Raw genomic sequence first — 57671 nt, 5'->3', positions numbered from 1 at the left:
CCAAGAATTACTTGGTGCAAGTAACGATAAAATAGAAAAAGCGATCAATATCGCGTTAACAGATTTAATTAATGATATGGCAAATGACCAAGAATTGACGCAGTTTATTAGACAAAACGCTCGGTAATCGCCCTTCATTATTATACGGTAAGAGCCTATTTCTATAGGCTCTTAAAAGTGTGGTGCTATTACTACAATAAGCAACCAATAACGGAAGTCCTCTATTTTACAAATAACCAATCATAGGAAGATTATGTCCCGTGCCTTTTTACCTAACTCAGTCATTTTAATCCTATTAGGTTTTGTTTCCGGCCTTCCGTTAGCCCTTACCGCAGGTACATTACAAGCTTGGTTAACAGTTGAAAACATCGATATCAAAACAATCGGTTTCTTTTCGCTTGTTGGTCAAGCTTATGTTTTAAAGTTTCTGTGGTCTCCCATGATGGACAGATATACGCCTCCTTTTTTTGGTCGGCGTCGAGGTTGGTTACTCACCACACAGATCCTACTTATTATTAGCATAGGGGCGATGGGTTTTATGAATCCATCCGAACACCTATGGTGGTTAGCAGCACTTGCCGTCATGGTTGCCTTTTGCTCCGCCTCACAAGATATTGTCTTCGATGCCTATAAAACCGATTTGCTCAGTGCAGAGGAAAGAGGTTTTGGTGCCGCCGTGTCGGTGATGGGGTATCGCATCAGTATGTTAGTTTCAGGTGGATTAGCATTATGGATGGCAGATACGTTTCTCACATGGAAACAGCTCTATCTACTCATGGCGGGGTTAATGCTAATCGGTGTTGTAGCGACGCTGCTTGCCAAAGAGCCTGAAGATAATGGCGCACCACCAACTTCACTAAAAAAAGCTATCTATGAACCATTAGCTGAATTTTTCAGCCGTAACAATGCTTGGTTGATCCTGCTGTTACTGGTGTTTTATAAAATGGGCGATGCTTTTGTTATGGCACTTAACACCAATTTTCTACTGCATGGGCTAGGGTTTAGCTTAAGTGAAGTCGGCACTGTCAATAAAACAGTAGGTATGCTGGCGACCATTATTGGGGCGTTATTTGGCGGTTATTTGATGAAAAAAATGAGCTTATTTAACGCGCTCTTTATTTTCGGAATATTACAAGGCGTATCTAATATCGGCTATTGGTTCCTTGCAGTCACGCCACCTAACATCATGACTATGGGAACAATTATTTTCCTTGAGAACCTTTTCTCAGGAATGGGTACCGCCGCCTTTGTTGCCTTATTGATGACCTTATGTAATAAGTCTCTTTCTGCCACACAATTTGCTTTGCTATCTGCACTTTCCGCAGTAGGACGCGTATATATCGGCCCTGTTGCCAGTATTCTTGTGAGTGCTTATGATTGGCCAATCTTTTATTTACTCTCGATTATCGTTGCTCTACCGGGGATCTTGCTGCTACTTGCCTGCCGCACATCGCTTATCTATACCCAAACAACTGGGCTATTCCAGCGCCGTGAACAATATGCAAAAGCCTACAAAATCGCGGTTTACTTATTCTTGCTAGCTATTAGCATCCTTGCTATTTGGCTAATAACGCTCTTAATCAGCTCATTCTCATCTGTCAAAATCTATCTGTTTACAACTCATCTATCACTTTGGCTTTCCTTGCCCGAATATCAAAATAGCATCTTCAATACCGGCGTTGGGATTGGGGCATTAAGTTTGATTATTGGTGGATGCCTTGATTTCTTTGCAGTCAAGAAAGTAGTTAAAAAAGCTATTAATTAATCAAAAAAAATTAATAACTAGAGTAATTATCCCGAAATAAGATAAATCTGTTTCGGGTTTTTCTTGACCTTTTAAATTAGATCTGACTAGCAAATATTGATATCTCTCGCGTCATATCGTGATGTATATCACTTATTCAATGAAATATATTTTTTAATTACAAATGAAAAGCCTAATATCTCACACGTTAAGGGCTAATCAGCCTCACGGCTGAATAATAAATATCGTTAATACTCAAACGAAAATAATATATTATGAAAAAACAACTTCTCTGCGCCGCGGCACTCGTATCTTTAGCTGGAACAGCGAATGCAGACGACGGCTTTCTTGGCTATCAGAATGGTTTCGCGGATATCAATGTCAACTATCTAGACTGGTCTCACCGCACCGAAACTAAGTCAGAATACACTTCTCGTAAAAAAGACTTTGCCTACATTGAGTTAGAAGGTGGTGCTAACTTCAATTGGGGGGAATTATACGGCTTCTTTGATGTGGAAAACCCATTCCATAAACGCCGTACTGAACCAGGTCGTAACCAACGTTATACAATCAAAACCACGGGACGTTTCTATTTAGGTGACAGTGGCTTTAACGTATATGGACACGTCTATGGTACTTGGTCACTGCCAGGAGCTAAATATGGTGGTAATTTCCATGAAGTCAATACATTGTATGGCTTAGGATACAACACTGCATTTGGTGACCTGTGGTTCAAACCATTTATTGCAATGCACTATGTCGATCAATCGTTTTATTCAGGTAATAACGGCTATGTCGTCGGCTGGGTTGCTGGTTATGGATTCAAAATGTTTGAAGAGAATTTCATGATCACTAACTGGCACGAAATGGAGTTTGCACGCCATAAACGTTATGGCAGCGGTAACGGTGGTCGTGATGGTGTCAATGGTGCATTAGCATTTTGGTGGAATGCAACACCAAATTTAGCAGCAGGTGTTCAATATCGCTACGCTGATAACAAGTTAGGTGAAGATTTCTATCAAGATGCGATTATTTATACATTAAAATATACGTTCTAAATAGCTCACTTAAGTCAACATGAATACTTATAGAAAAATTTAAAAACTCTCTTTTCTTTTCAAGAAAGTAACAATTTTTCTTAGCTATTTTGGCCGGTAAGGTGGTGCTAGCCGCCTTATCGGCATTAAAAATCGTAATTTCACCTATCATTTTATTTAACAATCATAGCAGTTTCTTCATTTTTTGCTCACTTTTGTACATATTTTTCTTTGAAAAATGACAAAGATATTTTAGTATTACCTTCGTTTTAGCAAAATATACCTATAATCTGCATGACTTTTAACTTTTTAATCATAAGCTCTTTACATGTGATCATATTAACATAAAGAGCTAACAATCCTGCTTCTTTACCTTACAATTGTTTACACTCACATAACCTTACCGTAGAATGCCCCCACTGATGAAACGACAATTAGAATCTTTGTCATTTGGGGTCGTGGATGAGACTTATGAACTACAAAAAAAGCATTGGGGCAATCTCGCTAGTTGTAGCCGCCTTATTATTAGGTGGTTGCGACATGGTGTTGATGGACCCTAAAGGCGCCGTTGGCGTCAAACAAAAAGAGCTGATTCTTATTGCAATCGGCTTAATGCTCGTTGTTGTGATTCCTGTTATTTTCATGGCATTTATCTTTGCAATGAAATATCGTGAATCCAATAAATCAGCAACTTACCGTCCTAACTGGGCTCACTCAAATAAAATTGAGTTAGTCTGCTGGACCGTTCCTATCATCATTATCATCATTCTAGGTACTATTACTTGGAAGACGACTCATGAGCTTGACCCTTATAAGCCATTAGTCAGTGATCAGGAACCTGTCACTATTGAAGTTATTTCGGCTGACTGGAAATGGATCTTCATCTATCCAGAGCAAGGCATTGCAACAGTTAACGAAATCGCATTCCCTACTGGTGTGCCAATCAACTTCAAAATTACGTCTGATTCGGTGATGAACTCGTTCTTCATTCCATCGTTAGGTGGTCAAATCTACGCGATGGCAGGTATGCAAACTAAGCTTCACTTAATTGCTAATGAACCTGGTACTTATAAAGGCTTCTCTGCAAGCTACAGTGGTCATGGCTTCTCTGATATGAAGTTTAATGCTATCGCAACACCTGATCGCCAAGGTTTTGATGAGTGGGTACAAAAGGTGAAAGCGTCACCTAAGACTATGGATACCATGCAAGCGTTTGATGAAGTCGCCAAACCTAGCATGAACGTTCCTGTAACCTACTTCTCTAGCGTGAAACCAAATCTGTATGAAGACATCATTCTCAAGTTTGGTCATGAGCACCATAAAGGTCACGCTCCTGCAGACAAGAAAGATGAAACTGCAGGTCAATCTATGCATATGAGCCATAACGCTCATACAGGCGCTGAGGAATAAGGGCATGTTCGGAAAATTAACACTAGATGCTATTCCGCTCCATGAGCCAATTGTCGTCGTGACACTGATTTGTATCATTATCGGCGGTATTGCGCTTCTTGGTGCGATCACCTACTTCGGTAAATGGAAGTGGTTGTGGAAAGAGTGGTTGACATCCGTTGACCACAAAAAAATTGGTGTCATGTACATCATTGTCGCAATGGTCATGCTATTCCGTGGTTTCGCGGATGCTATCATGATGCGTGGTCAACAAGTACTCGCTTCTGCTGGTCAAGAAGGTTTCTTAAACCCTCACCACTATGACCAAATTTTTACCGCACACGGCGTTATCATGATTTTCTTCATGGCGACTCCATTTGTTGTCGGTCTGATGAACCTTGTTGTTCCTCTGCAAATTGGTGCGCGTGACGTTGCTTTCCCATTCCTGAACTCACTGAGCTTCTGGTTCTTCGTCGTCGGTGTTGTGCTGATTAACATCTCGTTAGGGGTGGGTGAATTCGCACAAACAGGTTGGTTAGCTTATCCGCCGCTTTCGGGCTTGGAGTACAACCCGGGTGTCGGGGTCGATTATTGGCTCTGGAGTCTCCAGATATCCGGTATTGGTACACTATTAACAGGGGTTAACTTTATCGCGACAATTATCCGCATGCGTGCACCGGGTATGTCGATGATGAAAATGCCAGTATTTAGCTGGGCAGCACTCTGTACGAACGTACTTATCGTAGCAGCGTTCCCAATCCTGACTGTTACACTGACGCTTCTGACATTAGACCGTTACCTAGGTACCCATTTCTTTACTAATGATATGGGCGGTAACATGATGATGTACATCAACCTGATTTGGGCATGGGGTCACCCAGAGGTGTATATCCTTGTACTACCTGTATTCGGTGTTTTCTCAGAAATTGCGGCAACGTTCTCCAAAAAACGTCTGTTTGGCTACACCTCGTTAGTGTGGGCAACTATCGTTATTACCGTTATGTCCTTCATCGTTTGGTTGCACCACTTCTTTACGATGGGCTCGGGAGCAAACGTCAACGCCTTCTTTGGTATCGCCACGATGATTATCGCAATCCCAACAGGGGTTAAGATCTTCAACTGGCTGTTCACCATGTATCAAGGTCGTATTGAGTTTAAATCACCGATGCTGTGGACTGTCGGCTTCATTATCACCTTCTCTGTCGGTGGTATGACAGGTGTTCTACTTGCAGTACCTGGTGCAAACTTCGTTCTGCACAACAGTTTATTCCTGATTGCTCACTTCCATAACGTTATCATTGGTGGTGTGGTATTCGGTTGTTTCGCGGGTATGACTTACTGGTTCCCGAAAGCTTACGGCTTTACGCTAAATGAAAAATGGGGTGTCCGTGCCTTCTGGTTCTGGATCACTGGTTTCTTCTTAGCATTTATGCCGCTATATATCCTTGGCTTTATGGGAATGACTCGTCGTTTAAGCCAAAATATTGATCCGGCTTATCACACGATGCTCGTTGTTGCTGCATGTGGTGCTGGACTGATTGCGCTGGGTATCCTGTGTCAAGTTATCCAAATCATCGTGAGTATCCGTGACCGTCATGCAAACCGTGACCTAACTGGTGACCCATGGGGTGGCCGTACACTGGAGTGGGCAACATCTTCTCCACCGCCATTCTATAACTTTGCCATCGAGCCAAACATCCAAACTCGCGATGCTTGGTGGGATATGAAAGAAAAAGGTACCGCTCATAAGCGTCCTGCTAAATATGAAGAAATTCATATGCCGAAAAATACAGGCGCTGGCGTGATCATCGCTGCATTCAGCTTGGTTTTAGGTTTCGCGATGATCTGGCACATCTGGTGGCTCGCAATCGTTGGTTTCGCTGGCATGATTGTTACTTGGATTGCAAAAAGCTTCGACGAAGATGTTGATTATTACGTACCTGTAGCCGAAATCGAGCAAATCGAGAATAAGCACTTTGAAGACTTACGTAAGGCAGGTGTGAACGATGTCAACTAATACAATGACTAATCAAAACTTGGCCCATGCAGAGCATGGGCACCATGATGCAGGCGGAACTAAGGTATTTGGTTTCTGGCTCTACATAATGAGTGACCTGATTCTGTTCGCCTGTTTATTCGCAACTTATGTTGTCTTGGCTGACGGCACTGCTGGCGGCCCTGAAGGTAAAGACATTTTCAGCCTGTCATTCGTTTTAGGTGAAACCTTCCTACTGTTATTCAGTAGTATCACCTACGGCTTTGCAATGTTAGCCATGCATAAAGGTAAAATTGCATCCGTTAACTTATGGCTGTTTGTCACTTTCCTGTTAGGCCTTGGCTTCGTTATCATGGAAGTTTATGAGTTCCATGAGCTAATTGCAGAAGGCTATGGTCCTGACCGCAGTGGCTTCTTGTCTGGCTTCTTTACGCTGGTTGCAACTCACGGTATCCACGTGACTTGTGGTCTAGTTTGGATCATCATCATGATTATCCAAGTTTCACGCCGTGGCCTAACTGAGGTGAACCAAACGCGTCTGAACTGCCTGAGCCTATTCTGGCACTTCTTAGATGTTGTTTGGATCTGTGTATTTACCGTTGTTTATCTTCTGGGGGCAATTTAAATGAGTCACGCAAAAGATGCTCATACTGGAGCAAGCCACGGTAGCATGAAGACTTACGTGATTGGTTTTGTTCTGTCAGTCATATTGACAGTGATTCCTTTCTGGATGGTGATGGAAGGTACAGCATCACAAGCCACTATCCTTTGGACAGTTGTGGGTATGGCTGTTGTACAGATCCTCGTTCATCTAGTATGCTTCTTGCACATGAACACATCATCAGATGAGCGTTGGAACCTGATTGCATTCCTGTTCACTATGCTAATCATCGGTATCGTTGTCATTGGCTCTCTGTGGATTATGTACAACCTGAACATCAATATGATGCTCGACTAAAGAGTTGCCGATATGTTTAAGCAATACCTGCAAGTGACCAAGCCAGGAATTATTTTCGGAAATCTAATTTCTGTGATCGGCGGTTTTCTTCTCGCCTCAAAAGGCTCGATTGATTACCCGCTGTTTATTGCGACTTTGCTGGGTGTATCACTGGTCGTCGCTTCTGGTTGTGTTTTTAACAACTATATCGACCGTGATATCGACCGTATCATGGAAAGAACGAAGAATCGCCCTTTAGTTAAAGGGCTGATTGACCCGAAAATTAGCCTGATTTACGCCGCTGCATTAGGTATTGCTGGCATGCTGCTACTTCTTGTAGCAGCAAATGCTCTGGCAATGCTCCTTGCGGTAATTGGTTTCGTAGTTTATGTAGGTATTTATAGCCTATATATGAAACGTAAATCAGTCTATGGCACGCTAATTGGTAGTTTATCTGGCGCAGCTCCACCGGTTATCGGTTATTGCGCTGTCACAAATGAGTTCGATACAGGTGCATTGATCCTGTTATTGATTTTCAGCTTGTGGCAAATGCCTCATTCGTATGCCATCGCGATTTTCCGTTTTAAAGACTATAAAGCAGCTAATATTCCTGTTTTGCCTGTAATTAAAGGGATCTCTGTCGCTAAGACACATATCTTCTTATACATCTTGGCATTCATGGTTGCCACACTCATGTTAGCTATCAGCGGATACGCTGGTTATAAATATCTGGTTGTGGGTGCTGCGGTCAGTCTTTGGTGGCTTGGCATGGCAATTTCTGGGTTTAAAACCGAAAATGATGACCGTGTTTGGGCTCGTAAACTGTTTATCTTCTCCATTGTGGCGATCACTTCATTGAGTGTCATGATGTCAGTTGACCCAACAGTTTCAACCGATACTGTTATAGCTTTAGTTAGATAATTTCTGACACAATAACTCCCAACGGCAGGCCAGTCCTGCCGTTTTCATTTATAACATCATTATTGATTATTAATAATGATTAAATATTCATTTACCTACCTCTAGGTTCCCCAATAGAATAACCTTTTTCGTCTATACCCGAGGCTTTACCATGAATGATAACAAGATGACCCGCTCCGAATTACGTGCGACATGGGGGCTAGGCTCTGTTTTTTCCCTAAGAATGCTAGGGATGTTTATGGTATTACCCATATTAACCAGTTATGGTATTCACCTTAAAGATTCATCAGAGCTTTTGGTCGGGGTCGCGATTGGTATTTATGGCCTAAGCCAAGCCATCTTCCAAATCCCTTTCGGCTTGATGTCAGATAAAATTGGCCGTAAACCTTTAATCGTAGTTGGGTTGATGATATTTATCATTGGTAGCGTACTCGCCGCACTTAGTGACTCCATATGGGGGATCATTATTGGTCGTGCCTTACAAGGTGCTGGAGCGATTTCTGCTGCCGTTATGGCATTACTTTCTGACCTTACCCGCGAACAGAATCGTACCAAGGCCATGGCTTTTTTAGGGATTAGCTTTGGCATCACTTTTGCTATCGCATTAGTCCTAGGACCAATCGTCACCCACTGGGTTGGATTAAGTGGGTTATTTTGGGGGATCACCCTACTAGCGGGCGGTGCTATTGTGGTCACCCTGTTTGTGGTGCCTAATAGCCATCAGCATATGACTAACCGCGAATCCGCTTTCGTAAAAGAGAATTTGCGTACAGTCATAACGAACCCCCAGTTGCTAAAACTCAACTTTGGCATTTTAAGCCTACATACTTTGCTTATGTCGAGCTTCGTTGCCTTCCCCTTAATCATGACTCATGCGGGATACTTGGCAAAAGATCACTGGAAGGCTTATCTGATTACCATGCTGATCGCCTTTGTATCAGTGCTTCCCTTTATTATCTATGCTGAAAAACACCGAAAAATGAAACAGGTGTTTTTACTATGTATTTTTATCTTGGCGTTAGCTGAGGTCACTTTATGGTTATCGGGAAACCATCTGTGGGTGATCTTTTTAGGATTACAGCTATTTTTTGTCGCCTTTAATATTATGGAAGCCATTCTCCCTTCATTGATCAGTAAAGAAGCTCCCGCTGGCTATAAAGGAACCGCAATGGGGGTTTATTCCACCAGCCAGTTTTTAGGTGTGGCGATAGGCGGCATACTCGGTGGGTGGCTCTATGATATGGATGGAGCGGCAGCCGTATTTATTGGCGGGCTAGCCTTAACAGCCATTTGGTTTATCGTGAGTCTGACCATGCGGCAGCCTCCTTATGTCAGCAGTATTCGTCTTGTTTTACCTCATCGATTTAAAAATATCGACAAGTTACAAGCTCAACTTTCCACGCTGCCGGGTGTATTAGAAGCCGTCATTATTCCCGATGAAATGGGCGTTTATGTGAAAGTGGATAGGAAACTGACAACGCGAGAACAACTAGAAGCAATAATTAAAGGTGAAGATTAATACAAATAGCCCGCGGCAATACCAGCAGCGGGCTGTTGTGCCTATTAGTCACGGAAGTTAGTAAACTGGAATGGCTGGCCTAAGTTGCCAGAACGGACAAGTGCCATCACTGATTGTAAATCATCACGTGATTTGCCTGTCACTCGCACTTGCTCACCTTGGATCTGAGCTTGAACTTTCAGTTTGCTATCTTTAATTAACTTAACAATTTTTTTAGCCGTTGCCGCATCAATCCCCTGCTTTAACGTCACTTCAACACTGTAAGTTTTGCCACTGTGCACAACATCATCGGGAATATTCAAGACAGCGCCATCAATGCCACGCTTTGCCATTTTTTCACGTAAAATGTCTAACAACTGATGAACTTGAAAGTCCGACTCACTCGTTACTTTGATAGATTCACTCTTCTCATTGAGTTCGAAGCTTGCCGCCACATTTTTAAAGTCCCAACGGGTGGTTAATTCGCGCTCGGAATTTTCAACCGCATTACGCACTTCATTCATTTCTACTTCAGATACAATATCAAATGATGGCATGGTTATGACCTCCTGATAATCAATGTGATGCATGATAGCTTCTTTCTATTAAGAGCAAAAGCACTATACTTGATATATGAATTTACAAGCATCTATACTCGTCGAGCTTCAAGCGCAGCACCATTGGCTATGTGTTTACCCATCAGATGACGATTTTAACACCTAGCTGCAATTTGAAAGGGTTAAAACTGACCATTAAATAACTATTGGCTTGAACCTGACTAATACCCAGAGGGGGAATATGAAAATAACGCTTATCGGTTGTGGTGCTATTGGTAAATTATGGCTCGCCGCGTTAAGTCAGCAAGGGCACGATATACAAGGCTGGCTACGCATAGCCCAATCTGACTTATTTGTTGATGTCAACGAACCCGATGGCCGTATTTTTCGTGAATGGATCCCTTGCAACAACCTCAATCATTTACAAAACAGTGAATTGGTTATTGTGTGTTTGAAGGCATGGCAAGTCTCCGATGCGCTACTGCCTTTACTGCATAATATACCAGACGCCTGCCCGATCCTGTTACTTCATAACGGCATGGGGACCCTTGATGAATTAGGCACTTTACGCCATCCTTTTTTATCCGGCATCACCACCCACGCAGCTTGGCAAGAAAATAACCAAGTTTTTCATGTCGCTAATGGTATAACCCATATCGGAGCCGTTAACTCACTGGCTGAAAATTACTACCCCATTGCCGATATTTTGCATGAGGCCCTTCCAGATGTCGCATGGCATAACCAGATCCTGACGACGTGTTGGAAGAAACTTGCCGTCAACTGTGTGATAAATCCTCTCACTATTCTTCATAATTGTAAAAATGGTGATTTACTCAATCATTCACAGCAAATTAATTTGCTAATTGATGAAATATGCCAAGTGATGGCTATTGAAGGACTGCATACTGATAAAGCCCAGCTTGTTGACTATATTTATGGCATTATTCACAGTACGGCGAGTAACTACTCCTCAATGTTACAAGACATTCGTAATAAGCGACGAACCGAAATCGACTACATTACAGGCTATCTCATTAAACAAGCAAGAGCACATGGCCTAAGTACACCAGAGAATGATCGTTTGTACCATTTTATTAAACAGCGAGAAGAAAAAAATGACGGCTTCCGTACTGATATGCATCGCCAATGGTAGTGAAGAAATCGAAACCGTAACCACTGCTGATTTATTAGTAAGAGCAGGGATCAAGGTTACATTAGCTAGTGTGACTGACGATGGCTCTATTGAAATAACCGCCTCTAGAGGCGTCAGAATTGTCGCTGATACCCCAATTATCAAGGTGGCTGATGAACCTTTTGATGCGATTGTTCTTCCCGGTGGAGTAAAAGGAGCCGAAACCTTCCGCGACAGCCCATTAGTCGTGGAAAAAGCGAGGAGAATGCACCTTGATGGTAAAATTGTAGCCGCGATTTGTGCCGCTCCTGCTTTGGTATTGGAATACCACCAGTTATTTCCAATCGGGAATATGACAGGTTATCCCACGATGAAAAATCAAATTGCGGCAAATAAATGGGTTGATAAGCGAGTCTATTTTGATGAGCGTGTCAACTTATTAACGAGCCAAGGGCCAGCAACAACCTTTGATTTCGCCTTGAAATTGATTGAGTTGCTGGTTGGCCGCGATATCGCCGGCAAGGTTGCATCTCAATTAATTTTACCTAATGGGATTAATGATTATTTAGAGCAGTAATAGTAAAGGCCGATACGATGATACCGTTCGGCCTTTATCTTAGTTATGGCATGACTCGGTTACGGGCGATAGACTTTTACATTATTAAACCCCTGCTCTTGCAAATAAAGAGCTTGTAAACGGCTCATCACCCCGCGCTCGCAATATAACAAGTAGGTTTTATCTTTTGGTAAATCGCCAAATTGAGTACCCAAGCGGTAAAACGGGATATGCTTAACCTCAATCCCTTCAATGGATAATGGCTTCTCTTCGTGTTCGTCCGTAGAGCGAATATCTAAAATCACTTCATGCTCAGGCGCAAGCTCACTCACCATTTCCACTTCCATGACTTGTTCACGGCTTTCTTGGGCTATCTGGCGAATATCAATATTTTGTGACTGCTCAACGACTTGATCTAAGATACTAAAGTCAAAATTGGCTTCTTCCGCTTCAATTTTCGCTTTCACTGCTTTAACAGTAGGGCTTTTCGAAATCACACCACAATATTCAGGCATGGTTTTCGCAAAATCTTCTGTGCCAATTTGACGGGCAATTTTGATGATATGCTCTTTGTCATGAGAGATAAGAGGACGCAACACCAAAGTGTCAGACGCATTATCAATCAAACGCAAATTGGTCAATGTTTGACTTGATACCTGCCCTAATGCTTCCCCTGTCACTATCGCTTGAACGCCATAGCGTTCAGCAACCTTTGAAGCGGCACGGACCATCATGCGTTTCAAGACAACGCCCATTTGTCCGTCATCTACTTTTTCTAAGATTTCTGCCACAACAGGCTCAAAATTAACCGCAATAAAACGGACTTTATGGGAACTACCAAAGCGGTTCCAGAGATAGTGGGCAATTTGTTTAACACCAATTTCATGAGCCGCTCCACCTAGATTAAAGAAGCAGTAATGAACACGGCAACCACGGCGCATCAACATATAACTTGATACCCCAGAGTCAAAGCCCCCAGAGATCAGTGATAATACATCTTCTTGCGTCCCAATAGGGAAACCACCAATACCTTCATAGCGTGCTTTTACGAGGATCAAGTTTTCGTCTTCTATCTCTAAATGCACCGTAACATCGGGGGCTGTCAGCTTCACTTTCGCAGAAGGAATATGTTGATTTAAGCCACCACCGATATAGCGCTCCGCCTCAATAGAAGTAAACTCATGCTTCCCTCTTCGCTTGACGCGCACACAGAAAGTTTTATTTTCTAGCGAAGGCGCATAAGAGTCATGCACCATCTCATAAATATGGTGCAAACTGGTGAACGGCTTTTCTTCAACTTCTAACACATGGTGAATACCGGGAATGCGCGTCAGCATGTCACAAATTTCGTCGTGTTTCGTTTCCCCTTTAACACGCACTTCAATGTTATCCCAATGACGGACAACCGCGATTTCTTCGCCCAACGGCTTCAGGACATTACGGATATTGCTGGTAAGGATCTTAATAAAACGTAGCCTAACGGTCTGGCTTTTAATCGTAATTTCTGGGAATAACTTAATGATAAACTTCATAATAGCAGCATGTTAATGTTATAGGGGCAAGTGAACGTATTTTAAAAGTGACACACGTACAGGTTACCAATTGTCAATAAAGAGGCGTATTATAGCACTATCTTGTGTGTTGAATCTAAAAACACCAATAATAAATTGTATCCAGCGCGAGACTAAGTTAGTCTGCTCAATTAATACAATCCTTTGATTGAATGATTAAATATTTGTGGTTAAAGAAAGATGGCTAAAGAAAAATCTCAGCAAGTACCTGTAGTTAGCTTCGAAAACTCACTCAAAGAACTTGAGGAAATTGTTTCTCGCCTTGAGTCTGGCTCACTACCACTTGAAGATGCGCTCAATGAGTTTGAACGAGGCATCCAAATCGCTAAACAAGGGCAAAAAGTCCTGCAACAGGCTGAGCAACGCGTGCAAATCCTGCTTAGCGATGATGAAAATAAAGCTCTTGATGATTTTTCACCAGATACCGAATAAATTATGTCCGAACAACACCCTAATAGCTTCACGATACAGCAACAACAAGCGTATGAGCGAGTTAACCAGTATTTACTAAATGCCTTAGATGCGCTTCCTTTCTCTGATTTACCCCTTGCCGCTGCCATGAAACATGGTGCACTACTTGGGGGGAAACGCCTACGCCCGTTTTTGACCTATACTGTAGGAAGCATGCTGGGTGTCGATTCTGTTAATCTTGATGCGCCAGCGGCAGCGGTTGAGTGTATTCACGCCTACTCATTAATTCATGATGATCTCCCTGCTATGGATGATGATGACCTACGGCGTGGGCAACCCACTTGCCATATCAAATTTGGTGAAGGGAATGCCATTTTGGCGGGTGATGCGCTACAAACATTAGCCTTCCAGCTACTGTCTTCCGCAGAAATGCCTGATGTTACTGACAAAGACCGAATTGCTATGTTGTCAGAACTCGCTTATGCCAGTGGTCTAGCGGGTATGTGTGGTGGTCAAGCACTCGACCTTGAGGCTGAAGGCAAGCGTGTTGATCTTGCAGCCCTTGAACGTATTCACCAACACAAAACGGGTGCATTAATACGAGCAGCTATTCGTATGGGTGCTTATGCCGCTGGAATAAAAGGACATAAGGCACTACCTGCATTAGATAAGTATGCAGAATCTATTGGCCTCGCATTCCAAGTACAAGATGATATTTTGGATGTGATTGGTGATAGTGAAGTGACAGGCAAACGCCAAGGCGCTGATGCTGAGCATGAGAAAAGCACGTATCCATCTTTGCTAGGACTTGAAGCGGCTCAAGAAAAAGCTCGCGAGCTGTATTATAATGCGTTGGAAGCGTTAAAAGCCATTGAAGCAGAAGGCTATAATACACAAACTTTAGTCGCCCTAGCGAATTTCATTATCGAGCGTAAAAGCTAATCTTACATACTCTCAAACGATTAAAGATGCGGCTAGGCGAGAAGCGAACAAGTTGCTAGGATCATACAAAAATCTATGGTCAGCACGCGTGAACATAGTCAATAACGCTGCCATCGAGATCATAACGAGTATACAATGCTGCTTTCTATTCATACTATTGATAATAAAAGTGGCATAATAGCTAAATTCAAACGCTGGAATTAACCAGCGTTATTACCTTATTAACAATTATAAATAGTCGTGGGCCCCCTAATGAGTATTGATATCGCTAAGTATCCAACACTAGCGCTGGCAGAAACACCGGAAGAGCTACGTCTGCTGCCGAAAGAAAGCCTGCCGAAGCTGTGTGATGAACTCAGGCAATTTTTACTTAGTAGTGTTGGTCGATCTAGCGGTCACTTTGCCTCTGGTTTAGGCGCCGTTGAACTCACCGTTGCATTACATTATGTCTATAAAACTCCTTTCGATAACCTTGTCTGGGATGTGGGACATCAAGCCTACCCCCATAAGATTTTAACAGGTCGCCGAGATCGCATTGATACCATTCGTCAAAAAAATGGTTTGCATCCCTTTCCTTGGCGTGACGAAAGCGAATATGACGTATTGAGCGTTGGTCACTCATCAACCTCAATTAGTGCCGGTTTAGGTATGGCCATTGCCGCTGAAAAAGAAGATAAAAACCGCAAAACCGTCTGTGTCATTGGGGATGGTGCGATTACTGCGGGTATGGCATTTGAAGCCATGAACCATGCCGGTGATGTTGCTCCTGATATGTTAGTCATCCTCAACGATAACGAAATGTCGATTTCTGAAAATGTTGGGGCGCTGAATAACCATCTTGCTCACCTGCTCTCTGGCAAGCTCTACACCACTTTGCGTGAAGGTGGTAAAAAAGTGTTTTCTAATATGCCGCCGATTAAAGAGCTATTAAAGAAAACAGAAGAACATATCAAAGGCATGGTCGTTCCTGGCACCATGTTTGAAGAGTTAGGTTTTAACTACATCGGCCCTGTTGATGGTCACGATGTCGTTGCGCTTGTGCAAACCTTGAAAAATATGCGTGATCTAAAAGGGCCTCAGTTCTTACATATCATGACCAAAAAAGGTCGTGGCTATGAGCCTGCTGAAAAAGATCCGATCAGTTGGCATGCTGTTCCTAAATTTGATCCAAGCACATTTACCCTGCCTAAGAGTAAAGAGACCCGTCCTACATTTTCTAAGATTTTTGGGGATTGGCTATGCGAAGAAGCCCAAAACGATGATAAGCTCATGGCTATCACACCGGCTATGCGTGAAGGGTCAGGAATGGTGCGTTTTTCCAAAGAGTACCCTAACCAATACTTCGATGTCGCCATCGCCGAGCAACATGCCGTTACCTTTGCCGCTGGCTTAGCTATCGGTGGTTATAATCCGATCGTCGCGATTTACTCCACTTTCTTGCAGCGCGGTTACGATCAAGTGATCCATGATGTTGCGATTCAAAAAACCCCTATCTTATTTGCCATTGATCGTGCGGGGATTGTTGGGGCTGATGGCCAAACTCACCAAGGGGCATTTGATATCTCTTACCTACGGTGCATTCCAACACTCGTTATCATGACGCCAAGTGATGAAAATGAATGCCGCCAAATGCTACATACTGGTTACCATTATAAAGATGGCCCTAGCGCGGTACGCTACCCTCGCGGAACAGGCACTGGAGCAGAATTACAACCTCTTGCACCACTACCAATTGGTAAAGGGGTCATTCGTCGCCAAGGGGAAAAAATTGCCATCCTCTGCTTCGGTACATTACTCAAACATGCGCTCGTCGCTGCCGAAGCGCTTAATGCAACCGTTGTTGATATGCGCTTTGTTAAACCATTAGATGAAGCACTGATCCTCGATATGGTAAACAGCCATGACATGTTAGTCACGCTAGAAGAGAATGCCATTATGGGCGGTGCAGGCAGTGGTGTTAACGAATTCCTGATGCGCGAACATAAGATGATACCTGTATTAAATCTTGGTTTACCTGATTTCTTTATACCGCAAGGCAGCCAAGAAGAGCTTATTGCTGACTTAGGTCTCGATAGTCAAGGTATTATTCACGCAATCGAACAATATCAGCAGAAATCATAACCTATAGTAAAAAACAGGTATTGTGATAATAACAATACCTGTTTTTCTCAATATTCTTCCTTAATCGATCTTCCATTACAATCCCCTCTTCCTTATGTGAAATTTCATTTTTCTTATTTAAGATAAAATTATTTTGATCATCGATAAGATCAAACTAAGCTAAAATTCTTTTAAAAGGATCTTGCTTTTATCTCAAATAAAGTTCAGTATGAAGTTAATACCCAATTACCCTCATAATAATTTTTGTCATTATTGACATAAATGTCTCATATTTATATGAGATATACGCCTCATTTTTATTTTAGCTGCCTTTTGGCAGCTTTCTTTTGCAAAAAAGAAAATAAATCAAATAGATTCAATAGATTAAGTAATTTCCTCTAATTTTCTAATCGCTATTTTTAATATCCTCTATCTAGAACCTATTATATTTTTCTATAAAAATTCGCGGTAATGACCTCTTTGTAACCTATATAAAATAACAACACGGATTATTACGATAACAAAAAGATCTTTTTTGATCGCTTAAAATAAAAAACCCGTCTCAATCACTGACACGGGTTCACTAAACAACATGATTATTTTATCAACTTAACTATTAACATCCGTTAATGCAAAATGATCAAACCCTTTAAGGGCAACATCAACCGCCTGATTATCACAATAATAACTGATCCCTTCTGATTGCGGTTTTATTTGACCAATACACGTAAAATTAGCGCCTGTATGAGCCAATGCTACTTCTAAAGCACCACGATTAACTTCAGGGATCGTAAAGCAAAGCTCATAATCTTCACCACCACTTAACGACCAAATGCGTGCTTGCTCTACAGAGCAGTTTTGTTGCAACGCCTCGGAAAGTGGTAAAGCATCAAGATTAATACGAGCGCCACAGCCGCTAGCCTTGAGGATATGATTGAGATCGGAAATTAAACCATCAGAAATATCAATCGCGGAAGAAGCTAAGTGGCGTAACGCCTGCCCTTGTAAAATACGCGGCTGAGGACGCAGATGACGCCCAATTAGCCATGACTTTTGGCTCTCATCAGCAATATCTAATTTCCCCTGTAATATTGCTAAACCCGCAGCGCTGTCACCTAGTGTGCCCGTCACGTATATCCAGTCGCCATTACGGGCTCCTGAGCGTGACAATGCTTTCCCACTCGGTACTAAGCCATGTACGGTATAAGTTAGGCTCATTGGTCCACGCGTTGTATCACCGCCAATTAGCTGCATACCGTAATAGTTAATTTGCTCAAATAAGCTATCGCTAAATTGCTCTAACCAATCTGGATCAACATGAGGTAGTGTGATCGCTAGAGAAACCCATGCCGGATCTGCTCCCATAGCAGCAAGATCACTTAAATTAGACGCTAATGATTTGTAAGCAAGATCGGCTGGAGAAATTTCAGGAAGGAAGTGGATACCAGAAACTAATGTATCGGTGCTCACAGCAAGCTGCTGTTTTTCTGGGATGGTCATCAACGCACAGTCATCACCAATACCAATATTCACATCCCGTCTGTTTGTTGTTTGACGGTTAAAGTAACGCGCGATGAGGTCAAATTCGCCATATGACATGGTAGCTTTTCCATTTTCGCTATGCCCAGTTATCAACTTCATCACTGATAATTAGACATAAAAGACAAAGATAGGCCGGAACCCAGCCTACCTCATTACTACTGTAGTATTACAGGAGGGAACCCTGATCAATTTTTATTTTTTACGACGAACAGAAGGCGCAGCCTTATCGAGAACACCATTCACAAATTTATGGCTATCTTCAGCACCAAAAACTTTGGCTAGTTCAATGCCTTCGTTAATTGCAACTTTATAAGGCACATCTTCACGGTAGCTTAGTTCATACATAGCAACACGTAAAATCGCTTTCTCTACCTGCCCCAACTCTTCAAGCTGGCGAGATAGGAAAGGAGCCATTAGCTGGTCAAGCTTAGCAGCGTTATTGGCGACTCCCGACAACAGTTCACGAAAATAAATAACGTCAACGTCAGACATGTCCTGTTCAGCAATAAATTCATATTCCACATCGGAAACATTATTACCGGATAATTGCCATGAATAGATGGCCTGTACAGCACACTCACGAGCGCGGCGACGAGCAGCAGGTTTCACAAGATTCCCCTTAAATAAAAACTAAATCAGCCTTTTACAGCTTTAAGTACATTAATCATTTCTAATGCCGTCAGAGCAGCTTCAGCGCCTTTATTGCCAGCTTTAGTACCAGCACGTTCAATGGCTTGCTCAATATTTTCAGTCGTCAAAACACCGAAAGTGACTGGCACTTCACTGTTCATTGCGACATGAGAAAGACCTGAACTGCACTCGCCTGCAACATATTCAAAATGCGCAGTTCCACCACGGATCACCGTGCCTAATGCAATAACAGCATCGTATTTTTTCGTTTCGGCCAGTGCTTTAACGGTTAATGGTAGCTCGTAAGCGCCTGGCACCCAGACAACAGTGATGTTATCTTGAGACACTTGGCCGATACGCTCTAAAGCATCAACAGCACCGTCCAGCAGACTATCATTAATAAAGTTGTTAAAACGAGCGATTGCAATGGCGACACGCGCTTGTGGCGCGGCAACAACACCTTTAATTACGTTCATAGCCTTCCTTTAATATTAATTATAACCCGCGGGGCGCGGATTTTATCACATTCTTTCGTTAATCGCGTGGTTGAATTTTAGCAAAATGATAAAAAACTTTTATTACCACACAGGACGTAGCCTGACACGCAGGTCATCACCGACTTTCTGCACATCAGTAAATTCAAATTTTTGTGCATCTGACAAATGTGCAAGTGCTGGAATATTCACCAAACCTCGCGCTGTATCCCCTAATAATTTAGGAGCAATATAGACAATCAGCTCATCCACCAAACCAAGTTTTAGCAATGAGCCAGCGAGTATTGGTCCTGCTTCAACCCAAACGCTATTCACATTTCGTTTAGCCAACTGCATCATCAAGATCACAAGGTCAATACCATTATCATCAGATGGAATAGCAAGCTGTTCAACTTGCCCCTGCCAAACCGCATCAGGCTCGGGTTGAGAGCGAACTAACCAACATTCACCTGCCAATTGGGTGACCTTATGTTCCGCCGTGACGCGATTATGGTTATCTAAAACAATACGAATTGGTTGACGCAATGTGCTTTGCGGATAAACAGCTTGTATCTCGGCAGGTAATTCATTCCAACGTACGGTCAGTGAAGGGTTATCTGCCAGCACAGTACTACTGGTACTCAAAATTGCACTCGCTTGCGCACGCAATACCTGTACGTCCTGCCTTGCTGCTGCTGACGTTATCCATTTACTTTCACCTGATTCTAAGGCCGTTTTGCCGTCAAGGGAGGCTGCAAGTTTCAGTTGAACATAAGGGAATGCTGTACGCATACGCTTTAAAAATCCACGGTTTAATGATTCCGCTTCTTCCATCAATACGCCACTTGCGGTTTCAATCCCCGCTTGAGAAAGCATATATAATCCCCGACCTGCAACTTGAGGATTGGGGTCTTGCATTGCTGCCACAACACGACGAACACCCGCATTAATCAAAGCCTCAGCGCAAGGTGGGGTACGACCGTGATGACTGCATGGCTCTAATGTTACGTAGGCGGTAGCGCCTTTCGCTTTCTCTCCTGCCATGCGTAAGGCATGAACTTCAGCATGCGGTTCACCCGCTTTTTGGTGATACCCTTCACCAACAATTTCACCATCACGTACGATAACGCAACCCACATTAGGATTTGGTGAAGTGGTAAAACGGCCTTTTTGGGCAAGCTCAAGTGCCCGCGCCATATAGATGCGGTCTTGTTCAATCATGTTCTTAATCCTGTAATTTAGCGATCTCTTCGCCAAACTCCCGTACATCTTCAAAGCTACGGTAGACTGAAGCAAAGCGGATATAAGCCACTTTATCCAGTTTCTTCAGTTCATCCATCACTAAATTACCAATCATTTTAGAAGGGATTTCACGTTCCCCTGTTGCACGTAGTTGTGATTTGATAGAAATAATGGCCTGTTCAACGGCATCAGCACTTACGGGCCGTTTTTCCAAGGCCTTTTGCATACCACGACTTAGCTTTTCTTCATCGAAGGGTTCGCGTACTTCATCACTTTTAATTACCCGTGGCATAACAAGTTCCGCCACTTCAAAGGTGGTGAAGCGTTCATGGCAAAGCAGACATTGACGACGCCTGCGCACTTGAGAGCCTTCTCCAACCAGACGCGAGTCAATTACTTTCGTATCTACAGCAGAGCAAAATGGGCAGTGCATAGTGTTTCCTGATTCTTATTTCGGGTAAACAGTGTAACCCAGAGCTTAATAAAAAACACCCCGCAAGACTGTACATTTGCAGTCTAACGGGGTGTTTTCATGTTTAAGCCATCTTTTTAGAACACACCAGACGGCTTTCATTCAGTCACCTAAGCCACCGACTTTCACCCAATGGGGATTACGGTAGTAAAGACTCTTGGTCAGCACCTTCTTTCTCAACTTTCGGTGGAAGTAAGTGCTCACGTTTCATACCCATTTTCAGTGCTAGTGCAGAAGCCACATAGATAGATGAAATCGTACCGATGGTTACACCGATTAACATGACCAATGAGAAGCCTTCTAACATCGCGCCACCGAAGATATACAGCATCAGCACCACTAACAGTGTTGTTGCAGATGTCATAATGGTACGGCTTAAGGTCTGTGTTAAAGAGACGTTCATGATTTCATACGGTGTACCGCGACGAATTTTACGGAAGTTTTCACGGATACGGTCAGATACAACGATACTGTCGTTCAGTGAATAACCAATAACGGACATCAATGACGCCACGATGGTCATATCTATCTCAATATGGAACAAAGATAGAATACCTAACGTAATCACAACGTCATGGGCAAGTGCTAATACTGCACCTGTCGCTAGACGCCATTCAAAGCGGAAACCAACATAAATCAAGATACAGATAAGCGCCGTTAACAGTGCAAGTGCCCCTGTTTGAGCAAGTTCTGCCCCAACACTAGGCCCCACAAATTCAATACGCTTCACTGTCGCTTGCTCATCAACATTTTTATTGATGATAGTGATGATCTCTTTACCGACTTCTTGACCTGCAACCCCTTCAATAGGTGGTAAACGGATCATGATGTCACGGCTGCTACCAAAATTTTGGATTAAAGGATCTTTGTGAGCCGTATTAGAAAGGCTGTCACGAATTTTATCCAAATCAGCTGGCTGACTCAGGTTGACTTCGATGACTGTACCACCAGTGAAGTCAAGGCCCCAGTTAAAGCCTTTCATCCCAATAATCGCGATAGATGCGATCAGTAATACAATAGAAATCCCAAAGGCAACGTTGTCCCAGCGCATAAAGTCATAGACTTTACGACCATAGTTCAATTGTTCAACAGTATAATCCTGTGCCACAACGTGCTCCTTAAATTGACAGCTTGTTGATACGTTTACCGCCATATAGCAGGTTCACGATAGCACGTGTACCAATAATAGCTGTAAACATAGAGGTGGCGACACCGATAGCTGTCGTAATTGCAAAGCCTTTGATTGACCCTGTACCCACTGCATACAGAATAATTGCAGTGATAAGTGTAGTCAGGTTTGCGTCGATAATACTTGAGAAAGCGCCTTTATAGCCTTCATGAATAGATTGCTGGACTGAACGCCCATTGCGCAACTCTTCTTTAATACGTTCGTTAATCAAAACGTTAGCATCGACAGCGACAGCAAGGGTCAGTACGATACCGGCAATACCTGGCATGGTCAGTGTGGCGCCTGGTAACAAGGACATCACCCCAACAATCATGATCAAGTTTGCAAACAGCGCCGTACTCGCAATCAAACCAAACTTACGATAGTAAATAATCATAAATAAGATTGAGGCGAACAAACCAGCTAAACAAGCTTTTAGACCTTGTTCAATGTTTTGTAAACCAAGAGTCGGCCCAATAGTACGCTCTTCAACGATTTGGATTGGCGCAATTAATGCACCAGCACGTAGCAATAGCGACAATTGACGAGCTTCGTTTGGATCAGTGATCCCCGTGATACGGAATTGGCTTCCGAAACGCGCAGAAATATTCGCCGCGTTAATCACTTTCTCATCTTTCATCAAAATTACACGGCCTTCGGCATCTTTTTTCCCGCTGTCTTTATATTCAACAAACAGCGTTGCCATTTGTTTACCCTGATTGTCACGGGTAAAATCAGACATGACAGAGCCACCCGCGCTATCAAGGCCAATACTTACTTGTGGCGCACCATTTTCATCACTACCTGAAGTTGAGTCAGTGATGTGGTCACCAGTCAGGACGACTCGCTTATACAGAACGTAAGGGAAGCCATTACGATCATACTTAACCTCAGAATCGCCTGGCACACGGCCATTTTCTGCCGCTGCTGGGTCAACACTTTGGTTAACTAAACGGAACTCTAAGGTTGCCGTTGCCCCTAAAATTTCTTTGGCACGCGCGGTATCTTGGATACCAGGTAACTCAACAACAATACGCTCCGCACCTTGGCGCTGAACAAGAGGTTCTGCAACACCCAATTGGTTTACACGGTTACGAATAATGGTAATGTTTTGAGATACGGCATAGTTACGAGCCTCACGTAGACGCTCATCCGTCATAACCGCAGTCATGGTATTATTGTTACCATTAGAAAATACAAGATCTTGGAACTTACGAAGGAGTATTTTCTCTGCTTGGCTACGATCATCAGCATTACGGAAACGGATCTCAACGCTGTAATTGTCGCCTTTACGGATAGAAGAGTACGGAACTTTTGCTTGGCGCAAATCGTTACGTATACCGTCCATGTTTTGTTCCTGCAATTTACTTAATGCAGTGTCCATATCGACTTCCATGAGGAAGTGAACCCCACCACGCAGGTCTAGACCGAGTTTCATCGGCTCACCACCAACAGCTTCTAGCCATTTAGGTGTTGCAGGTGCAAGGTTTAATGCAACAACATATTGGTCACCCAGAGCGCTAACCAGTGCTTCACGAGCGCGCAATTGAATATCCGGGTTGTTGAATCGGGCAAGTACAGCCCCATTTTCCAAGGCAATAGATTTGCTCTGGATATTGTCTTTTTCTAACGTTTTTTGGACTTGGATCAGCGTTTGCTCATTGGCGGCGGTTCCCCGCACGCCAGTGATTTGAACAGCCGGATCCTCACCATATAGGTTTGGAAGCGCATAAAGCAGACCGATGAGGATCGCAGCGATCAGCATCAGATACTTCCACAAAGGATAACGGTTTAGCACGGCAGTTCCCTTCGGGAAAAATCAGAAATTAAATACCTTTCATTGTGCCTTTAGGTAAAACAGCAGCAACGAAATCACGTTTGATAGTTACTTCGGTGTTCTCACTCAGTTCAAGAACAACATAACCATTATCAGAAACTTTGGTTACACGACCAATCAAACCACCTGTTGTTAAAACTTCATCGCCCTTAGTGATTGACTCCATCAGTTTACGATGCTCTTTAGCACGTTTTTGCTGTGGACGTAAAATCATAAAATAGAAGATCAAAGCAAACACGGCGAGCATAATAATCATCGTATACGGGTTGCCCTGTGCTGGCGCGCCTGCAGATGCCGCTGCTTCAGAAATAAAAAAACTCATTCAACTTTCCTCATTGTTATTGAACGCTATTTAAAACATAAGTACAGCAAAGCTTAATATGCTACACAGATTAAGCTCATTTCGCACTTAAATTCATTCCATATTTAATGAAGGTTGGCTTTTGCCAATCTTCTGATAGAAATCTTTCGCAAACTCTTCAAAGTTACCATCTTCAATCGCTTGACGAATACCTGCCATTAAACGCTGATAATAACGCAAATTATGAATGGTATTTAGCCTTGCGCCAAGAATTTCATTACAACGATCGAGATGGTGTAAATACGCACGACTATAATGACGGCAAGTATAGCAATCACACTCAGGATCGAGTGTTGAAGTATCCGATTTATACTTCGCATTGCGAATTTTTACCACGCCATTCGTGACAAATAAATGACCATTGCGCGCATTTCGTGTTGGCATCACACAATCAAACATATCGATGCCACGGCGAACACCTTCAACTAAATCTTCCGGTTTACCAACCCCCATTAAATAGCGAGGTTTATCCGCCGGAATTTGTGGGCATACATGTTCTAAGATACGATGCATATCTTCTTTTGGCTCGCCTACCGCGAGGCCGCCTACAGCGTACCCATCAAAGCCAATCTCTACCAGTCCCTTAACTGAAATATCACGTAAATCTTCGTAAACACTACCTTGAATGATGCCAAATAGTGCGTTTTTGTTGTTTAATTCATCAAAGCGTTGACGGCTACGTGCAGCCCAACGTAAGGACATCTCCATGGATGTCTTCGCGTAATCCCAATCGGCAGGATATGGCGTACACTCATCAAAAATCATCACGATATCTGAGCCGAGATCGTATTGAATTTCCATTGACTTTTCAGGGCTTAAGAAGATTTTTTCACCGTTAATAGGGTTACGGAAATGCACACCTTCTTCTTTAATTTTACGCATAGCACCAAGGCTAAAGACTTGGAAACCGCCTGAGTCAGTCAAGATAGGACCTTGCCATTGCATAAAATCGTGTAAGTCACCATGCAATTTCATGATCTCTTGCCCTGGGCGCAACCATAAATGGAAGGTGTTACCAAGCAGAATTTGTGCACCTGTTTCTTTGACCTCTTCTGGGGTCATCCCTTTGACTGTTCCATAAGTACCAACAGGCATAAAAGCGGGGGTTTCCACCACGCCACGCTCAAAAATCAAGCGCCCACGACGCGCATTGCCATCCGTGGTTTGTAATTCATATTTCACGTTTATTTCTCCTAGCAGCAGAAAAACAGTCTGTTGCTGATATTAACTTTCACAGGCGAGCAGCTTATCCACCGCCTATCTAACTCACGCTACTGCCCAATCTGCTCAAAACGAGCATCAGGATTACGCGTGATATACATAGCATCACCATAACTAAAGAAACGATATTTTTGTGCTACTGCTTCTTTATAGGCCTGCATAGTATTTTGATATCCAGCAAATGCAGAAACTAACATAATCAGTGTCGATTCTGGCAAATGGAAGTTGGTGATCAAAGCATCAACCACTTGATACTCAAACCCTGGATAAATAAAGATTTGGGTATCATCAAAAAATGGGGCAATGAGCGCATCTTGGCTCGCTTTTGCCGCACTTTCTAATGAGCGTACAGAAGTGGTTCCGACAGCGACCACACGGTTACCTCTCGCTTTACATGCCAATACGGCATCCACAACCTCTTGTGGCACCTCTGCATATTCAGAATGCATGACATGATCTTCGATAGTGTCAACACGCACGGGTTGAAAGGTTCCCGCGCCGACGTGTAAGGTGACGAACGCCATTTCAACGCCTTTTTCACGTAGTGCATCCAATAAAGGCTCATCAAAATGCAAGCCAGCGGTAGGAGCTGCAACCGCGCCAGGACGTTGGCTATAAACGGTTTGGTACAGTTCTTTATCCGATTCTTCATCAGGGCGGTCGATATAAGGTGGTAATGGCATATGCCCGATTTCATTGAGGATACTCAATACATCGCGCTGATCATCAAACTGCACTTCAAATAAAGCCCCATGGCGCGCAACCATAGTCGCATTAACGCTTTCATCTTCACCTAAAATCAGCTCTGCACCCTCTTTCGGGGCTTTAGATGCCCGAATATGAGCAAGTACGCGATGCTCATCCAGCATTCGTTCGACCAGCATTTCGATTTTGCCACCGCTCGCCTTACGACCAAATAGCCTTGCTGGAATGACACGCGTGTTGTTAAACACCAGCAGATCACCGGGTGACAGTTTCTCAAGGATATCCGTAAAAATACCATGCGTGAGCTGCCCCGTTGGGCCATCAAGGCTTAGCAGTCTACATGCGCTTCGCTGCGCTTGAGGATAATGGGCAATTAATTCTTCAGGTAACTCAAAAGTAAAATCGGAAACACGCATTGTCTTAACTTCAATCTAAAAAAATAGGCGACTAGTCTAGTGCTGAGCACTCAAAGGCGCAAGAAATAAGCGTATTTTTGCCGAAAAAACCTTCAATATTTAACAAATATTTCTCAAGTCACGAAAATTTTCTTCCTTATGTCATCGCTGCATCGCTGTTTTCTATTCGATTTCGTGCTAAACGGATATCTCTAGGCAATTTCAGATCCGTGTTAAAACAACAGACCATAGACATTTAAAGATGCGTGCACAGTAAACGGGCTATAATTTACCAAGCATCGAGTATATGATATCAACATGAACTTTCTTGCTCACTTGCATCTTGCCTATAAAGCGAATAGCTCCCTATTGGGCAATATCATGGCCGACTTCGTTCGTGGCAACCCAGAAGGCCATTATGCGCCCGATGTTGTCGCGGGGATCACTATGCATCGAGCCGTTGATAAGGCGACAGACTCTCACCCTTTAGTCAAAGAAGCGCGCGCACTGTTCAGGCCGGATTACCGTCGGGTCGCACCGATCACACTTGACCTTGTATGGGATCATTTCCTCTCATTGCATTGGTCTAAAATCGAACAAACTATCGGATTGGCCGATTTTATCTATTATGCACGTCGCCAAATTGAACCTAATCTGCGTCATACGCCTGAAAAGTTTCAGGAGTTAAATGAGTTTCTCTGGCCCCAAAATTGGTTAATTCGCTATGCAGATAAAACATATATAGGGCAATCATTGAATGGAATGGCACGTCGGCGGCCTAAACTACATGCGCTTAGCGGCTCTTTTGATGACTTTTTATTGCAATATAAGCCACTTGAACAGATTTTTTTCCAGTTTTATCCGCAAATGATACAACAGGCTGAACAAGGAATATTTGTCGGTCACCTCACAACACTGAAGCCTTGATCAATTATCACTTGTACTTTACCGTAATAAAACTATTGTATTGATATCAATTTGTTAAATAAGTATAATTGATAGATAAAAACTATCACAGAAATTGGTATTTATACCTTTATTCTTTGTAGGGAATTTCATATTCTCTCTTGATATATTGCCTAAATAATTTGAACGGTTTGTTGGCAACCAGCGAAAGGCTTCCTAGCAGCAAAATAGCGCTATCACTAGGCACCTAACGCGGTCCAATAAGTGGTTTAAACTATTATGGATATAAAACCTTTAATTCAAACTCATAGGAGTAAATTATGGTTCTGGTAACACGTCAAGCCCCTGACTTTACTGCTGCAGCTGTTCTAGGTAACGGTGAAATTGTTGACAACTTTAACCTGAAAAATCACCTAAACGGCCGTCCAGCGGTGATCTTCTTCTGGCCAATGGACTTCACTTTTGTTTGTCCTTCAGAACTTATCGCGTTCGACCACCGTTATGAAGAATTCAAAAAACGTGGTGTGGAAGTAATCGGTGTTTCTTTTGACTCTGAATTCGTTCACAACGCATGGCGTAAAACTCCTGTTGATAACGGCGGTATTGGTGAAGTGAAATACCCAATGGTTGCTGACGTCAAACGTGAAATCATGAAAGCATACGGCATTGAGCACCCAGAAGCTGGCGTTGCTCTGCGTGGCTCTTTCTTGGTCGACAAAAATGGCGTTGTGCGTCACCAAGTCGTTAACGACCTACCACTCGGCCGTAACATCGATGAAATGCTGCGTATGGTTGATGCGCTGCAATTCCACGAAGAGCACGGTGATGTTTGCCCAGCGCAATGGGAAAAAGGTAAAGAAGGCATGAACGCATCACCTAAAGGTGTTGCTGACTACCTGACTAAAAACGCAACTGGCCTATAATTCATAGCGTTTACTGTTTTTATGGATCGGCATAAACTTCGGTTTATGCCGATTTTTTATTTTTGACAATCCCATTTGCCCGCTTTTACTTTATTCTCTGCTTTTTATTCGTCTTTTTTCAAATAATTATTGCTAGAAAGTTCTTAATTGATGCTAAAGAACAATATATCTGAGGATATATAGCGCACCATACTTTTACAGGACTGCTATTTATAATATGGTTACATTTATCCATAAATAGTTACATTTTTAACTCAATATAGCGTCAATCGTAAAGTAGGAAAAAACGATGAAATTTAAACTGTTAGCATCGGTTGTTATAGCTGGTACTTTGCTTGCAGGCTGTGATAACAACCAAACAGCCTCTGAAAGTAATTTCAAAAAATCCATTCAAGATTATCTCGATACTAAATCGGCTATTTGTATCAATACTGGCCCATTCCCTGCTGAGCTTTTAGCACAAGCAAATACTCGAAAAATAGAACAATTAGATAGTTTGGTTGATGCTGGATTATTAAACAAATCAGAAAAAAAAGTCGTTATCAAAGATATGTGGGGAACAGAACAAACAGGTGAAGGTGTTGAATTTACCTTAACGAGTGAAGGTCAAAAATTCTTTGATGAAGCAAAAGCCGAATTTTCTGGGCGTGGCAGCTTCTGTACAGGTAAGTTAGTGGTCACTGAAGTCACGAATTTCACAGAGCCAGCTGAGCGCGGTGGTCAAAAAATCTCTATCGCTAACTTTAAACAAAAAATTGAAGATGTGGCACCTTGGGCCAAAAATGAAAAAGTCATTGCCGCCTACCCACAAATCAAATCAACCCAAGAGCGTGCTAAAAAATCACAACAAAGCCCATTGGTACTGACCAATAACGGCTGGATCCATATTGCATTGTTCAACCAAAAATAAATTGGTCTCCCTAAGCAGAGCCACGATCAGGCTCTGCTTAACCCATTGTTTTATATTTTTAAGTTAATTTTTTCACTACATTGTTAACATTTCTCGATTGTATCTTTCAGTCTCTCCAGCTATTTTATGCTATACATAAAGAACACAATTAATTAACAAATGAATCACATTAGTTAATTGTGTTACTCAATTTCATAAAAAGCCCATTCCATTTTATTCATCGGGAGATACGAATGATAAAAACATCATGGCGCCCCTCTGTCCTATTACTTTCACTGCTTATCTCACCTCAACTCTTTGCCGCCTCAGAACCTGCTGTCGAGGCCAAAAAAGGAATGGTTGTGTCTTCTCAACACCTAGCCTCTCAAATTGGTGCCGACATCCTTAATGCAGGCGGTAATGCAGTTGATGCGGCTGTTGCTGTGGGATATGCCCAAGCCGTGGTTAATCCATGCTGTGGGAATATTGGTGGCGGCGGATTTATGACCATTCACCTTGCTAATGGCAAAGATCTTTTTATCAACTTTAGAGAAACCGCCCCAGAAGCCGCTAGCGCTAATATGTACTTAGATAAGAATGGTAATTTAATAAAAGATGCCAGCCTCTATGGTTACCTCGCATCGGGGGTTCCGGGAACGGTAAAAGGGCTTGATTATGCGCTCGAAAAATATGGCACAATGAGCCGCCAGCAAGTCATGGAGCCGGCAATTAAATTAGCCAGAGAAGGTTTTGTTTTAACGCGGGCAGATACCGATGTCCTAGATACCACTGTCGATCGCTTTAAGCAAGACCCAGAAGTCGCACGCATTTTTTTAAAACCTAATGGTAGTGCCTTTCAACCTGGCGATCTGTTAGTACAAACCGACTTAGCCAATACCCTTGAAAAAATTGCGAAAGAAGGCCCTAAAGCTTTCTATGAAGGCGAAATACCGAAGATCGTAGAAGAAGCGTCTAAAAAGAATGGGGGGATCTTAACCGCAAAAGATTTTGCTAATTATACGATCACCGACACCACACCAATTAGCTGTACCTATCGAGGCTATAAATTTATTTCAGCACCACCGCCTAGCTCGGGTGGGGTAACCATCTGCCAAACACTCAATATCTTAGAAGGCTATAACCTCAAAGAGATGGGGTTCAATTCGGCAGAATATATTCATACTCTCACAGAGGCAATGCGCCATGCCTACATGGATAGAAACACTTTCCTAGGCGATCCGGCATTTGTCGATAACCCAACCGACAAGTTATTGAGTAAAGCCTACGCAGAAGAGCTACGTAAAGAGATCAAACCTAACCAAGCAACGCCATCAACACAAGTCCAACCCGGTGTAGGGCCACATGAAAAACCAGAAACCACTCATTACTCTGTTGTCGATGACAAAGGTAATGCGGTTTCAACGACTTATACCATCAATGGCCGTTTCGGCTCCGTGGTGATCCCGCCTGGTACAGGGTTCTTTTTAAATGATGAGATGGATGATTTCACCACCAAAGTCGGTGAGAAAAATATGTATGGTTTAGTTCAAGGTGAAAGAAACGCGATTGCTCCTGGTAAGCGCCCACTATCATCGATGAGCCCAACCATAGTGACCAAAGATGGTAAAGTGTTCTTAGTACTCGGCTCCCCAGGCGGGTCACGGATTATTTCAATCACATTGCAAACCGCCCTGAATATCATTGACCATGGAATGCCTCCTCAAGAAGCCGTGAACGCACCACGTATCCACCATCAATGGTTACCCGATGAAGTTTACTATGAGGAGCGTGGTGTCTCTAAAGATACCTTAGCGTTGCTCGATAAGATGGGTTACAAAATGGTAGAACAAACACCATGGGGCGCAGCAGAGTTAATTATGGTACCCGTACCGGATGCTAAAGGAGATAAAACAGACTCATCAGGCAATGATGCCGCAGTTTCAGGCAAAGTTCGCCAAGGCTATATCTACGGTTCAAATGATGTTCGTCGTCCAGCCGGTAAAGCCGTTGGTGTCGATTAAAATCCACACTTAAAACAAATGGCGGGATAACCCGCCATTTAAATGATTAGCTAAGCGGGGAGACCCGCTTAGTATTATCTACTAAAAAATCAACAAATTGATATTTTTAATGGTTTTCACAATCTCTTATGGTCGCAGCCAAACACCTTGATGTTGACCCACGGCCTGAAATTACCTTGCGTTATTTACGAATAAAATTATCCACAATAAGGCTGATCGCTTCTTCACTACGACCATGTAAAACCGCTTTTGCCGTATAAAGCCCCATACCGACAACACTATTAAGCTCTACATTCGGTGGCATAACCAATTCATTCGGTGAAGTATGCACGTTTAATACCGCTGGGCCATTATAATTTAGGAAGCGGATAACAGCGTCCTCCAATGCTTCTGGGGATTCAACTGATTCACCAAACATCCCTAACGCACTCGCCAACTTACCAAAATCAGGGTTTTCTAAATCGGTATAGTTATTCAATAACCCTTCAACTTTTTGTTCTAATTCAACAAAGTTAAGCGATTTATTGTTGATGATAACGATTTTTGCCGCCAATTTTTCTTGCGTCATAGTGAGTAGATCGCCTAATAGCATCGCTAACCCACCATCACCTGACATAGAGATCACTTGGCGATTAGGAAACGCTTTTTTCAATCCTAATGCTTGAGGCATTGCGTTAGCCATGGTGCCATGTTTTAAGCTCGTTAATGTTCTTCGCTGCCCATTGGTATTGATATAGCGCAGCATCCAAACCATTGCAGAACCCCCATCTGCCGTAAAAATAGCGTCGCTATCTGCATGCTTATCGAGTAGCTGAGCAAGGTATTGAGGGTGGATGACATGAGCTTTCGCCCCTTTTTCTAGCCAGCTAATTTTTTCGAGTGTCTTTTTGTGCAAATCGACAGATTTACGTAAAAAATCATCATCGGTTTTATTGTCAATTAAAGGCAATAATTGCAATAAGGTTTCATTGACATCACCATTAAGCCCTAAATTGACAGGGTGGCGTTTACCGATATTTTCTAAATTAATATCAACTTGTACGATGGTTGCTTTTTCAGGGAAAAATTGAGGCCATGCGAAATCAGTACCTAACAGCAGCAAAGTATCGCAGTTTTTTAACATGGTAAAACCGGACTCAATACCGATCATTCCCGTCATTCCCACATTATATGGGTTATCATATTCAATAAAATCTTTGGCTCGTGAGGTATGTGCAATTGGCGCTTTTAATTTTTCTGCCAATTGAAGAAGTGCTCCTCTGGCATCTTTACTACCAATTCCCGCATAAATACCTATTTTCTTACCTTTATTTAATACATCTGCCAGCGCTTTAATATCTTCTTGAGCCGGGATAATTCGCGGTTGATGATAATTGACAGCTATTTTATTTGGATAGTCTATTTCAGACTTACTTATATTTACTGGAAGAATAATAACAGCGACACCTTTTTGACTTAAAGCTGCACTAATGGCATTTTTTGTCACTTCAATCGCTTTATCAGGGCTAATAATTTCTTCGCAGAATACTGAGCATTCACTATAAACGGATTTAAAATCGACGTATTGAGGGAAAGAACTATCGGTTGTATTAGTATCTAATTGGCTTGCAATCAAAATAACAGGCGCGCCATTGCGATGTGATTCATATAATCCATTAATAAAATGTAAGCTTCCAGGTCCACAGGAGCCTGCACATGCGGTGAGTTGGCCTGAAATAAAGGATTCGGCACCGGCGGCAAATCCCCCAACCTCCTCATGCCTTACATGGATCCACTCCATCTTACTTTCATGTATCGCATCCGTGACATAATTTAAAGTATCACCAACGATGCCATAACAATGCTTCACACCTGAATTTTGGAGAATATCAACAATCACGCTAGCAACATTTTTTTTCATGCAAGGCTCCAATAGCAGATTATTTCTTATAAACAAAAGATCACAGATGACTCTTGTCTACATATTTATATTATTAATATCACAATAAGTAATAACTGCAATTAAAAGCACTATTTTTATTTTAACCCTTTCTTTTTATGATATTTTTCCGTCAGAATAAGAAGTAAAAAAGGAGCTAATAAGCTCCTTTTTCTATTATTGAATATTGATATTTTTAGGCTTGTTTATGTTCGGCTGCGGGTGTGATCACTCGGTCACAAATTGCCGCTACAATTAACACCACAAATGATGGTAATAACCATGCCAAATCTTGTTGATATAACGGAATTCCAGTCATCCAATCAGGAATATACGTTTTCAGATGATCTGACGCTTTCGCTGCACCAATTAACCCCACAATAAAACTGGTCAACATGGTTGGGGCAATCACCACACTTGGGTTACGCCACCACTTTAAAGTAAAGCTTAATAAAATAAGCACAATACAAGGTGGGTAAATCGCCACTAATACAGGAACAGAAAACGCAATCAGTTTACTTAATCCAAGATTAGAAACGACCATGGAGAATGCACCAAGTACCAAGACTAGCGTGCGGTAAGAGATTGGCACATAGCGGCTAAAGAACTCCGCGCAAGCACAGGTCAAACCAACAGCCGTCACCATACAGGCAACAAAAATCAATACGGCAAGGAAGAAGCTACCATAGTTACCAAATGTATACTGAACATAGGCATGCAGAATATCAGCACCATCTTGAGGGTTTGGAATAATGGATGCGCTGTTTTCACCTAATTTAAATAGTGAAAGGTAAACCAGTGTCAGTAGCACTCCCGCAATCAGCCCCGCCCACATGGTATAGCGGGTCAGTAGTGAGGAATTTTCGATACCTCGCGAACGGGCCGCATTAACAATCACGATACCAAAAACCATTGCCCCCAATGTATCCATCGTCAAATAGCCATTGATAAAGCCATTTGAGAAAGCCATATCGCGATATTCATCTGTTGATAACATAGGTTGACCTGCCGGCCAAAGCACAGCCGCAACACCAAGGATAGCAAGGGCTAACATTTTTACAGGTGCCAGTATGTGACCTACACTATCCAGTAGTTTACCTGGGTATAGAGAAATACCGATGACTAGCACAAAATAGACTGCACTATAAATTAATAATGATATATCTGATTCGCCACCAAGTAGCGGTGCAATCCCCACTTTGTAAGAAACCGTCGCAGTGCGAGGCGTGGCGAATAGCGGGCCAACGGACAGGTAAGCAACAACAGCAAGCAATAGCCCCGCCGTTTTACCAACAGGTGTACTTAGGGCTTCAATACCCCCACCCACTTTGGCTAATGCCACAACGGTTAAAACAGGCAACCCCACACCTGTAACCAAAAAGCCTAGCGCGGCAGTCCACACTTGCTCGCCAGCCTGTAAGCCAACCATTGGTGGAAATATGATATTTCCAGCACCAACGAAGAGCGCAAAGGTCATAAAACCTAAGGCAAGAATATCTCTGGATGTTAAACGATGAGCCATATTTTATGTTAAATCTTTGTAACAGTGTTAGAAAATATAGAGTAACTAATCAGTAACTCTTTGAATTATAAATGGCGGTATAGAATTCTAATTAACAAGTTGATAAACAATACAATGTGTACGATTTATCACATCAGGCAAGATTAAAAATCAAAAAACAGAAAAAATCGCCAATAACTGGCTACAAGTAAAACTTTTATAGGGAAAAAAGGCAATAGCAAACCTAAAAACAAGAATAAATCTCTAAAGTATTTTTTATAACTAGTGATTACTGTCAGTAAAATAAGAATATGCGCTATATGATTTGAACAAAAAACAACCAATTAAACCATTATTTATCTTATCTTTTAAATCGATTATGGTTTTGCAAAGCGAAATATAGGTTTTTTAGAAAACAGAAATTTTTAATAACCCATCACAAATATAGAGAGATTCATTTTTTAAATAAGAAGGAGCGACATATCTGGCGGTGATAATGATATGTTGGATTGGGTCGATAAGAACGGCTGTTTACCGCTCTCATCGAGGTATGTCACGTCTTTAATGAAGTGTTTTAGCTGTTTTTTTGTCTGATACGATCAATACAGGAGGCAGGGTAAAAGAGAATTCGCTCCCCTTGCCTAACTGACTGGTTATCATTAATTGGCTATTATGATGCTGCAAAGCGTGTTTGACGATCGCTAAACCAAGCCCCGTTCCTCCCCCTGTTTGGCGAGACCTCGCCTTATCAACACGGTAGAAACGTTCAGTTAAACGTGGAATATGCTCTGGGGGGATCCCCAACCCATTATCAGCAACGCCAAAACGTGCCCCATTATGTGTTTTCTGCCAACTGACTTGGATCGTTGTCCCTTCCGGTGTATGCATAATGGCATTATAGACCAAGTTAGCCACCGCACTACGAAGCTGCTCTTCATTACCGTAAACATACAGCTTTTCATCAACCATAAATTTAAACTGTTGCCGCCCTTGGCTTAAACTCATCGCTTCCTGTTCAATCATTTTTAAAATTACAGGAATATTTACCTGCTCATCTAAATTAATATGAGGCGCCACTTCAATGCGAGATAACTGTAACAGTTGTTTAATCAAATTATCCATTCGATGCGCCTGCTCTTGCATTACCGTTAACGCTTTTTTGTTGGCAGCTGAGGCATTTTCTTGATCATCTAATACTTCAAGATAACCTTGGATCACCGTTAGTGGTGTGCGTAGTTCATGGCTGACATTCGCAAAAAAGTCTCTACGTGCTTTTTCTAATCGGCGCTTTTCCGTGACATCCCTCGCAACCATTAATAGCTGACCTTCGGTATAAGGTAAGACACGGAATTCAACAATAGCGCCACTGTTTAGCTCTATCGTTAACGCTTGTTCATAGTTTTGTAATGTAAAATAACGGCTGAAATCTGGATAGCGTAATAAATTAAAAATCGGTTGCCCGCTATCTTCCGGCCAGCGAAAACCTAATAAATGTTGAGCATGGCGATTACACCAGAAAATATTCCCTTCAAGAGTCATCATTACGACGGCATCAGGGAGAGATTCTGCGCCACTGCGAAAGCGTTTGATCAACTGCCCTAATTCACGCCGACGTTTTCGGTTTCGCTGCTGAAGCTGATAGATCCCATAAAAGATTGGCTCCCAGCCGCCTTTACCATCAGGGGGCAGCATGCTCCGATCAAGCCATAACCAATATGACAACTTCATCAAGTTATAACTGTGCCAAATCAGCGCTGCGGTCAATGAGATGACTAAAAGCCATGCAAGATGGCCGATAAAAATCGATAAGATTAATGCAGGTAAGATGAATAAAAACAGCCCCCAAATTAGCTGTTTCCATGATAGGCGTTCAAGCACTGGTATCTCCTGTTATTGATCAGTAACGCACTGAGAAGCGATAACCAGTACCACGCACTGTTTGAACCATTTTATCATGCCCTTCAGCCTCCAAGGCTTTTCTGAGGCGGCGGATATGCACGTCAACCGTTCTATCTTCAACATACACATTCGCTCCCCATACATAATTGAGTAACTGCTCGCGGCTATATACTCGTTCAGGGTGAGTCATAAAGAAATGCAGCAGCTTATACTCCGTCGGCCCCATATCAATAGGAGTGTCATTACTGCTGACCCGATGAGACGTTGGGTCTAGTGTTAACCCGTTCATTTCAATAATATCTTCTGTTGCCATCGGGGAAATACGGCGTAGAATGGCTTTCACACGAGCGACGAGCTCTTTGGGTGAAAACGGCTTTATTAGGTAATCATCCGCCCCCACTTCCAATCCTTTTACGCGGTCCTCCTCCTCCCCTCTTGCGGTTAACATCATCACAGGAATATCGCGCGTATCACTGTCACGCTTCATGTGTTTAATCACTTGAATGCCTGAACCACCAGGGATCATCCAGTCTAATAAAACAAGGTCGGGTAATGGATCAACTAACTGCGCGATGGCGGAATCATAATCATCAGCTTCAATCGACTGAAAACCATTCTGCTCTAATACAAAACAAACCATTTCTCGGATGGGCGCTTCATCTTCAACCACTAGAATGCGTCTTGCCATGATTAATCCTGTAAATAAGAAGAGATCATTAAAAGTGAAAGCATTATGCGTCACTTTTATGACAGAATTATGAATACCGTCATCAAATAACAATAATCCTTTCTATATTAGCGGTAAATTGTCATTTAAGTGAAACATTCTCGTCATACTTTACATTGTCGCGCCTGCTGCTTCGCCTATCGTTATCACATTGAATTGTCTGCTTGTTCAGAGATCCCCTTAAAGGGTCATGATAGGGTATACTGAGCATAGTATACATATAAAGCCGTAGGAAGGGGCCTTCATGCGTATTATCCATACCTCTGACTGGCACCTTGGCCAGTATTTTTTCACTAAAAGCCGCGCAGCCGAACATCAACAGTTTTTAACTTGGCTTATTGAGCAGGTCAAACTTCATCAAGTTGATGCCATGATTGTTGCGGGAGATATTTTTGATACCGGCTCCCCCCCAAGTTATGCCCGTGAGCTTTATAATCAATTTGTCGTCTCGCTGCAGCAAACAGGCTGCCAATTGGTGATCCTAAGTGGTAACCATGACTCTGTTTCCGTCTTAAATGAAACCAGTTCACTGCTTGCCTATTTGAATACGGATGTCGTCACTTCAGGAGCAACGCCCCATGTGATCACATTAAAGAATGCACAAGGGCAACCCGGAGCACTGTTGTGTGCGATCCCTTTTCTACGCCCTAGAGATATTCAATTAAGTGTTGCAGGACAGAGCAGTGAAGAGAAGCAGCTATCATTACAAACAGCCATTCGTGACTATTACCAAGCTAGCTATCAGCTTGCCGAGCAGCAGCGGCAAACTATGGGGTTAGATATCCCAATTATCGCAACGGGGCATTTAACGGTTGTCGGGGCTGAATTGACGGACTCTGTGCGTGATATCTATATTGGTACTTTAGACGCATTTCCCTCTGCCGCTTTCCCTCCGGCTGACTATATCGCCTTGGGGCACATTCATCGTCCGCAAGTTATTGGTCAACAGCAACATATTCGTTACTCTGGTTCACCGATTGCATTAAGCTTTGATGAAGCGAACCAACAAAAAAGTGTTTGCTTAGTGGAGTTTGATGGCCGCGAACTGTCGCAGATCCACCAACTTGCGATCCCAACTTTTCAACCTTTGCAAACACTAAAAGGGTCACTTGCAGACATTCAAAAGCAGTTACATGCACTCTCTATCGAGCCAGATACGCCCCCAGTTTGGTTAGATATCGAAGTCGCTTCACAGGACTATCTTGCTGATATCCAACAACGTATCGAAAATATTATCAAAGACTTACCCGTTGAAGTTGTATTGTTACGCCGTGCACGTAAACCACAAAACCCCCAACAAGCTCTCGCTAATGAAACCTTAAATGAGCTTACCGCCGAAGAGGTATTTTTGCGTCGTTTAGCGGAAGAGTCGCTAGATGATAAAGAAAAAGAGCAGCGCTTATTAGTACTCTTTAGGCAATCTTATGACGCTTTGCGTGCTGAGTTAGAGGGAAATTCATGAAAATCTTAAGTCTACGCCTAAAAAATATTAACTCTCTAAAAGGCGAATGGAAAATTGACTTCACCCAAGAGCCGTTTGCTAGCCAAGGATTGTTTGCGATCACAGGCCCTACTGGGGCGGGTAAAACCACCTTACTAGATGCTATTTGTCTCGCACTCTATCACCAAACACCTCGTTTAAGTACACTATCCGTTAAACAAAATGAGCTTATGACACGCCATACTGGCGAGTGCTTGGCTGAAGTGGAATTTGAGGTCAAAGGTATCGCTTACCGCGCATTTTGGAGCCAACGACGAGCCAGCAACAAGCCAGAAGGAAAATTACAACCGCCAAAAGCCGAGCTAGCGACTGTCAGTGACGGCAAAATCATTGCGGAAAAAGTCAGTGACATACGAGAACAAATTGTTCAGATCACAGGGCTAGATTTCGGACGGTTTACAAAGTCTATTTTGCTTTCACAAGGGGATTTTGCCGCCTTTTTAAATGCGAGCGAAAAAGAGCGAGCCGATCTGTTAGAAGAGATCACCGGCACGGAAATTTATAGTCAAATATCCAGCTATATCTATCGCCAGCACAAACAGGTCAAAAATGATTTAGAGATTTTAAAAGCTCGAGCGCAAAGCATTCATTTGCTCACCGAAAGCGAACATCAAGCCCTCATCGAACAACAAACCGTATTAGCAGACCAAGAAAGGCAGCTTAATCAAAAACGAACGCGAAACCAACAAGCGTTGTATTGGCAGCAACGCCAACAACAGTTAACTGCCCGCTTACATCAGTTAGAGCTTGATCAACAGCAGGCTGAAAAGGCATATCAAGACGCTGAGCCTCAGTTTAAAAAACTCTCAGACAATCTGCCTGCTGAAAATTTGCGCCCTTTATGGCAGGATGTGGAACGCCAACAACAGGCATTAAATGAATTATTAGAGAAGCAACAGAGCCTTTCACAACAGTGTGAAAATAACACTCAACAACTTGCGCCTTTACAAGCACAACTTGCTCAAGTCCAACATGAGCATAGCCAGCACCAAAATTATGTTCAGCAGCAAACCGTGTTGATCGATACCCACGTTCGCCCATTAGATAATGCGATTCTTCATCTACACCAACAGATTAAAGAAATTTCAGAACAAAAAGAGCAATATCACACGGAATATCAATCGCAGCACAGCTTAATTACTCGAACCCAACATCAAGCTCATTTGGACCGTGAAGAGTTACAACAAATTGAACATTACCTACAGCAACATCCCCAAGATGCGGCTATTACCCAACAAATAGGTTTATGGCGGCAACAAGGTCAATTTATTGATGAATTGAGTCAAAAAGTACAAGCCTTAGAGCAAAAACAACAACTACTGCAACAAGAGCAGTCAGCATTAGTTAGCGAGCAACAACAGCAAATTGAGCAAAATGCCCAAACGCAGCACCAACTTGAACAGGATACTGCGGCATATCAACTCGTTGAAAGTCGCTATCTAGAGTGGCAAGAAAAACAAGATATTGAACAACTTAATCAATCAATAGAACAGCTACACACCAGATCACAACATGCCCAACTTTTACCTTTATTGTTATCTCAATGGCAAGAGCAGCAAAACCAATTAAAAATCAAACAACACCAGCAAGAGGAGCTAACCCAATCAATTTCTCAGGCTGAAAAGCAGCTCCAGCTAACTGAAACACAAATTACGCACCTTCAGCCTCATTTAACAGATTTGAATGCGCGGTTACGCTTAGAGCAGAAAATCGTCAGTTTAGAAAAGGAGCGCCAACAACTTATTGCGGGTGAGCCTTGCCCACTTTGTGGCTCTACCGAACACCCTGCAATTGAACAATATCAATCTGTAGAGCCAACGCAAACTGAACAGCGCTTAATCGCATTAACCAAACAGTTAGAAGAGCTTAAGCAAACGCAAGTCACTCAACAGTCGCTACTGCAAAGAGAAATGCAGCGCCAAGCAGAAAATCAACAGGCACAACAGCAGCTTATAGCTCAAGAGCGTCAGCTGCGAACACAATGGATGACCGCGTGCCAGAAAGCTCTCGCCCCTGAACTGACCACGACTCATGCTGCCGTAGAGCAGTTGCTCACGGATATCCAAAAACAGTTATCAGAGAAACAGCAGTCATTACAGGCGTTCACCGCCCTCGAACGTGAATATCAACAACTTAAACACCGATTACATGAGCAGCAGTCATTAAATAAACAGCAACAATCCTCGCTCGCCTTGCTTACTGAACGAATTAAGCATCAGCACCAACTTATTGATGAAACACAAAAAGAGCATGTCGTACACCAACAGCGCCATAATCAGCAGCAGCAACAGCTCCACGAGGCTTTGGCTGAATTTAGGTTGCCTGAAAGCGAAAGTTTTGAACAGTGGTTTACGTTACTAGAGCAGCGTGGTCAGCTATATGCTGCGAAAAAACAAAGTGCGCAAGATATTAGCCAAAAAATAGCGGTCGCTGAGGCGACGTTGCAAGTTGAGTTAGCTCAACAAACCCATTTAAGTAAACGGCTAGAAAATACGCAACAGCAATTGCAACAGTTACAACAACAGGTTGAACAAAAACAGGCGGCACGGCAGCTATTACTTGATGGGCAATCTATTTCACAATTTATGGGTCAATTGCAAGATCAGCAAAACAAACTGGCTCATCAGCAACAACAACTTAATGAGCAGGTCACGCATCATGAAAAACACTTAGCTTCTCTAAAAGGCAGCCTTAACGAGGTCATCACGACGATAGAAAAGACACGATATCAGTTAACCACAGCACAGCAGCGCTTCGAGCATGCCCTTTCGACTAGCCCATTTGCAACACAGCAAGCATTCTTAGCCGCACTATTATCGCCGGATGAAAAGCTGCAACTTGAACAATTGCAACAACGATTACTCCAGTCACGTTTACAAGCGCAAACCCGTTATAAAGAAGGTGAGCGCGCACGACAAGAACATTTGGCCCAAAAGCCCGATGATCATATTGAGGTAAGCTTGGAGGAGTGGCAGCAAGCAATTACTCAGCTTGATGAGGAGATTAAAAATCTCAATAAACAACAGGGGCAGATCTTCAGCCAACTCGAAGCAGACAAACAACAACGTCACCAACAACGTGGCTTATTACAAGAAATCGAGCAGAGCCAATCCCACTATGAAGATTGGGGATATCTCTGCGAACTGATTGGCTCAGCGGAAGGAGATAAATTCCGCCGTTACGCGCAAGGGTTAACCTTTGATTGCCTCATTTCTCTCGCTAATCTGCGCTTGGATAAGCTACATGGTCGCTATTTGCTAAAACGTAATCATAATGCGGATCTGGAATTACAAGTGATTGATGGCTGGCAGGCCGATACTATCAGGGATATTAAAACCCTCTCTGGCGGAGAAAGTTTCTTAGTCAGCCTAGCGCTTGCTCTCGCATTATCGGATATGGTGAGTAACAAAACTCAACTCGAGTCTTTATTTCTCGACGAAGGCTTTGGCACACTCGACCCTGAAACATTAGATATTGCCTTAGATGCGTTAGAAAGCCTGAATGCATCCGGAAAAACGATTGGGGTAATTAGCCATGTTGAAGCGATGAAAGAGCGAATTTCTGTACAGATCCCCGTGAAAAAGACCAACGGTTTTGGCTTTAGTGAATTACCTAGCCGATATCGTATCCGTTAAAATATAAATGGCGCTTTATCATAGGAACAAGGCATTCCTAGATAAAAGCGCCTTACCACATCAATCAAAAATTTCTTTCAATTTTCTATCATGAAGGGCTGATAGATGCTCCCCAATGCAATCATAAAAAATAACAATTTGTATTTAATTGATTTTAATAAAAAACAATTAAATTGACTCAGCCGAAAAATTTGAACCTTACCGTTAATTTTTTTTTCTATGATTTTCCCTTCACAGCGCTATAGTAATACTTAACAAATAGCTAGGAGACTCACATGTCAAACGCATTTATTGAAATGATTAAAAATCGTCGCACTATTTATAACCTCGGCGATGCATTACCAGTTTCTGAAGAGCATGTTACAAAATTAATTAAAGAAGCAGTAAAACATTCACCTTCTTCTTTTAACTCACAAACATCACGTGTTGTGATCTTATTTGGCGCAGAGCATAAAAAACTGTGGAACATCACCAAAGAAACATTGCGTGCCATCGTGCCAGAACAGGCATTTGCAGCTACTGAACAAAAAATTGATAGCTTCGCTGCGGGTGCTGGCTCTATCTTATTTTTCGAAGATATGGCGGTCGTGAAAGGCTTACAAGAGCAATTTCCACTTTATGCCGACAATTTCCCAATCTGGTCAGAACAAGCCAGCGGTATCGCACAATTTGCGGTATGGACAGCCTTAGCGCAAGAAAACGTCGGGGCATCACTGCAACACTATAATCCACTCATTGATACTCAGGTACAAAAAGAGTGGGGAACACCTGATAATTGGGTACTACGTGCTCAAATGGTATTTGGGTCAATTAATGCTCCTGCGGGTGATAAAGACTTTATGGATGATGAAATTCGTTTCAAAATCTTTAAATAATCAGAATAAAATTCGAATAAAAAGCCCTTGTTGATTAAAACAAGGGCAAATCACCTGCCAAATAATGTGATATATCACTTTTCAATACCAGCCAACACCAAGGGATCCGATTATTATTGATATGCAATATCAATTAGTTATTCCACAACCCATGCTATCAAACGCTAATCCTTTAGAATATAAAATCAATTAATAGCAATCTAATAAAATTTCATATTGATAATCTCTATTAGATACCGACTTATTGTCGGTATCTATCTATTTTTAGCTATCTTTTTAGAATATTACACTAAATAAATTCGTTTAAATTTCATACTGTTACAAAATAAACTAAATAAAATCGATATTTTATTAGCATAAATCATATTTTTTACTCGTATTTGAACTAAACTAGTCAGTGAGAATTTTGTAACGCGCTACTCGTGTTATTTAACTAGCGCTAGTTCAACTAGGAGGTAGAAGCAATGAAATGTTTATCCTCAATTGTAACAGTGACTGCTTTACTCATTTCCAGTTTTACTTTTACCCATGCTGCAACCAATCGAATCGGAGGTGGAACCATTACTTTTATTGGCTATGTCTATGAGCCACAATGCGCAGTTAAAGTATCCAGTAGCGAACAAATTGATCTTGAATGTTTCCGCAATGGTAAAAATATCACCAAAACCAGTTCACTTAAAAATGCCAAAAAACTCAGTTCTGATTTTGTAAAAGTCGAATATAATCAATTCAACAATAAACCCACTCTAAATGTGACCTACGATTAATGCTCTTTATTTATTAAAAGAGTTAGCGAAATCTTGCTAACTCTTTCAACGATACTAAATTAACTAAGCTTTTATTTGATAGTTAAATTTAATTAGTATTTAACGTTATGGTCATTTTACTGTTTGCTTTACCTGGTTTAATTGGCTCAGTTCCATAACGAACATAGCGTGCTGTAAAGTTTAATAGCAGCTCATGTGTTGCAGCGCCTGTCGTTGGCACAGAAACGCTAGTCCAATTATTTGCTGTAGGAATTGGTGAATCAATTGCTCCTAAACGAAGTAGTTTATTTCTCTGCCCCGATGAATTTAATATTTCTATCGCGACCCCTTTTGCTGTCGAGCCTAAATTAGGATCTAATAATAAATAGTCAACCTCATTCATAGCCCTATTTTCTTCACCAGGTGCAAAACCATAACTAATTTTAGCCCCTTTCTGACATTCTAATGTGAAAGAAAAAGGAGTAGGAGTTGATGGAATATCATTTGATGAATGGCTACCTAAATAAACGGTTGATGTCGACGATTTCAAACCACAAGTTGTAACCTGACGTCCCCCGACTGGACGCTGACGTATTTTAAAAAAAGTGTAGCCTGCGGGTTCATAGTTATTATTTATCGTATTATTGATCCCAGGGCCTTTGAACCCAACAACCCCTCTATTAACGACCCCAACGGTACCTAACGAGTTACCACTGACATTTTGCTGAGAGCGAACCTGTTCAATAGAGAGACCCGAAAAATGTTTCAGCTTAATATTAATTTTTTGTGGGTTATCAGGATCTATGTCATATGCCATAGGCTTCGCATTCACCACATTATCAAATTGATATGAAGCATCTCTATTCATACCTAGAAATAGTTCAAAAGCCATTCCTTGAATATTCGTTCCCCAATATTTTATATTGTCATACGTAAACGCGGGAGCGGCGTTATCGAAAATATAAGTTTTAGGTAAATAGTATATTTCAAAAATAGAGGATGCATCAGCGATATCACATTTAAAAACGACACGATCTGGCGGAGCGCCCATTAATGATGCCATTTGAGTGCTCGTTATAGAATCAAAAGCAATTCTTGTTCCAGCAGGCTGAAATTGTAACCCATATATACTGACGTCAACCTTAGAGCCAATACTCACTTGTGTTCCAGGTATCCCACCATTTTGGATAATACAAGTGGAATTTGCTGTTCCAGCGAAAAATAAAATCATAAAACCAATTGATGTTATGGCTCGTTTAGATATAAACATAACGCCCCCAAAATACTTGTTAACGAATAAGTCTTCTTTAAAAACTTATGGGTAAATTAATAAAAAATATAATGATTAATAAGCCCAACACTGAATAGTTAATCTTTAAAAGATACTAATTTTCATATTTTAGAAAAGTATCGAAACTTATTAACCCTAAAAACCGTAAATTAAATAAGGCACAGTAGCACTTTAAGAAATCATTTCTTCTTAAACAACATACAACCTTAATAAAAATAACAAACAGATTCAGAAATAGAACTATTACTTGAGATGTTATAATCAAACTTACAACGTTGATGACTACCTTCACCCCATTTAACAATAACTGTTCCTTGTTCAGATTGAGAATTAAAATGTACTAAGCCACCTTGCCCAACTAAACCAATCTTATTATTATTTTCATCATAAATATCGGCACCAAACGGCACTGCTTTTTTATCTTGTAAAATAATACGATAAGTAATGTTGTTACCTTTTTGTGTATTAAATTTCACTAATACCGCAGACCCTGCATAAGGTGCTATCTTGGCTAAGTTATTATCTAATTCAACATCTGTATCCATATTTTCTGTATTAAGATACAGTGTATTATATTGATAAGGTACTAATGAAGGTACAACGGCTTTTCCGCTATCATTAATAACAATATTACTCCATGAGGCTACTGATGCACCTTCCGCTTCATTAGCTTCCACAATCGCAAAAGTATCACTTAAATAACGAGACGGAATAACGCCACCTTGATAAGCCACTAATGCACCACTTGCTCCCACCGATAATGACTTGTAATTATTACCTTGTGAATAACCCGCGTTTACAGAAGCCGAAGAGAAATCTTTCTGAATATTTCCAGAGAAGCTACTGTTTGAGTTACCAATATCACTCGCTGTCGCGTTCCAAGAAATAGAATTATCTTCACCGAAAGAGCTACTAATTGTCGTATTATTTGACCAACGATGATCTGAATCAGAACGTGTTATGGAGCTACTTAATAACGTATTCTGTTCTGGATACCAAAGTGAGAATGGTACAGAGACGTTAAACATATAGTTATTATCTCCACCCTGATCGCCATTTCGATACATTTTTATATAGGTAAAGCTATAACCAATACCTTTAAAGTTATTCATATAGCCAGCTTGCAATTGCTTAGTATCTGGCAAATTATCACGCCAAGTTTGCAATGAACCACTGACATACACAGTACCATAATCCGCTAAATTTTGGTTAACCGTTAATACATATTGGGAACGTCTTGGGTTAATGCTTTCGCCATTAAACAAATAACTATCACGATAAGAACTTGCTTCATATAAGCTTAAATAGTTCTGCGATTCATAACGGTAACCAGCTAACGCAATATTTGTACCAGTGGCATTAATGTCTTTATTCCACGTGACTCGCGCACGAGCACCGTTATAAGTACGTTTATTGTCTAATTCAGCTTTTGAGCTTGCCATATCAAAGCTAAATGCACCGACTTGTGTATTAACCGCAAAACCTAATAACCCAGATTGGTATTTATTGGAGTACTGCACCCCTGCAAATGGCGTTAGAATATTACTTAAACCATATTTTATTGTTGATTGAGCAAAAATATCGGAAGAAGTATGATCACCCCGTAACTTACCACTCACAATGCTATAATCAATCTGACCCGGCCTTAATAAACCTGGTACCGTTGAGAATGGCACGACAAACGTGGAAACACTGCCATTTGCTTCAGTCACTTCAACAGTTAAATCACCGCCATAACCTGTTGCATAAAGGTCATTGATCGTAAATTCACCGGGAGAGACATTCGTTTCGTATATTACAAAACCATTTTGTATTATTCTTACCCGAGCATTACTATTTGCAACCCCCCTAACTGTTGGCGCAAACCCTTGCATTGATTGTGGACGCATTCGGTTATCAGTCGCTAATTCAGCACCGGTATACGAAAAGCTATCAAATAGGCTTCCATCGGTAAAAGATTGCCCAACCGTTAATTCACTTTTTATTTGTGGAATAGCTCTCTGAACATACGTTCTGATGCTTTCATGATGAAATTTATCATCTTCATTGTATTGCAAATTAGATTGATGGCGAATTCTAAACAAGCCTAAATTAAGCCCAGCCGATATATTTCCGTAAGCAGAATGTTCGTCCTTACCATGACTACGAGTACTATACCCATTAAGGTTATAGTTCATAAAAAAAGCAGGAACCCCTTCATTAAGAGCACTGATTGGTACAGAGCCGCGTGCTGAATACTCCACCATTGCTTGAGGAATTAAAATATCTAATCGTAATATATCTTGCTTTAAATTAACTTGAACATCTTTTGATAATGATTTTAAGTCTTCACATTCACCATTAGACTCTATTAGCCCTAAATATTCTGGTTTTATGTTAAACCCATCAACATCTTCTTTGGTTAAACAAGGAACAACACGTCCCTGTTCATTTTCATAAAATCTAATCTCTTTATTATAAAGAAATTCATTATTTAAATATAAATCGACATACCAATTACCTGGAGTAATTTGGTCTTCTGTTAATTTATCTATTGATATATCTTTAGCATTACCTAATAAGAACCCCTCATTGTAAGAGTATTTCTTTTCATTTTGGTTTTCTTCTACCGCTAATGCAAATCTACCATACCCTAAAGACAAAGAAACAAGAACAAAAAGTAATTTTATTTTCATAGCAATACCATTTATTATAAATTAGACTCGTAGGAATCTAAGCCACCATAATCATTAATGACTGAGTAGCTAACTTTTTTTGCATTAATAAAATCATTGGGTATTGCTACACCTTTTCCTCTATTCAGATAAATATCAGAGAATGGCGCAACCATATTCCCTTCTAAGCTTAACTTTCTATTCCCTTCAGATAATGTAACATCCTGAAAAGTAATAAACCATGGCGAGTTATTTTTAACAAGCAACTCATTTCCTTTTGCCGTTTTCTTTATTGAGAAAGAAAGTTTTTCATTAACCTGTGCAGGCATTTTAATGTCTGTTGGTCGATAAAATAATTTCACTCTTGTTCGAATGGCAATTTGCATTGTATTCTTATTTTGAGAAGCAGTATCTTCATTCTCAGGTGGAATTTCTAACACGTTCAAATAAAAAATAGACTCTTTATCTTTTGGTAAAGAATCACCAAGATAAGTTAACCTTAAATTTTGACCTGCTCCAGCAGACATTTTAAATATCGGTGGTGTAATTGAAAATGGAGTTTTAATATTTTCAGGTAACTCATTAGGATCTCCATTATCTAGCCAAACTTGCACCAAAGCTGGCCATTTATTATCATTAACCAACTGTACTGTTTTACTTTTAGATTTTTCATTATATATAACACGAGTGCCATTAATAATAACGCTGGCATACATGGATGTTGATACAATGAATAATGAAATAAATAAAACGATTTTATTTATGATAGATAGCCTAGTTATCATAATGACCTAACCCTACTCTAAGTTGTAATAATTTAGTCTTTTATTGATCTGCCAGGGGAATGAATTCCCCCGGCAGAATTAACTTATTATGGATAAGTCAATGTATAGTTAACTTGTGCTGTAACAGCACCTGGAGCGGTTACTACATCTTTCGCATAATAGAATGCTTGGTATGCCAATGTAGCTGCACCATTAACGATTGGCTGGCTACCTGCTGGCGCGCCGTTTACTTTCGCAGCGTTACCAGCTTGGTCTGCTAAACCGATCTGTACGTTAGCAGGTGCAGTTGTTGGGATAAGATTACCAGTTACTGCATCACCACTTGTCAAACTTTCGAAGTTTGCTGCTACATCAACACCACTAACGCTACAGTTAGCCAGTTCGATAGTGAATGATGTATTACCTGCTGTTGCACCAGCAGAACTCAATGCAGTAGTCGATACTGTTGGCAGAGTGACTGTGAAGTCACCACCATTACCCGTAGTGACATCACAAGTTGTTGCAGTGATTTCACCGTTGAACGTAATAGTACCATCTGCCGCTAATGCTGATGCCGAAATTGACGATGCAATGAATAAAACTAAAAGTGATTTTTTCATATTTAACCTTTGTTAAGATAAAACAATTCCAATCCTTTATTATTAAAAATAAGGACAACTGACTACACATTTAAGTAAGAGCTAAATCCATTTAAGACAACATTCCAAAAACTAAATAACTAAAGTATTCGCGACAAATATATTTTTATCGTAAATAGTTTTGTCATAATCAGACAATAACACGACGATATCTACATTAAAGGCATTAGCAAATTTTGCTAATGATTCGACATCAATTCTATTAACTCCACGTTCAAATCTAGAAATTTGCTGTTGGCTTATTCCTGTTATTTTACCTAATGCTTCTCCACTCCAACCATTTTGCAATCTCAGTGACTTTATTCTTTGCCCAACAGACAATGAATATTTATATCTTTCATTTTCCATATGCGGGTACCTCTGAATTTATTATTCACACATTGATTCAGATTAGTTCTTGTCAAATATATTACGTATCCATAATTTAAAAACAAATAACACCACTCACGAAAGAGTAAAATATATTATGAAAATAAAAATAGAAACTAGAATTATCGGAAGTCAAACAACGCCAATAAAAACATAATGTTAATCAAATATCCCAAACCAGAATTAACATCTGATTTAGAAATCAACAAGCAATTAAAGAAGATAAAAAATCTACTTAATGTTGAAAAATCGACATTAACACCAAAAAAATCAATTTTATGTATTAATATATATCAACCTATTTGCATTTTTAGATTATCATCATTAATACTCGCAATTAGAGTAACTCATTTATATTAAAATTTAATCATAAATCAATCATCAATAATAGAAACTAGAAATAAAAAAGTGCCCCCTTTCACAATTTAAAATTGTGTAAAGTTACCTATTTAATTACATAACTAATATTTACATTACATTATCTTTGGATTTCATCTTGAAAAAGCGTCCTTTATAGAAAATCATTTTTTGAATGATATTATAAAAAATGAGTTCATCTTCTTTTTTTAGAAAAATTTCATATTAAAAAAATGAATATATTGAACAGCACTTTTTGTAATGAAAAAAAATTAATTAACATTAAAAATATATAAAAAAATTAATATTTCTCTTATTGTTTATTTCATTCTTAGATAGAAACACAAACACAATTAGACTAACCCTTTTGTTATATATCAGAATTGTATCTCCTATTTTCACCGCCTATTAATGATGTTTTTCAGCTTTTATCTTTAATAACGAGGTAGTGATTTTTATACCTTCAATAAAAAAAGCCCCATTATTATTAAAATGAAATTAACAATAACGAGGCTTTTAATGATCAAATTTTAATAATGGTACTAAATTCGATACTGCTTATTTCTCAGTTAAGTCTATTTGGTAAATAGCAAAACCAATATCATCAGTGCCTACCTGTTTTAATGGGTATTGGGCATTCTGCTGAATGAATTTCGCAGCTTTATCACTCTGAGAGGTTTCAAAACGAATATCGAGAGCCTTATCTGTTTTAATTGGCAAGAATGACCAATTATTATCAGCTCTACTGGTAACCTCACCGTGTTCTTTAGAAACTTTCGCAATATAAGAGGCCAATACGGCACGGTTTTCATCTGGGGAAGCAAACGCAATATGATTATCGCCCGTTCCGGCAAATTTACCGCCGTATGCTCGATAATTATTGGTTGCAACTAAGAAGGTAGCTTTCGGGTCTATTGGTTTCCCTTGATAAGTGACATGCTTAATTCTATTCGCCTGTTTATTGACTAGCTGGCAATCTACATCATATTTTGCAGGCTCAGTGAGGTCGATTTGATAATTTATCCCACTGATAGTGTCAAAATTATAAGTTCTAAAGCCATCCCAGTTAATTAAGCTTTGCGGTGATGTTGATTGAGGATCAATACGGTTAAACATACCCGCTGAACACTCCAGCCACTCGACCACTTCGGCACCTGTCGCTTTCACAACCACTAGTGTATTTGGATATAAATACAAATCAGCGGCATTGCGGAAGGTTAGATCTCCTTTTTCAACCTCAACAAATTCGTCAGGCGCATTTTTACGTCCACCTACTTTGAATGGAGCAGCTGCAGACAATACAGGCAAGTCAGCAAGGTCAGGGTCACCTTGAATATAATGTTTCGTATAATCAACTTGCGCATCATTCACTATCTGTACCGTTGGATCGCTTTGAACTAATGCCAAATAGCTGTACATATTATCGGAGGCTTTTCCGATCAATTTCCCAACAAACTGACGTGTATCGTTATGAGGTTTATCAATGATCTTCGCTAATTCATCATCACGCTCAACCAGCGCTTTTTTGTTGGCTTTATCATAAACGGGTCGAGCATGCGCATTCGCATCAACAACTTTCCAACTGCCGTCGTCATTATTGACGACTAAGTCGACGACACCAAGGTGATCCCCCCATTGGCCTGGCATCACCGCTGGGATCCCGTTAACGGTACCTTTGGTAATATCAACACCTTTAATATTGGCGAAATCTTTACTTGGAAATACCCCATGAGAGTGACCAAACATAATCGCATCTATTCCCGGTACCTCACTCAGATAATAAACAGAGTTTTCAGCCATTGCCTTATAGGGCTCTTGTGAAAAACCGGAGTGAGGGATTGCCACCACTAAATCAGCACCTTCTTTTTTCATTTGAGGCACAAATTTTTTGGCGGTTTCCGTAATATCGTTGACCGTCACTTTGCCACTAAGATTGGGTTTATCCCAAATCATAATTTGTGGGGGAACAAAACCAATATAACCAATTTTTAAGTTATGGGTTTTTCCATCACGATCTTTGACGGGAGTATCAACAATAATATAAGGAGTAAAATAGTTTTTACCCGTTTTAGCATCGATGATATTGGCGTTAACATAAGGGAATTTTGCCCCTGCAATTGCCTTTTGCAGATAATCTAAACCAAAATTAAATTCATGGTTACCAAAGTTACCTACAGTATAGCCCATTGTATTCATTAGACTATGAGCAGGATGTGACTCCCCTTCCTCAAGGCCTTTTGCTGCCATATAATCCGCTAAAGGACTGCCTTGAATTAAATCACCATTATCAACTAAGACGGCATTTGTCACTTCACCTTTAGCCGCCTTAATTAAACTTGCAGTACGCACCAATCCAAATTGATCCGTTGGTTTATCCTTAAAATAATCGAAATCAATCAAGTTGCTGTGTATGTCAGACGTTTCCATAACACGTAAATCAACTGTTGCGGCATTGGCATTGAATGCCACGAATAAAGCTAATGCTGATAATTTAAAAATAGTATTCACCGTAATTCCCCTTACGTTGATTTGTGCAAAATAACCCTTGCTTATATTCTCTGTAAAAATAGTACAAACAGCATTACATATAGTGAATGTGTGCGTTCTATTCGTTGATATTTCGATAAGCGTTGATAAACAGTGCCTCTCTTGTCCATCGAAGTCACTGTTTATCTTAATAAGCACTATTTAATCATATATAAGTCACAAAATTATTGACGGTACATAACTATTTAGGCCAAAGCCATGCAGCCCCACGCACCCCACTTGAGTCACCATGAATGGCCTGCCGAATTGGCGTATCACATTCACGACCGAATACCCAGTTTTTCACCAGTGAAGGTAATGTTTGATATAAGCCTTCGACATTACTCATTCCACCACCGAGCACAATGACATCGGGATCGAGCATATTGATAACTTGAGCTAATGCTCTAGCAAGCCGAGATTGGTAATGTGTCATTGCGGCTATTGCATGTGGATCCCCAGACTTCATCAATTCGATGATTTCTGAACCTATTTTGGTTTCACCAGACAATTTACGATAGTCCGCCATAAAACCTGTTCCAGATACGAATAGTTCAGTGCACCCTGTTAGCCCGCAATAGCATTGCTCTTCTTGAAGAAACAATGCGTCTTGGCTGTCTTGCCAAGGCAATGGATTATGGCCCCATTCCCCCGCGACCCCATTACCACCAGAATGAACCTGACCATTGATCGCAATACCAGCACCACATCCCGTACCAATGATCACTGCAAATACCACTTTTGCCCCTTTGCCTGCACCATCAACGGCTTCTGAAACAGCAAGGCAGTTAGCATCGTTGGCGACTTTTACAGGCCGCTCAAGTATTCGCGCTAAATCTACATCAAAAAATTGACCGTTGAGCCATGTGGAATTGGCATTTTTCACTTTACCTGTCACAGGTGATAGTGTCCCGGGGATCCCAACTCCCACACTTCCTTTTCTCGCCGTGGCCACTTCGGCATCATGAACAAGACCTGCAATCGCATTTAACGTTGCGTTATAGTCTCCTCTGGGCGTCGCCACGCGCTTTCTAAATAGAGTTTCGCCATTATCATCTAATGCAATCACTTCTATTTTTGTACCACCAAGGTCAATTCCAATTCTCATCATCACACCCACTACTTAGCTATTTTCTGTATCATTGCCTGTATACCCTATCGATTTCAAGCGATTAGCGACAAAACTGAGGCCTATAAACACAACAAATACGCCAAGAAGGCATTTTTTTTCGCTTAATAACCGACAATTCGTTATCATAGCCACCGGCTAAAACAGGTAATCCATCAACAAAGGTAGGTTTTTCATGTGGTTCAAGAATATATTGGTCTATCGTCTGAATCGTGATCTGGCTCTCAGTGCTGACGATCTGGAAAGACAGCTTGCCCCTCTGGCCTATCATCCTTGTGGTAGTCAAGACATGATGAAAACGGGATGGGTGTCACCCATGAAAGGTTCTGATGCTTTGACCCATGCCGCGGGTAACCAAATACTGATCTGTGCCAAAAAAGAAGAAAAAATGCTGCCTTCCCCTGTCATCAAACAGGAGCTACAAGAAAAAATCGAAAAACTTGAAGCAGACCAAGGCCGTAAACTGAAAAAAACAGAAAAAGATTCTCTTAAAGATGAGGTTGTCCATGCCTTATTACCAAGAGCATTCAGCAAATACAATAAAACCTACATTTGGATTGATACCGTCAATCAATTGATTATTGTTGATGCCGCCAGCGCTAAACGTGCAGAGGATAATTTAGCACTATTGCGTAAAAGCCTCGGTTCACTGCCTGTTGTGCCGCTAACTTTTAAAGATCCTATTGAGCTAACGTTAACCGAATGGATCCGCTCAGGCTCTCTGCCTCAAGGTTTTGCCGTAATGGATGAAGCAGAGTTAAAAGCCATTTTAGAGGAAGGTGGCATCATTCGTTGTAAAAAGCAGGATCTGATTTCTGATGAAATTGCGACCCATATTGAGGCTGGAAAATTAGTGACTAAACTGGCTTTAGACTGGGAAGAACGGATCCAATTTATGCTGTCTGATGATGGTTCACTGAAAAGACTAAAATTCAGTGATACATTAAAAGAACAAAACGATGATATCGGTAAAGAAGATTATGCTCAGCGTTTTGATGCCGATTATGTGCTTATGACAGGGGAACTGAGCGCCCTGATTGCACGCCTTATTGATGTTCTCGGCGGTGAAGCTGAACATTAATCGATGCCATATCCCCAGATGGCAGCAGACGATCCACCGTGTTGCCATCACTTTTTAGACCTCGCTAGCATTGCCACTATTAATTCATTGACTGCCTACTCAATCTCTGGTGAATTGAATTACATCTTGATAACAAAATTATCGCAACGTTTATTTGTTAAATAAAAATAACTAAACGAATCACGTTAACTATCAAAATAAGGTCAACTTCAATCGCAGGAATTGTTATGAAAGAGCTCATCGAACCCGAAGTGGATGAACATTCAGTTGTCACGCTACAAAAAATTACGGCAGATAATTTTTCGGAAATTTGCCTACTCAGCCATACGCTCAGCGAAGCACAACGCGGTATGGTAGCGGATAATGCCTATTCTATTGTTGAAGCTCAATTTTCCGATTGTGCATGGTATCGCGGTATATATGCTGACGATGTTCCCGTTGGTTTTATTATGCTGCATTCGGGGCTAGATGATGACGAGCTTGAATATGATGGAATTATGCTATGGCGCTTTATGATAGCAGAGCCTTATCAAAAATTAGGCTTTGGTCGCGAAGCCCTTCTTCAAGTGATCCGCTATTTAAAAAAGAAAGGTTATCCACGACTTTATAATAGCTGTGGCGAAGGAGAAGAAAGCCCGTTTGAATTCTATAAAAAGCTTGGTTTTATTCCTACAGGGGCTTATTTAGATGATGAATGTGAACTTGTTCTTGATTTAACTAACTGGCAAGAAGAACCGTGATTTAGCAAATAGGGGGATTGCCACCTATTATTATTTAATGATTAACATGGCAATTCATAAGCCTATAATGCCGATATCTCTCTGAGGCGGGAACCTCGAAGCTCACTTCAGCAGATCATCTAACTCATTCAGGTTGCAGCAAGGCGGCAAACGAGCAGATCCCTAGAAGCATACATAAGTATGTCACTAGGGTCTGTGGAAGCCGCCAACAGCGCTGCAACTTAAAGTATGGCAAGTATCGTTATTTCTGGATCAAATAACGTATAGTTGGTCCATCTTGCTGAATATCCAGCACGGTATAACCATAATTTTTGGCATCCAAAGGGATATTATTAATTGATTGTGGGCAATCACTGACCACCTCTAATATTTCCCCTTTTTTTAAGGATGGCATCGCTTCCAATGTCGCTACGGCCGGATAAGGGCAAGGCTCCCCGACCATATCTAACCGATAGTCAGGAATGATTTCTTTATGACTCATACAACCTCCGCTGATGTTGAAACTGGTGATTGACGTTTACGGAAAAAATAGCGTTCCCACACCAACATCAAGATAAATGCTAAAGCTAACAACAGATAAGTCACCGCTAATCCCCCTTGTGGACCAAAGGTTTCTAGCAAATTCACTTTATCGAAATCTGTTGCTAACCAAGGGCCTAAATCATCCCAATAGTAAGCAAGGATGGTTGCTCCGATAATATTACCGAAACCGACCCACCAATAATGGACTTGCCCTTCTACGGCACGGTACATCCAGCCCGTTTCACATCCTCCCGCAAGCACAATACCAAACCCAAACAATAACCCGCCAATAATGGCATTCGGGCCAGCCCATAAAATTTTTGGCGTTGCACCTAATTGTACATAACTAAAAATACCAATTGCGCTCACCGCCATACCAATAATAATGGCTTTTGCCATATGTGTTCTTCCGGTGATCCATAAGTCACGAAAAGCGGAGGTGAAACAAATTTGTGCTCGTTCAATAAGCAAACCAAACCCAATACCGCATAGAATGGCGATACCTAATACGGGCGCATCCCATAAGGTATAAAAGCCCCACGCGATCGCGACTAAAAAGATAGTCATCCCTAATTTAAAGCGTTTTTTTGCCACATCTAGGTATTGTGTTAATGGAGAAGCAGCAGAGACTTTTTTGAGCTTAACAGGGATCCTGAACATCGGCATTAATGTGAATTTAGCACCGAAATAGGAGCCTACTGCGGTTGCGATAGCAAAATACCATGCGTGCAGAGAAAACTGAGGGATCCCAGTAAAAAATGCGGCTAAGTTGCACCCCATCGCTAAACGCGCACCGAAACCAGCGATAATACCGCCAATAATTGCTTGGAAAATACGTATCTTGTGTTGTGGCATACGTAATTTTACGTTATTTGCCCATAACGCAGCCGCAAAACACCCCGCAAACATACCGATGATCATCACACCATCAATTCTATCTAGGGGGCTACCTTCTAAGCCAATGACTTTAAAATATCCCCAGTTTTCGGGTTCAGCACCGAATAACTGCATGATATGCCCACCCCAACGGGTGAATTCACCAGTAACAGCCCAGAATGTACCTGTTAAACCAAAGTAATAGGTGGATAAGATCCCTGCCGCAATAACCGCAGGTAGAGGTTTCCAAAAACGGATGAGATAGTGAGATTTAAACTCAGACCAAGTCATTTTAACGTCCAATTCATTCGCGCCAGAACCTGGC

At 41.4% G+C, this 57671-nt stretch carries 49 protein-coding genes (1 of these 49 cut by a window edge); 24 read left to right on the top strand and 25 right to left on the bottom strand.

Translation table 11 applies throughout. From position 1 onward, the window contains the following. The 9 genes from PR675_RS10400 to PR675_RS10360 all read left to right on the top strand — a co-directional run. Positions 1–127, top strand: the end of a protein-coding gene (locus PR675_RS10400) for a YajG family lipoprotein (protein WP_014656771.1). Its footprint begins 452 nt before the window's first position; the window shows 127 of its 579 coding nt (coding positions 453–579); the start codon falls outside the window, past its left edge; the stop codon is at positions 125–127. 126 nt (positions 128–253) lie between these two features. Then, positions 254–1765, top strand: coding sequence for a muropeptide MFS transporter AmpG (ampG, locus tag PR675_RS10395; protein WP_004927019.1), 1512 nt, complete (start codon positions 254–256; stop codon positions 1763–1765). 254 nt (positions 1766–2019) lie between these two features. After that, entirely contained in the window at positions 2020–2802 is a 783-nt protein-coding gene (locus PR675_RS10390) for a nucleoside-specific channel-forming Tsx family protein (RefSeq protein WP_004927017.1), read from the top strand. Between the two features lie 441 nt (positions 2803–3243). Then, positions 3244–4191, top strand: a complete 948-nt coding sequence (gene cyoA, locus PR675_RS10385) for a cytochrome o ubiquinol oxidase subunit II (RefSeq protein WP_004927013.1) — start codon at positions 3244–3246, stop codon at positions 4189–4191. Between the two features lie 4 nt (positions 4192–4195). After that, positions 4196–6187 (top strand): cytochrome o ubiquinol oxidase subunit I, encoded by a 1992-nt coding sequence (gene cyoB / locus PR675_RS10380; RefSeq protein ID WP_004927011.1) that lies wholly within the window; start codon positions 4196–4198, stop codon positions 6185–6187. After that, positions 6177–6791, top strand: a complete 615-nt coding sequence (locus tag PR675_RS10375) for a cytochrome o ubiquinol oxidase subunit III (RefSeq protein WP_004927009.1) — start codon at positions 6177–6179, stop codon at positions 6789–6791. The genes cyoB and PR675_RS10375 overlap by 11 nt, the downstream gene beginning before the upstream one ends. Further along, positions 6792–7124, top strand: coding sequence for a cytochrome o ubiquinol oxidase subunit IV (locus tag PR675_RS10370; RefSeq protein WP_004927007.1), 333 nt, complete (start codon positions 6792–6794; stop codon positions 7122–7124). 12 nt (positions 7125–7136) lie between these two features. Further along, positions 7137–8024, top strand: a complete 888-nt coding sequence (gene cyoE, locus PR675_RS10365) for a heme o synthase (RefSeq protein WP_004927005.1) — start codon at positions 7137–7139, stop codon at positions 8022–8024. 151 nt (positions 8025–8175) lie between these two features. After that, positions 8176–9543, top strand: coding sequence for an MFS transporter (locus PR675_RS10360; protein WP_004927003.1), 1368 nt, complete (start codon positions 8176–8178; stop codon positions 9541–9543). A gap of 44 nt (positions 9544–9587) precedes the next feature. Here PR675_RS10360 and PR675_RS10355 read toward each other — a convergent pair whose 3' ends face one another. Then, complete coding sequence (locus tag PR675_RS10355) at positions 9588–10079, bottom strand: YajQ family cyclic di-GMP-binding protein (protein ID WP_014656773.1); 492 nt, start codon at positions 10077–10079, stop codon at positions 9588–9590. A gap of 241 nt (positions 10080–10320) precedes the next feature. On the opposite strand from PR675_RS10355, the gene panE reads away from it, so the two are divergent. Then, a complete protein-coding gene (gene panE, locus PR675_RS10350; RefSeq protein ID WP_004926998.1) occupies positions 10321–11232 on the top strand; it encodes a 2-dehydropantoate 2-reductase in 912 nt (303 codons plus the stop codon). Continuing rightward, positions 11195–11788 carry a protein deglycase YajL gene (gene yajL / locus PR675_RS10345; protein ID WP_004926996.1) on the top strand — a complete coding sequence of 198 codons (594 nt, stop codon included), beginning with the start codon at positions 11195–11197 and terminating at the stop codon, positions 11786–11788. Before panE ends, yajL begins: the two co-directional genes overlap by 38 nt. A gap of 59 nt (positions 11789–11847) precedes the next feature. Here the strand turns inward: yajL and thiI are convergent, their stop codons facing one another. Next, positions 11848–13299, bottom strand: coding sequence for a tRNA uracil 4-sulfurtransferase ThiI (thiI, locus tag PR675_RS10340; RefSeq protein ID WP_004926994.1), 1452 nt, complete (start codon positions 13297–13299; stop codon positions 11848–11850). 219 nt (positions 13300–13518) lie between these two features. Between thiI and xseB the strand changes: the two genes are divergently transcribed. From xseB to dxs, 3 genes are all read left to right on the top strand, one after another. Beyond that, a complete protein-coding gene (xseB, locus tag PR675_RS10335) occupies positions 13519–13770 on the top strand; it encodes an exodeoxyribonuclease VII small subunit (RefSeq protein WP_004926992.1) in 252 nt (83 codons plus the stop codon). Between the two features lie 3 nt (positions 13771–13773). Continuing rightward, the gene (ispA, locus tag PR675_RS10330) at positions 13774–14691 is read left to right on the top strand and encodes a (2E,6E)-farnesyl diphosphate synthase (RefSeq protein WP_004926990.1); all 918 of its coding nucleotides are present in this window, start codon (positions 13774–13776) and stop codon (positions 14689–14691) included. A 252-nt stretch (positions 14692–14943) separates the two neighbouring features. After that, positions 14944–16812 carry a 1-deoxy-D-xylulose-5-phosphate synthase gene (dxs, locus tag PR675_RS10325; RefSeq protein WP_014656775.1) on the top strand — a complete coding sequence of 623 codons (1869 nt, stop codon included), beginning with the start codon at positions 14944–14946 and terminating at the stop codon, positions 16810–16812. Positions 16813–17400: 588 nt separating this feature from the next. On the opposite strand, the gene thiL is transcribed toward dxs, so the two are convergent. The 10 genes from thiL to queA form a co-directional block, all read right to left on the bottom strand. Further along, positions 17401–18390 (bottom strand): thiamine-phosphate kinase, encoded by a 990-nt coding sequence (gene thiL / locus PR675_RS10320; RefSeq protein WP_014656776.1) that lies wholly within the window; start codon positions 18388–18390, stop codon positions 17401–17403. Positions 18391–18525: 135 nt separating this feature from the next. After that, positions 18526–18942 carry a transcription antitermination factor NusB gene (gene nusB / locus PR675_RS10315; RefSeq protein WP_004926984.1) on the bottom strand — a complete coding sequence of 139 codons (417 nt, stop codon included), beginning with the start codon at positions 18940–18942 and terminating at the stop codon, positions 18526–18528. A 26-nt stretch (positions 18943–18968) separates the two neighbouring features. After that, on the bottom strand, positions 18969–19439 hold the full coding sequence (ribH, locus tag PR675_RS10310) for a 6,7-dimethyl-8-ribityllumazine synthase (protein ID WP_004926982.1): 471 nt from the start codon (positions 19437–19439) through the stop codon (positions 18969–18971). A 102-nt stretch (positions 19440–19541) separates the two neighbouring features. After that, positions 19542–20657 (bottom strand): bifunctional diaminohydroxyphosphoribosylaminopyrimidine deaminase/5-amino-6-(5-phosphoribosylamino)uracil reductase RibD, encoded by a 1116-nt coding sequence (ribD, locus tag PR675_RS10305; protein WP_014656777.1) that lies wholly within the window; start codon positions 20655–20657, stop codon positions 19542–19544. A gap of 4 nt (positions 20658–20661) precedes the next feature. Beyond that, complete coding sequence (gene nrdR / locus PR675_RS10300; protein ID WP_004926977.1) at positions 20662–21111, bottom strand: transcriptional regulator NrdR; 450 nt, start codon at positions 21109–21111, stop codon at positions 20662–20664. Between the two features lie 178 nt (positions 21112–21289). Further along, positions 21290–22258: a protein translocase subunit SecF gene (gene secF / locus PR675_RS10295; RefSeq protein WP_014656778.1), complete on the bottom strand. Its 969-nt coding sequence runs from the start codon at positions 22256–22258 to the stop codon at positions 21290–21292. Positions 22259–22268: 10 nt separating this feature from the next. Continuing rightward, on the bottom strand, positions 22269–24116 hold the full coding sequence (gene secD / locus PR675_RS10290; protein WP_014656779.1) for a protein translocase subunit SecD: 1848 nt from the start codon (positions 24114–24116) through the stop codon (positions 22269–22271). Between the two features lie 28 nt (positions 24117–24144). Beyond that, on the bottom strand, positions 24145–24477 hold the full coding sequence (yajC, locus tag PR675_RS10285) for a preprotein translocase subunit YajC (RefSeq protein WP_004926971.1): 333 nt from the start codon (positions 24475–24477) through the stop codon (positions 24145–24147). Between the two features lie 93 nt (positions 24478–24570). Then, the gene (gene tgt, locus PR675_RS10280; RefSeq protein ID WP_004926970.1) at positions 24571–25698 is read right to left on the bottom strand and encodes a tRNA guanosine(34) transglycosylase Tgt; all 1128 of its coding nucleotides are present in this window, start codon (positions 25696–25698) and stop codon (positions 24571–24573) included. An 89-nt stretch (positions 25699–25787) separates the two neighbouring features. Continuing rightward, positions 25788–26858, bottom strand: coding sequence for a tRNA preQ1(34) S-adenosylmethionine ribosyltransferase-isomerase QueA (queA, locus tag PR675_RS10275; protein ID WP_036941828.1), 1071 nt, complete (start codon positions 26856–26858; stop codon positions 25788–25790). Between the two features lie 297 nt (positions 26859–27155). On the opposite strand from queA, the gene PR675_RS10270 reads away from it, so the two are divergent. From PR675_RS10270 to ggt, 4 genes are all read left to right on the top strand, one after another. After that, on the top strand, positions 27156–27764 hold the full coding sequence (locus PR675_RS10270) for an acyl carrier protein phosphodiesterase (protein WP_014656782.1): 609 nt from the start codon (positions 27156–27158) through the stop codon (positions 27762–27764). A 299-nt stretch (positions 27765–28063) separates the two neighbouring features. Next, complete coding sequence (locus tag PR675_RS10265) at positions 28064–28666, top strand: peroxiredoxin C (RefSeq protein ID WP_004926964.1); 603 nt, start codon at positions 28064–28066, stop codon at positions 28664–28666. 289 nt (positions 28667–28955) lie between these two features. Beyond that, entirely contained in the window at positions 28956–29576 is a 621-nt protein-coding gene (locus PR675_RS10260) for a hypothetical protein (protein ID WP_272582739.1), read from the top strand. Between the two features lie 233 nt (positions 29577–29809). Next, positions 29810–31576, top strand: coding sequence for a gamma-glutamyltransferase (ggt, locus tag PR675_RS10255; RefSeq protein ID WP_004926960.1), 1767 nt, complete (start codon positions 29810–29812; stop codon positions 31574–31576). Between the two features lie 181 nt (positions 31577–31757). On the opposite strand, the gene PR675_RS10250 is transcribed toward ggt, so the two are convergent. The 4 genes from PR675_RS10250 to phoB all read right to left on the bottom strand — a co-directional run bounded on the left by PR675_RS10250 (position 31758) and on the right by phoB (position 37582). Then, positions 31758–33476 (bottom strand): thiamine pyrophosphate-dependent enzyme, encoded by a 1719-nt coding sequence (locus PR675_RS10250; RefSeq protein ID WP_060560965.1) that lies wholly within the window; start codon positions 33474–33476, stop codon positions 31758–31760. A gap of 214 nt (positions 33477–33690) precedes the next feature. Continuing rightward, entirely contained in the window at positions 33691–35016 is a 1326-nt protein-coding gene (gene brnQ, locus PR675_RS10245) for a branched-chain amino acid transport system II carrier protein (protein WP_004926953.1), read from the bottom strand. 540 nt (positions 35017–35556) lie between these two features. Then, positions 35557–36873, bottom strand: a complete 1317-nt coding sequence (gene phoR, locus PR675_RS10240; RefSeq protein ID WP_004926950.1) for a phosphate regulon sensor histidine kinase PhoR — start codon at positions 36871–36873, stop codon at positions 35557–35559. Positions 36874–36892: 19 nt separating this feature from the next. Next, positions 36893–37582 (bottom strand): phosphate regulon transcriptional regulator PhoB, encoded by a 690-nt coding sequence (gene phoB, locus PR675_RS10235; RefSeq protein ID WP_014656785.1) that lies wholly within the window; start codon positions 37580–37582, stop codon positions 36893–36895. Positions 37583–37865: 283 nt separating this feature from the next. On the opposite strand from phoB, the gene sbcD reads away from it, so the two are divergent. The 4 genes from sbcD (at position 37866) to PR675_RS10215 (ending at position 44399) form a co-directional block, all read left to right on the top strand. Then, positions 37866–39083 (top strand): exonuclease subunit SbcD, encoded by a 1218-nt coding sequence (gene sbcD / locus PR675_RS10230; protein WP_060560964.1) that lies wholly within the window; start codon positions 37866–37868, stop codon positions 39081–39083. Next, a complete protein-coding gene (locus PR675_RS10225) occupies positions 39080–42757 on the top strand; it encodes an AAA family ATPase (protein WP_060560963.1) in 3678 nt (1225 codons plus the stop codon). The genes sbcD and PR675_RS10225 overlap by 4 nt, the downstream gene beginning before the upstream one ends. Positions 42758–43032: 275 nt before the next feature. Continuing rightward, complete coding sequence (locus PR675_RS10220; RefSeq protein ID WP_004926931.1) at positions 43033–43632, top strand: nitroreductase family protein; 600 nt, start codon at positions 43033–43035, stop codon at positions 43630–43632. A gap of 464 nt (positions 43633–44096) precedes the next feature. Further along, positions 44097–44399: a hypothetical protein gene (locus PR675_RS10215; RefSeq protein WP_004926928.1), complete on the top strand. Its 303-nt coding sequence runs from the start codon at positions 44097–44099 to the stop codon at positions 44397–44399. A gap of 88 nt (positions 44400–44487) precedes the next feature. Here the strand turns inward: PR675_RS10215 and PR675_RS10210 are convergent, their stop codons facing one another. The 7 genes from PR675_RS10210 to mak all read right to left on the bottom strand — a co-directional run bounded on the left by PR675_RS10210 (position 44488) and on the right by mak (position 54106). After that, positions 44488–45648 (bottom strand): fimbrial protein, encoded by a 1161-nt coding sequence (locus tag PR675_RS10210; RefSeq protein ID WP_004926924.1) that lies wholly within the window; start codon positions 45646–45648, stop codon positions 44488–44490. Between the two features lie 227 nt (positions 45649–45875). Next, entirely contained in the window at positions 45876–48344 is a 2469-nt protein-coding gene (locus PR675_RS10205; protein WP_014656788.1) for a fimbria/pilus outer membrane usher protein, read from the bottom strand. A 14-nt stretch (positions 48345–48358) separates the two neighbouring features. Beyond that, positions 48359–49108, bottom strand: a complete 750-nt coding sequence (locus tag PR675_RS10200; protein WP_014656789.1) for a fimbrial biogenesis chaperone — start codon at positions 49106–49108, stop codon at positions 48359–48361. An 86-nt stretch (positions 49109–49194) separates the two neighbouring features. Further along, on the bottom strand, positions 49195–49707 hold the full coding sequence (locus PR675_RS10195; RefSeq protein WP_004926913.1) for a fimbrial protein: 513 nt from the start codon (positions 49705–49707) through the stop codon (positions 49195–49197). A gap of 111 nt (positions 49708–49818) precedes the next feature. Beyond that, on the bottom strand, positions 49819–50094 hold the full coding sequence (locus PR675_RS10190; RefSeq protein WP_004926910.1) for a helix-turn-helix domain-containing protein: 276 nt from the start codon (positions 50092–50094) through the stop codon (positions 49819–49821). 936 nt (positions 50095–51030) lie between these two features. Continuing rightward, the gene (locus PR675_RS10185; RefSeq protein WP_014656790.1) at positions 51031–52980 is read right to left on the bottom strand and encodes a bifunctional 2',3'-cyclic-nucleotide 2'-phosphodiesterase/3'-nucleotidase; all 1950 of its coding nucleotides are present in this window, start codon (positions 52978–52980) and stop codon (positions 51031–51033) included. A 220-nt stretch (positions 52981–53200) separates the two neighbouring features. Further along, positions 53201–54106, bottom strand: coding sequence for a fructokinase (gene mak, locus PR675_RS10180; RefSeq protein WP_014656791.1), 906 nt, complete (start codon positions 54104–54106; stop codon positions 53201–53203). A gap of 196 nt (positions 54107–54302) precedes the next feature. Here mak and rdgC point away from each other — a divergent pair, with 196 nt between their 5' ends. Next, positions 54303–55208: a recombination-associated protein RdgC gene (gene rdgC, locus PR675_RS10175; RefSeq protein WP_004926895.1), complete on the top strand. Its 906-nt coding sequence runs from the start codon at positions 54303–54305 to the stop codon at positions 55206–55208. Between the two features lie 227 nt (positions 55209–55435). Beyond that, positions 55436–55948, top strand: a complete 513-nt coding sequence (locus PR675_RS10170; RefSeq protein WP_004926889.1) for a GNAT family N-acetyltransferase — start codon at positions 55436–55438, stop codon at positions 55946–55948. A gap of 241 nt (positions 55949–56189) precedes the next feature. Here PR675_RS10170 and yedF read toward each other — a convergent pair whose 3' ends face one another. Both yedF and yedE read right to left on the bottom strand, forming a co-directional pair. Next, on the bottom strand, positions 56190–56429 hold the full coding sequence (gene yedF / locus PR675_RS10165) for a sulfurtransferase-like selenium metabolism protein YedF (protein ID WP_004926886.1): 240 nt from the start codon (positions 56427–56429) through the stop codon (positions 56190–56192). Further along, positions 56426–57637, bottom strand: coding sequence for a selenium metabolism membrane protein YedE/FdhT (yedE, locus tag PR675_RS10160; RefSeq protein ID WP_272582738.1), 1212 nt, complete (start codon positions 57635–57637; stop codon positions 56426–56428). The genes yedF and yedE overlap by 4 nt, the downstream gene beginning before the upstream one ends. Positions 57638–57671 lie beyond the last annotated feature (34 nt).

The sequence above is a fragment of the Providencia sp. PROV261 genome (genome assembly GCF_028477945.1).
Lineage (GTDB): Bacteria > Pseudomonadota > Gammaproteobacteria > Enterobacterales > Enterobacteriaceae > Providencia > Providencia stuartii.
Note: the sequence above shows the minus strand (reverse complement) of the source record. Positions and strands in the feature narration are given on the sequence as shown.

Excerpts from the sequence above, each read along its gene's own strand:
- ribH (WP_004926982.1), bottom strand. The coding sequence starts at position 19,439 with ATGAACGTAATTAAAGGTGTTGTTGCCGCGCCACAAGCGCGTGTCGCC.
- cyoA (WP_004927013.1), top strand. The coding sequence starts at position 3,244 with ATGAGACTTATGAACTACAAAAAAAGCATTGGGGCAATCTCGCTAGTT.
- PR675_RS10360 (WP_004927003.1), top strand. The coding sequence starts at position 8,176 with ATGAATGATAACAAGATGACCCGCTCCGAATTACGTGCGACATGGGGG.
- sbcD (WP_060560964.1), top strand. The coding sequence starts at position 37,866 with ATGCGTATTATCCATACCTCTGACTGGCACCTTGGCCAGTATTTTTTC.
- panE (WP_004926998.1), top strand. The coding sequence starts at position 10,321 with ATGAAAATAACGCTTATCGGTTGTGGTGCTATTGGTAAATTATGGCTC.
- PR675_RS10215 (WP_004926928.1), top strand. The coding sequence starts at position 44,097 with ATGAAATGTTTATCCTCAATTGTAACAGTGACTGCTTTACTCATTTCC.
- yajL (WP_004926996.1), top strand. The coding sequence starts at position 11,195 with ATGACGGCTTCCGTACTGATATGCATCGCCAATGGTAGTGAAGAAATC.
- xseB (WP_004926992.1), top strand. The coding sequence starts at position 13,519 with ATGGCTAAAGAAAAATCTCAGCAAGTACCTGTAGTTAGCTTCGAAAAC.
- thiL (WP_014656776.1), bottom strand. The coding sequence starts at position 18,390 with ATGTCATATGGCGAATTTGACCTCATCGCGCGTTACTTTAACCGTCAA.
- nrdR (WP_004926977.1), bottom strand. The coding sequence starts at position 21,111 with ATGCACTGCCCATTTTGCTCTGCTGTAGATACGAAAGTAATTGACTCG.
- phoB (WP_014656785.1), bottom strand. The coding sequence starts at position 37,582 with ATGGCAAGACGCATTCTAGTGGTTGAAGATGAAGCGCCCATCCGAGAA.
- ribD (WP_014656777.1), bottom strand. The coding sequence starts at position 20,657 with ATGATTGAACAAGACCGCATCTATATGGCGCGGGCACTTGAGCTTGCC.
- yajC (WP_004926971.1), bottom strand. The coding sequence starts at position 24,477 with ATGAGTTTTTTTATTTCTGAAGCAGCGGCATCTGCAGGCGCGCCAGCA.
- rdgC (WP_004926895.1), top strand. The coding sequence starts at position 54,303 with ATGTGGTTCAAGAATATATTGGTCTATCGTCTGAATCGTGATCTGGCT.
- PR675_RS10270 (WP_014656782.1), top strand. The coding sequence starts at position 27,156 with ATGAACTTTCTTGCTCACTTGCATCTTGCCTATAAAGCGAATAGCTCC.
- cyoB (WP_004927011.1), top strand. The coding sequence starts at position 4,196 with ATGTTCGGAAAATTAACACTAGATGCTATTCCGCTCCATGAGCCAATT.
- PR675_RS10265 (WP_004926964.1), top strand. The coding sequence starts at position 28,064 with ATGGTTCTGGTAACACGTCAAGCCCCTGACTTTACTGCTGCAGCTGTT.
- ggt (WP_004926960.1), top strand. The coding sequence starts at position 29,810 with ATGATAAAAACATCATGGCGCCCCTCTGTCCTATTACTTTCACTGCTT.
- PR675_RS10390 (WP_004927017.1), top strand. The coding sequence starts at position 2,020 with ATGAAAAAACAACTTCTCTGCGCCGCGGCACTCGTATCTTTAGCTGGA.
- PR675_RS10200 (WP_014656789.1), bottom strand. The coding sequence starts at position 49,108 with ATGATAACTAGGCTATCTATCATAAATAAAATCGTTTTATTTATTTCA.
- queA (WP_036941828.1), bottom strand. The coding sequence starts at position 26,858 with ATGCGTGTTTCCGATTTTACTTTTGAGTTACCTGAAGAATTAATTGCC.
- PR675_RS10370 (WP_004927007.1), top strand. The coding sequence starts at position 6,792 with ATGAGTCACGCAAAAGATGCTCATACTGGAGCAAGCCACGGTAGCATG.
- brnQ (WP_004926953.1), bottom strand. The coding sequence starts at position 35,016 with ATGGCTCATCGTTTAACATCCAGAGATATTCTTGCCTTAGGTTTTATG.
- yedE (WP_272582738.1), bottom strand. The coding sequence starts at position 57,637 with ATGACTTGGTCTGAGTTTAAATCTCACTATCTCATCCGTTTTTGGAAA.
- PR675_RS10260 (WP_272582739.1), top strand. The coding sequence starts at position 28,956 with ATGAAATTTAAACTGTTAGCATCGGTTGTTATAGCTGGTACTTTGCTT.
- PR675_RS10225 (WP_060560963.1), top strand. The coding sequence starts at position 39,080 with ATGAAAATCTTAAGTCTACGCCTAAAAAATATTAACTCTCTAAAAGGC.
- thiI (WP_004926994.1), bottom strand. The coding sequence starts at position 13,299 with ATGAAGTTTATCATTAAGTTATTCCCAGAAATTACGATTAAAAGCCAG.
- ampG (WP_004927019.1), top strand. The coding sequence starts at position 254 with ATGTCCCGTGCCTTTTTACCTAACTCAGTCATTTTAATCCTATTAGGT.
- PR675_RS10190 (WP_004926910.1), bottom strand. The coding sequence starts at position 50,094 with ATGGAAAATGAAAGATATAAATATTCATTGTCTGTTGGGCAAAGAATA.
- PR675_RS10170 (WP_004926889.1), top strand. The coding sequence starts at position 55,436 with ATGAAAGAGCTCATCGAACCCGAAGTGGATGAACATTCAGTTGTCACG.
- PR675_RS10195 (WP_004926913.1), bottom strand. The coding sequence starts at position 49,707 with ATGAAAAAATCACTTTTAGTTTTATTCATTGCATCGTCAATTTCGGCA.
- PR675_RS10210 (WP_004926924.1), bottom strand. The coding sequence starts at position 45,648 with ATGTTTATATCTAAACGAGCCATAACATCAATTGGTTTTATGATTTTA.
- mak (WP_014656791.1), bottom strand. The coding sequence starts at position 54,106 with ATGAGAATTGGAATTGACCTTGGTGGTACAAAAATAGAAGTGATTGCA.
- ispA (WP_004926990.1), top strand. The coding sequence starts at position 13,774 with ATGTCCGAACAACACCCTAATAGCTTCACGATACAGCAACAACAAGCG.
- dxs (WP_014656775.1), top strand. The coding sequence starts at position 14,944 with ATGAGTATTGATATCGCTAAGTATCCAACACTAGCGCTGGCAGAAACA.
- PR675_RS10205 (WP_014656788.1), bottom strand. The coding sequence starts at position 48,344 with ATGAAAATAAAATTACTTTTTGTTCTTGTTTCTTTGTCTTTAGGGTAT.
- PR675_RS10355 (WP_014656773.1), bottom strand. The coding sequence starts at position 10,079 with ATGCCATCATTTGATATTGTATCTGAAGTAGAAATGAATGAAGTGCGT.
- PR675_RS10220 (WP_004926931.1), top strand. The coding sequence starts at position 43,033 with ATGTCAAACGCATTTATTGAAATGATTAAAAATCGTCGCACTATTTAT.
- PR675_RS10250 (WP_060560965.1), bottom strand. The coding sequence starts at position 33,476 with ATGAAAAAAAATGTTGCTAGCGTGATTGTTGATATTCTCCAAAATTCA.
- yedF (WP_004926886.1), bottom strand. The coding sequence starts at position 56,429 with ATGAGTCATAAAGAAATCATTCCTGACTATCGGTTAGATATGGTCGGG.
- cyoE (WP_004927005.1), top strand. The coding sequence starts at position 7,137 with ATGTTTAAGCAATACCTGCAAGTGACCAAGCCAGGAATTATTTTCGGA.
- PR675_RS10375 (WP_004927009.1), top strand. The coding sequence starts at position 6,177 with ATGTCAACTAATACAATGACTAATCAAAACTTGGCCCATGCAGAGCAT.